Annotated in this window: 47 protein-coding genes and 4 pseudogenes; 31 read left to right on the top strand and 20 right to left on the bottom strand. The window is 39.4% G+C overall.

Annotated features, from left to right (window positions below):
* Positions 1 to 894: 894 nt before the first annotated feature.
* The 3 genes from LBE40_RS00765 to parA all read right to left on the bottom strand — a co-directional run bounded on the left by LBE40_RS00765 (position 895) and on the right by parA (position 3,466).
* Entirely contained in the window at positions 895 to 1,137 is a 243-nt protein-coding gene (locus tag LBE40_RS00765) for an EexN family lipoprotein (RefSeq protein ID WP_004861265.1), read from the bottom strand.
* 1,472 nt (positions 1,138 to 2,609) lie between these two features.
* Positions 2,610 to 2,840 (bottom strand): hypothetical protein, encoded by a 231-nt coding sequence (locus tag LBE40_RS00760; RefSeq protein ID WP_004861258.1) that lies wholly within the window; start codon positions 2,838 to 2,840, stop codon positions 2,610 to 2,612.
* Complete coding sequence (gene parA, locus LBE40_RS00755) at positions 2,837 to 3,466, bottom strand: ParA family partition ATPase (protein ID WP_004861255.1); 630 nt, start codon at positions 3,464 to 3,466, stop codon at positions 2,837 to 2,839. Before parA ends, LBE40_RS00760 begins: the two co-directional genes overlap by 4 nt.
* 581 nt (positions 3,467 to 4,047) lie before the next feature.
* Here parA and LBE40_RS00750 point away from each other — a divergent pair.
* Complete coding sequence (locus LBE40_RS00750) at positions 4,048 to 4,377, top strand: protein tyrosine phosphatase family protein (protein ID WP_004861252.1); 330 nt, start codon at positions 4,048 to 4,050, stop codon at positions 4,375 to 4,377.
* A gap of 221 nt (positions 4,378 to 4,598) precedes the next feature.
* Here the strand turns inward: LBE40_RS00750 and LBE40_RS00745 are convergent, their stop codons facing one another.
* The 3 genes and pseudogenes from LBE40_RS00745 to LBE40_RS00735 all read right to left on the bottom strand — a co-directional run.
* Positions 4,599 to 5,621 carry a bifunctional riboflavin kinase/FAD synthetase gene (locus LBE40_RS00745; protein ID WP_004861250.1) on the bottom strand — a complete coding sequence of 341 codons (1,023 nt, stop codon included), beginning with the start codon at positions 5,619 to 5,621 and terminating at the stop codon, positions 4,599 to 4,601.
* Entirely contained in the window at positions 5,621 to 6,466 is an 846-nt protein-coding gene (locus LBE40_RS00740; protein ID WP_004861247.1) for a TIGR01459 family HAD-type hydrolase, read from the bottom strand. Before LBE40_RS00740 ends, LBE40_RS00745 begins: the two co-directional genes overlap by 1 nt.
* Before the next feature lie 1,296 nt (positions 6,467 to 7,762).
* Positions 7,763 to 7,918: pseudogene (locus LBE40_RS00735) on the bottom strand (nuclease); the annotation flags it as partial.
* On the opposite strand from LBE40_RS00735, the pseudogene LBE40_RS00730 reads away from it, so the two are divergent.
* Positions 7,898 to 8,074: pseudogene (locus tag LBE40_RS00730) on the top strand (P-type DNA transfer ATPase VirB11); the annotation flags it as partial. The pseudogenes LBE40_RS00735 and LBE40_RS00730 overlap by 21 nt on opposite strands.
* Here LBE40_RS00730 and LBE40_RS00725 read toward each other — a convergent pair.
* Together LBE40_RS00725 and LBE40_RS00720 are read right to left on the bottom strand one after the other, a co-directional pair.
* Positions 8,070 to 8,414 (bottom strand): annotated as a pseudogene (locus LBE40_RS00725) (hypothetical protein); the annotation flags it as partial. The pseudogenes LBE40_RS00730 and LBE40_RS00725 sit on opposite strands and share 5 nt — an antisense overlap.
* A gap of 795 nt (positions 8,415 to 9,209) precedes the next feature.
* Complete coding sequence (locus tag LBE40_RS00720; protein ID WP_004861237.1) at positions 9,210 to 9,953, bottom strand: hypothetical protein; 744 nt, start codon at positions 9,951 to 9,953, stop codon at positions 9,210 to 9,212.
* A 373-nt stretch (positions 9,954 to 10,326) separates the two neighbouring features.
* On the opposite strand from LBE40_RS00720, the gene LBE40_RS00715 reads away from it, so the two are divergent.
* From LBE40_RS00715 to trpS, 20 genes are all read left to right on the top strand, one after another.
* Entirely contained in the window at positions 10,327 to 10,647 is a 321-nt protein-coding gene (locus LBE40_RS00715; RefSeq protein WP_143244883.1) for a TrbC/VirB2 family protein, read from the top strand.
* The gene (locus LBE40_RS00710) at positions 10,648 to 10,959 is read left to right on the top strand and encodes a VirB3 family type IV secretion system protein (protein WP_004861232.1); all 312 of its coding nucleotides are present in this window, start codon (positions 10,648 to 10,650) and stop codon (positions 10,957 to 10,959) included.
* Positions 10,956 to 13,319, top strand: a complete 2,364-nt coding sequence (locus LBE40_RS00705) for a VirB4 family type IV secretion/conjugal transfer ATPase (protein WP_004861229.1) — start codon at positions 10,956 to 10,958, stop codon at positions 13,317 to 13,319. Before LBE40_RS00710 ends, LBE40_RS00705 begins: the two co-directional genes overlap by 4 nt.
* Positions 13,316 to 13,774, top strand: a complete 459-nt coding sequence (locus LBE40_RS00700) for a hypothetical protein (RefSeq protein WP_004861226.1) — start codon at positions 13,316 to 13,318, stop codon at positions 13,772 to 13,774. The genes LBE40_RS00705 and LBE40_RS00700 overlap by 4 nt, the downstream gene beginning before the upstream one ends.
* Positions 13,761 to 14,726 carry a TrbL/VirB6 family protein gene (locus LBE40_RS00695; protein ID WP_004861221.1) on the top strand — a complete coding sequence of 322 codons (966 nt, stop codon included), beginning with the start codon at positions 13,761 to 13,763 and terminating at the stop codon, positions 14,724 to 14,726. Before LBE40_RS00700 ends, LBE40_RS00695 begins: the two co-directional genes overlap by 14 nt.
* A gap of 209 nt (positions 14,727 to 14,935) precedes the next feature.
* Complete coding sequence (locus LBE40_RS00690; RefSeq protein ID WP_208432847.1) at positions 14,936 to 15,250, top strand: type IV secretion system protein VirB7; 315 nt, start codon at positions 14,936 to 14,938, stop codon at positions 15,248 to 15,250.
* Positions 15,204 to 15,908, top strand: a complete 705-nt coding sequence (locus LBE40_RS00685) for a VirB8 family type IV secretion system protein (protein WP_252615210.1) — start codon at positions 15,204 to 15,206, stop codon at positions 15,906 to 15,908. Before LBE40_RS00690 ends, LBE40_RS00685 begins: the two co-directional genes overlap by 47 nt.
* Positions 15,905 to 16,768 (top strand): P-type conjugative transfer protein VirB9, encoded by an 864-nt coding sequence (gene virB9 / locus LBE40_RS00680; protein ID WP_004861215.1) that lies wholly within the window; start codon positions 15,905 to 15,907, stop codon positions 16,766 to 16,768. The genes LBE40_RS00685 and virB9 overlap by 4 nt, the downstream gene beginning before the upstream one ends.
* Entirely contained in the window at positions 16,765 to 17,919 is a 1,155-nt protein-coding gene (virB10, locus tag LBE40_RS00675; RefSeq protein ID WP_252615209.1) for a type IV secretion system protein VirB10, read from the top strand. The genes virB9 and virB10 overlap by 4 nt, the downstream gene beginning before the upstream one ends.
* On the top strand, positions 17,916 to 18,986 hold the full coding sequence (gene virB11, locus LBE40_RS00670; RefSeq protein WP_004861207.1) for a P-type DNA transfer ATPase VirB11: 1,071 nt from the start codon (positions 17,916 to 17,918) through the stop codon (positions 18,984 to 18,986). Before virB10 ends, virB11 begins: the two co-directional genes overlap by 4 nt.
* A 62-nt stretch (positions 18,987 to 19,048) precedes the next feature.
* On the top strand, positions 19,049 to 19,255 hold the full coding sequence (locus tag LBE40_RS00665) for an antitoxin VbhA family protein (protein ID WP_004861205.1): 207 nt from the start codon (positions 19,049 to 19,051) through the stop codon (positions 19,253 to 19,255).
* Between the two features lie 10 nt (positions 19,256 to 19,265).
* Positions 19,266 to 20,897 (top strand): BID domain-containing T4SS effector, encoded by a 1,632-nt coding sequence (locus LBE40_RS00660; protein WP_004861202.1) that lies wholly within the window; start codon positions 19,266 to 19,268, stop codon positions 20,895 to 20,897.
* Between the two features lie 155 nt (positions 20,898 to 21,052).
* Positions 21,053 to 22,972, top strand: coding sequence for a Ti-type conjugative transfer system protein TraG (gene traG, locus LBE40_RS00655; RefSeq protein ID WP_004861199.1), 1,920 nt, complete (start codon positions 21,053 to 21,055; stop codon positions 22,970 to 22,972).
* A 411-nt stretch (positions 22,973 to 23,383) separates the two neighbouring features.
* Positions 23,384 to 23,563 carry a hypothetical protein gene (locus LBE40_RS00650; RefSeq protein ID WP_252615208.1) on the top strand — a complete coding sequence of 60 codons (180 nt, stop codon included), beginning with the start codon at positions 23,384 to 23,386 and terminating at the stop codon, positions 23,561 to 23,563.
* 39 nt (positions 23,564 to 23,602) lie between these two features.
* Positions 23,603 to 25,201 carry a BID domain-containing T4SS effector gene (locus tag LBE40_RS00645; RefSeq protein WP_004861193.1) on the top strand — a complete coding sequence of 533 codons (1,599 nt, stop codon included), beginning with the start codon at positions 23,603 to 23,605 and terminating at the stop codon, positions 25,199 to 25,201.
* Positions 25,202 to 25,514: 313 nt separating this feature from the next.
* Positions 25,515 to 26,552 carry a BID domain-containing T4SS effector gene (locus LBE40_RS00640; protein ID WP_004861190.1) on the top strand — a complete coding sequence of 346 codons (1,038 nt, stop codon included), beginning with the start codon at positions 25,515 to 25,517 and terminating at the stop codon, positions 26,550 to 26,552.
* Positions 26,553 to 26,858: 306 nt separating this feature from the next.
* Positions 26,859 to 29,111 carry a BID domain-containing T4SS effector gene (locus LBE40_RS00635; RefSeq protein WP_004861188.1) on the top strand — a complete coding sequence of 751 codons (2,253 nt, stop codon included), beginning with the start codon at positions 26,859 to 26,861 and terminating at the stop codon, positions 29,109 to 29,111.
* Positions 29,112 to 29,424: 313 nt separating this feature from the next.
* Positions 29,425 to 31,380 (top strand): BID domain-containing T4SS effector, encoded by a 1,956-nt coding sequence (locus tag LBE40_RS00630; protein WP_004861185.1) that lies wholly within the window; start codon positions 29,425 to 29,427, stop codon positions 31,378 to 31,380.
* A 405-nt stretch (positions 31,381 to 31,785) separates the two neighbouring features.
* Complete coding sequence (gene murJ, locus LBE40_RS00625) at positions 31,786 to 33,357, top strand: murein biosynthesis integral membrane protein MurJ (protein WP_081486001.1); 1,572 nt, start codon at positions 31,786 to 31,788, stop codon at positions 33,355 to 33,357.
* Between the two features lie 77 nt (positions 33,358 to 33,434).
* Positions 33,435 to 34,505, top strand: coding sequence for a tryptophan--tRNA ligase (gene trpS / locus LBE40_RS00620; RefSeq protein ID WP_004861178.1), 1,071 nt, complete (start codon positions 33,435 to 33,437; stop codon positions 34,503 to 34,505).
* Between the two features lie 183 nt (positions 34,506 to 34,688).
* On the opposite strand, the gene LBE40_RS00615 is transcribed toward trpS, so the two are convergent.
* The gene (locus tag LBE40_RS00615; RefSeq protein WP_040297124.1) at positions 34,689 to 34,958 is read right to left on the bottom strand and encodes a hypothetical protein; all 270 of its coding nucleotides are present in this window, start codon (positions 34,956 to 34,958) and stop codon (positions 34,689 to 34,691) included.
* 120 nt (positions 34,959 to 35,078) lie between these two features.
* A complete protein-coding gene (locus LBE40_RS00610) occupies positions 35,079 to 35,801 on the bottom strand; it encodes a phage DNA encapsidation protein (protein ID WP_004861174.1) in 723 nt (240 codons plus the stop codon).
* Between the two features lie 192 nt (positions 35,802 to 35,993).
* On the opposite strand from LBE40_RS00610, the gene LBE40_RS00605 reads away from it, so the two are divergent.
* A complete protein-coding gene (locus LBE40_RS00605; protein ID WP_004861171.1) occupies positions 35,994 to 36,485 on the top strand; it encodes a universal stress protein in 492 nt (163 codons plus the stop codon).
* A 54-nt stretch (positions 36,486 to 36,539) separates the two neighbouring features.
* Complete coding sequence (locus LBE40_RS00600) at positions 36,540 to 37,118, top strand: NifU family protein (protein WP_004861168.1); 579 nt, start codon at positions 36,540 to 36,542, stop codon at positions 37,116 to 37,118.
* 89 nt (positions 37,119 to 37,207) lie between these two features.
* On the opposite strand, the gene LBE40_RS00595 is transcribed toward LBE40_RS00600, so the two are convergent.
* Complete coding sequence (locus tag LBE40_RS00595) at positions 37,208 to 37,543, bottom strand: zinc ribbon domain-containing protein YjdM (protein ID WP_004861165.1); 336 nt, start codon at positions 37,541 to 37,543, stop codon at positions 37,208 to 37,210.
* Between the two features lie 789 nt (positions 37,544 to 38,332).
* Between LBE40_RS00595 and LBE40_RS00590 the strand changes: the two genes are divergently transcribed.
* Positions 38,333 to 38,734, top strand: a complete 402-nt coding sequence (locus LBE40_RS00590; RefSeq protein WP_004861162.1) for a helix-turn-helix domain-containing protein — start codon at positions 38,333 to 38,335, stop codon at positions 38,732 to 38,734.
* A 643-nt stretch (positions 38,735 to 39,377) separates the two neighbouring features.
* Here LBE40_RS00590 and groL read toward each other — a convergent pair.
* Complete coding sequence (groL, locus tag LBE40_RS00585) at positions 39,378 to 41,021, bottom strand: chaperonin GroEL (RefSeq protein ID WP_004861159.1); 1,644 nt, start codon at positions 41,019 to 41,021, stop codon at positions 39,378 to 39,380.
* Positions 41,022 to 41,097: 76 nt separating this feature from the next.
* On the bottom strand, positions 41,098 to 41,394 hold the full coding sequence (gene groES / locus LBE40_RS00580; RefSeq protein WP_004857291.1) for a co-chaperone GroES: 297 nt from the start codon (positions 41,392 to 41,394) through the stop codon (positions 41,098 to 41,100).
* A 227-nt stretch (positions 41,395 to 41,621) separates the two neighbouring features.
* Between groES and fumC the strand changes: the two genes are divergently transcribed.
* Positions 41,622 to 43,010, top strand: a complete 1,389-nt coding sequence (gene fumC / locus LBE40_RS00575; RefSeq protein WP_004861157.1) for a class II fumarate hydratase — start codon at positions 41,622 to 41,624, stop codon at positions 43,008 to 43,010.
* 419 nt (positions 43,011 to 43,429) lie between these two features.
* Here the strand turns inward: fumC and LBE40_RS00570 are convergent, their stop codons facing one another.
* Positions 43,430 to 45,058, bottom strand: coding sequence for an alpha-D-glucose phosphate-specific phosphoglucomutase (locus tag LBE40_RS00570; RefSeq protein WP_004861154.1), 1,629 nt, complete (start codon positions 45,056 to 45,058; stop codon positions 43,430 to 43,432).
* Between the two features lie 193 nt (positions 45,059 to 45,251).
* On the opposite strand from LBE40_RS00570, the gene LBE40_RS00565 reads away from it, so the two are divergent.
* On the top strand, positions 45,252 to 45,776 hold the full coding sequence (locus tag LBE40_RS00565) for a peroxiredoxin (protein WP_004861151.1): 525 nt from the start codon (positions 45,252 to 45,254) through the stop codon (positions 45,774 to 45,776).
* Between the two features lie 368 nt (positions 45,777 to 46,144).
* Here the strand turns inward: LBE40_RS00565 and hisS are convergent, their stop codons facing one another.
* Both hisS and pyrF read right to left on the bottom strand, forming a co-directional pair.
* Positions 46,145 to 47,653, bottom strand: a complete 1,509-nt coding sequence (hisS, locus tag LBE40_RS00560; RefSeq protein WP_004861149.1) for a histidine--tRNA ligase — start codon at positions 47,651 to 47,653, stop codon at positions 46,145 to 46,147.
* 518 nt (positions 47,654 to 48,171) lie between these two features.
* Positions 48,172 to 49,017, bottom strand: a complete 846-nt coding sequence (gene pyrF / locus LBE40_RS00555; RefSeq protein ID WP_004861145.1) for an orotidine-5'-phosphate decarboxylase — start codon at positions 49,015 to 49,017, stop codon at positions 48,172 to 48,174.
* 425 nt (positions 49,018 to 49,442) lie between these two features.
* Here pyrF and LBE40_RS00550 point away from each other — a divergent pair, with 425 nt between their 5' ends.
* The 4 genes from LBE40_RS00550 to LBE40_RS00535 all read left to right on the top strand — a co-directional run bounded on the left by LBE40_RS00550 (position 49,443) and on the right by LBE40_RS00535 (position 53,044).
* A complete protein-coding gene (locus LBE40_RS00550) occupies positions 49,443 to 50,531 on the top strand; it encodes a DUF3792 family protein (RefSeq protein ID WP_004859742.1) in 1,089 nt (362 codons plus the stop codon).
* Between the two features lie 347 nt (positions 50,532 to 50,878).
* Positions 50,879 to 52,081, top strand: a complete 1,203-nt coding sequence (locus tag LBE40_RS00545; RefSeq protein ID WP_040297143.1) for an MFS transporter — start codon at positions 50,879 to 50,881, stop codon at positions 52,079 to 52,081.
* A 422-nt stretch (positions 52,082 to 52,503) separates the two neighbouring features.
* Entirely contained in the window at positions 52,504 to 52,866 is a 363-nt protein-coding gene (locus tag LBE40_RS00540; protein ID WP_252615207.1) for a hypothetical protein, read from the top strand.
* A gap of 10 nt (positions 52,867 to 52,876) precedes the next feature.
* A complete protein-coding gene (locus LBE40_RS00535; protein WP_004861135.1) occupies positions 52,877 to 53,044 on the top strand; it encodes a hypothetical protein in 168 nt (55 codons plus the stop codon).
* Between the two features lie 525 nt (positions 53,045 to 53,569).
* On the opposite strand, the gene LBE40_RS00530 is transcribed toward LBE40_RS00535, so the two are convergent.
* The 4 genes and pseudogenes from LBE40_RS00530 to LBE40_RS08360 form a co-directional block, all read right to left on the bottom strand.
* Positions 53,570 to 53,974 (bottom strand): YqcI/YcgG family protein, encoded by a 405-nt coding sequence (locus tag LBE40_RS00530; RefSeq protein ID WP_245256421.1) that lies wholly within the window; start codon positions 53,972 to 53,974, stop codon positions 53,570 to 53,572.
* Positions 53,975 to 54,308: 334 nt separating this feature from the next.
* The gene (locus LBE40_RS00525) at positions 54,309 to 55,514 is read right to left on the bottom strand and encodes an ATP-grasp domain-containing protein (protein ID WP_004861130.1); all 1,206 of its coding nucleotides are present in this window, start codon (positions 55,512 to 55,514) and stop codon (positions 54,309 to 54,311) included.
* Positions 55,511 to 56,716, bottom strand: coding sequence for an MFS transporter (locus tag LBE40_RS00520; protein WP_004861128.1), 1,206 nt, complete (start codon positions 56,714 to 56,716; stop codon positions 55,511 to 55,513). Before LBE40_RS00520 ends, LBE40_RS00525 begins: the two co-directional genes overlap by 4 nt.
* Before the next feature lie 307 nt (positions 56,717 to 57,023).
* A pseudogene (locus tag LBE40_RS08360) lies at positions 57,024 to 57,195 on the bottom strand (transposase domain-containing protein); the annotation flags it as partial.
* Between the last annotated feature and the right edge of the window lie 476 nt (positions 57,196 to 57,671).

The following is a 57,671-nucleotide window of genomic DNA, read 5'->3' as shown; positions in this document are numbered from 1 at the left end:
TCCAATCTTCAGGAAGAAAGTGTACTGTTGCTCTTTTCTTTCAATAATCATATTTGATATTTTTTCATAAACAGCTTTAACCGATCTATTATGGTGTAAAAAATCAGAGAACCTGTATAAAAAAGCTTTTTACCACATACCTCCTGCATAGAAAAAACAGCAAAGCTTCACTTTTTCATTGCCCTACAGCACTAAAATACCTCGACTCCTCATAAAAAAGAAGGATTTTAAGCTTGCCGCATACATTGTATCAGCATATATTACAGACTGTAACATACTGTTATTCATAAAATTGATACCACAAAGAACAGAAAGAGGTTCTTATGGCTGACATAATAAAAACCGCTATGCTTTATTCAACATTGATTGTCACCATCAATGCTTTTGTCGTTATCTTAGCTCTCATAATAAAAACACATTAGCTATACTCTCTTAGCTTTTTCGTGATCTGTGCAAACAAGCGCCAAAAACTCTTATAAAATCCCCAAGCTCTTATAAAATCAAAGAAAGATCCTAAGGCAGGTGATAAATCCACCCGCCGATTCCAGCTGTCACTTTCAACTACTTTCGTGTTAATTTTTGATTTTTATATGTATTTTTAACAATCAGGCTTAATATTTTCATTCTACCTTAAGTCATAATATTCCTCAGAATGATTTTTTCATCTTCTCCCTATAAAAAAACAAAAAACCCTAAACCTCATTGGCTTTTGGTGAGATAGATAAATGTAGTGCAGCTCATGCTTATATTATTTACAACGCAAAGCTATTTTCTTTCATAAAAACTGTTCTTTGCATCTAAAAAGAGAAAACAGTATTGTCACAATTACTTTTATTTATAATTTCACTACCATCCTGCTATTCTCCAGATTCAAGAGCTTGTGAATCCGATCATTTATTCCTCTTTTAAAAATCCCTCATCTAAGCTTTCTAATATAAATTCAGCGACAGCCGCTACGAGGTTCTGACAATTCTTAGATGACGAACGTAAAGACGGTTTCATCTTTCCACATTTTTGTACCCATTCTTCCACCAATTCTCTATCTTTTCTAAACTCTGCTACACTATAAGTTTTTTCACAACCAACAACGACAAGCCCCGTACAAAGAAGCAATGCTGTTATAATGACTTTATTCACGATTAAATTCCCCTTCTGTCTTTCAATTTAATAATAAAGATATGTTTCACGTGATCTTTGTATCGCGCTTAAAACACTTTCTTTCGATAAATATTTGTAACGTCAACACAAACATGTTGAAGCAAAACGTATATGTAATTATAAGCATTTGTAATGATTGAAATCATTGCAATTTGCCAGTAAGCAAAAACAACATACATTCAATGAACGAATTACATCCTCATCATTCTTAAATTACCGGAAAAGTGAAGAAAACTTTGATATAATTGCTGTGCGCTTAAAACAATGCCAATAGCAGTACTCAAAAATAACCCTTCATATCCCAACAAAACAAAAAATTGAGATACCCCCCCTTGAGAACTACCACAATTATATCAAATACTGTGAGAGCATAAAACAGCACAAAGAAAAGAAGAAATATCAATAGATATGATAAAGAATTTCTTTTACGCACTTGCAAGAGAGTAAGTTTTATAAAGCATCAATATCAGTAAACGCATTATTTATTTTTAGCCTCCTCTCAACATGAGTATAATTTAATAAAATAAAAAGATGTATAGCTGAAAAAATAATCAAAGCTATTATAAAATTACAGTATCTGATTTTTTATAATAAAATAAGCAAGAAAAAATTTTACATTTAAAAGCAATATCAATACAATTTTATGAAAAAATCTATCAATTTATTCAGATGCTATAAAAGTAGCAATCGATATTACTTGTAGGAAAATACATGTCATGCAAGTAATTGATTATACGCAATGTTTTCTTGATGAAATTCATCATGCACACTTGGAACTTGCAGAAAACATTAATCTTGGCAAAAAACCATACCCTTTTCCCTCACCAGCAGCAATAAAATAACAAATATTTTGTCCCCTCTTCGCTCCAAAAGAAGAAGATTCCTCCCCTCTCCACCAATTTATAATCAGATTGCCTTCCCTCGAGTACGTTTCACTTACTGCCCCTTTAAGTGATTTACTTCTAAACACACTTAATTCACTTCTAAATTCTCTGTGCAAGTCCTGCCCTAAATATTTTCAACTTTACACTTCCATACTTGGTTAATACAGAAAACTGAAATCAGACAGAGAAGACATTGCTTGTAATATGCGTGAATGCACCACCTATAAACGCCCTAAAGGACAATGTTGTACAGCATTGCCGGCAAAAGTACGTACGAACTTTAGATGAATTAAATTGGATATACGCACCTTTATCTATTTGAATACCACAATCGCCTTCTTTTTCATTGTCACGATAATGGGATTATATGATAGTTCCTATCCAATCCAAAACCAACTAGCCAATACCAGATTTACTGAATTCAGCTTTTTAAAAAGATGCAAACAAACAAAGCAAATCCGGCACACTGCACAATCATAATATATCCCACCAGAGTTTTATATTTATGACCTCTGCTTCCTAGGAGAATAATCAAGTCAATAAAAACTTATTATCGTATATCATTTTTTACACTTTTCCGTATTTCTGTGAAAGCAATTCGCGCACCTCATCTGCTATTTTTGTTCCACGACTTGCGCAACTCATCTTAATCAAACGATGCAAACTTTCCGGCACATCAATGGTGAGGCGCTTCATACCTCCATCCATGCTTCCTTTGTGGTTTCCCACCCATGCATCAGCTGTTAAAGGAATTGATTTATTGGTTGGCTTCGTACCAATCTTAATTTTTTTGCTCATAGTTCTAGCTCCTTAATTTCTGCTGCAACAGCTTCAATCTCTGCTGCTGCTGGTCCTTGCTTATCCACTTCATAAACAGCCTTCCCCTGTGCTGCAGCTTCCGCAAAAATCACGCGCTGCGCAACGCTGGCAGAAAGAACATGTACTGGATATACTCCAAGAGCTTCGCCCACATCACGCCCTATCGCTGTATTGACTATTTTACGATTAATAACAAAAGCAGATTTCAGATTTTCTTTATAAACACGCGCTTCATCAATAAGCTTTACAATTCCATCAGCTGCCCAAATATCATATGGACTAGGCTGTACAGGAATGAGCACCAAATCGGAAGCCATAAGAGCACTACGAGCAAGATCTGTCACGCGTGGAGGACCATCAATAACGATATGATCATAATTATAGCCAATCTGTGTAATTTCTTTGTGAACCGTTGCACGCGGCAAACCAACAACTGAAAACAAAGGATCATCTTCACGAGCAGCAGCCCAATCCAATGCACTCCCTTGCGGGTCAACATCAATAAGCAACACACGTGCTCCGGTACGTGCAAAGCTAGCAGCAAGATTCACGCTCAACGTGGTTTTCCCTACACCCCCCTTTTGATTCAGGACTCCAATGATCATTAATTACGCCTTTCAGTTTTATCGTTTTTACGATTATACAGAAAATAACAAAGTAGGCAAGCATCTAACACACGCAAAACAATCACCTCTCTTATTTCACGAGAAAAGCTACAGACACGTACTCTATACAGCATCCATTAAATACTTGAAGCATCCTTATCCTTCGCCACAGCTAATACAATTAAAAAAATCAATCCTTCCCTAAAAACCTCGGGCAGAAACACCATCGTACAGTACAAACAAAGGATGCCAACATAACCAGATGCGAAAAAGTATCATTATATTAACTACCCTGCGTGTTGCACCTACCCTTGCATTAAGACAATTCACCAAAAAGCATATAGAATACTTTTAAAACAGTTTTTGTTCACGTGCACATCTCTTTTTTAACATGGCAAGTAAAGGATTTTTTTATTGATATAAGGGAGATAAAATATCTTAATAATCGTGGCTCATTTTTTTCCAACGAGATCTATTTTTCTCGACAAAGAGAACATTTTTGTTATCATCAGAAAATTTCACCTTAATAATATAGCATAGCAGAAAAAATCATGTAGCTATAGCTATGAGGACAAACAAAGATGAACTTACAACAAATTGGCCCTGATATTTTTATCAGCGCCCAAATCAGCGTTGAAAATATCAAAGCATTAGCACAAGCTGGCTTTAAAACAATTATCTGTAACCGCCCCGATCAAGAAGATCCTCATCAACCTGATTTTTCCACCATTAAAGCAGCAGCACACGAATATGGCATAAAAGCACATCATATTCCTATTGTACCACCTACCATACAAAAATCAGATGTTGAAACCATGAAAACAATTTTAAAATCAGCATCTGTACCTCTTCTTGCTTATTGCCACCACGGAACACGTTCAATGCACCTTTATCGTTTAGCCTGTCTTTAATCACCAGTCTTAACGGATCAGAAAGAAATAAACGGTAAATTTTTGAACTATAATAAAAGCCATAAAATTTCATAAGTTTCTGAAAAAGATAAAGATCATGCTTAAATCAGATCTCCATACATTCGTTTCCCCCTCGAAACAACGAAAAACACATATCTTCCATGATGTCTTAGAGTATATTTTCGTGATTATAATCAGTTTAAGTGCTATCGTTGGCGCTCTTATATCTTTTTCAGATCAACTGAAGGCATATTTTTAAAAGTAAGCAATCGATCTAACTGCGACAATGGTTGTATTGCCGCCAAAATTGCTTTTGCTGCTTCTTCATCACGTTGCATTTGCGCAATCAAAGGCTCAAGACCATCAAATTTTTCTTGCCCCCGTAAAAACTGTAAGAAAGAAACGGTACAACTTTCTCCATAAAGATCATCGTTAAAATCAAACAAATAAGTTTCCAGAAGCGGTGCGCCATCTTTAACAACCGTTGGACGACAACCAAAACTTGCAACCCCATCATGCAAAACACCGTTAGCACGACGCAATCGTACTGCATAAACCCCATGCGCCAAACTAACTTGAGGAGATAACATCTGGTTAGCGGTAGGAAACCCTAAAAGGCGTCCGAGTTTTTCGCCTTGGATAACATTTGAGCGTACCCGATAACGATACCCCAATAAATGGGCTGCTGTTTCCACCTGACCTTGTGAGAGAAGCTTACGAATAGAACTAGAAGAAATGACCAACTGTTGGAGATCTTTCGTACTAGAGACGCAAGGAACTTGCACAACCTCAAATCCATATTCTTCTCCCCTTTGACAAAGAAGGTGTAGATTTCCACTTCTCTGATGACCAAATTGAAAATTTTCACCCGTTACCACAACGGAAACATCAAAAGCTTGTTTTAAAATCACATGGATGAATTCATCCGCTGAAAGAGCCGCAAAATGGGCATCAAATGGCTGTTCAATCACCCCATTAAACCCGAGAATTTTAAAAATTTCTGCTTTTTCAGCAGCTTCTGTCAAGCGATCAACAGGAGCTGAGGAGCAAAAAAAACTCCTTGGATGGGGTTCAAAGGTTAAAACAACAGCTGGCCTATTCTTTACGCGCGCTAAATCAAGTGCTTTTTGGAGCACCACCTGATGCCCACAATGAACACCATCAAAGTTTCCAAGTGCTAACACCGCTCCCCGCCAAGCCAAAGGAAGCATATTTGTCCCCTGAAGACGCAAAAAGTTAGACATTACTGAAGGGCCCACATTACCGCTTGTGGCTTATAGCCATGACGTTCAAGAAAAGAGTGCAACGCTTGCTTATCCACCACACCATTTTGCATATAATCATAACGATGAATTCCCCCCATGATATAAAGCGCATCAAGTCCAAAATGAAATGCACCTTTGATATCGGTCAAAAGACCGTCACCAATAGCTAAAACTTGACTTTTTTCCACTTTCCCACGAATTTTTTGAAGTTTTTCAAAAGCACACTCATAAATGGGCGCATAAGGTTTTCCGGCAATGCGCACCTCTCCCCCCAATTGTTGATAAAGGCGCGCCAATGCACCAGCGCACCAAAACTCTTTATTTCCATAATGTACAATCACATCGGGATTAGCACAAATAAAAGGCAAATTGCGTGCCCGCATACGAAGAAACATCTCCTCATAAGCAGATGGTTCTTCATCAAGATCTTCAAGAAAACCACTACAAACCACGACAGAGGCTTCCCATTCTTCAACCAGTTCACAATCTAACCCTTCGAACAATATCAAATCACGTTGCTGTCCAATGAAAAAAACTTTCCGCGGAGCAGCGCGAATAAGATCACGCGTCACATCCCCTGAAGTAATAAGTGCATCATAATAATCTCTATGAACATTCATACTTTGTAATTGAGCAATGACATCTTCGCGTGGTCGAGGTGAATTGGTCAAGAAAATGACATTTTTTCCCATCTGTCGAATTTTGTGCAACACGCTCAATGCAGGTTCAAATGCGTGCACACCGTTGTGCACAACACCCCAAACATCGCAAAAAACAGCATCGTAATGCGCTATAACAGTATCAATGTGGGTAAGTTCATTCATGTTGCACCTGTTTATATCTTTGCCATTTTATAAAATTGTCTCTACTTCAAAATTACTTAATCGAAAAAGTATCCTTCTGTCATCTTCTTTCCCAACCCTGTATTTCCCCTCTTAATCGCTTTGCATCGCGTATAGAGATCATGAGAAATGATAAAACAAAAAGCTATCGTTAAAGGGTGCAAAATTCTGAAATGCCTCATATCAAAAGCTTACAATTTTACAATGTTCCTTCACCTCATAAAAAATTTAATTCTAAATATTACTGTATTGATACAGTTTCTTACCTGAAATACTCAAGTTTTTATTTTAAAAACACACGGAAATAAATATTTTAACAAAGGCGACCAAAAGAAAAAATCCCACTTTTCTAAGAGAAAATTCACTTAAGGGCAAACGAGAGACATACAGCAAACACAGTATTCGTCATTGTCTATGCAATGCATTGACTTTAAATCTTAACAGCCAGCCATTAGATTGTAAGTGCTATTTCTCTTCTCAAATCTTCTGATGAGAAAAAGGAAATGGGAGAACTACTAAAATTGGAGTATCAACCACAGACTTTGCAGTTATTATGACTTTTAGCGACACGTATCTCAATTAATTAACTGACATACTCTTTATTGCGTCTAGCACCACCTGACTACAAGATTACACTTATTCAATAAAAAAGCAACCGTTGCATATTTTCCTTCTATTATGTAAGTGAAGTAGTAGAATACGAATAAAACTGTGCGCATTGAATTGAGAAATATGAGGGGATTAATAAAAGATTTGATCACGCGTCGCGACAGTGAAGAAGAAATTTTAAACGAAACACAGCAAATTTTATCCCATAGGCACCAAAAGAAATATATTGGAATACACACTCTTTTTTTTTGCAAATTCGTAGACTGGTTAAGACCATATTAGGAATCATAGGAGAAGCAAATTATTTCATACTCGCCTTTTGTTTTGTTGCTTACGGATTGAGAGCAGCAAACAGACGAGCAGAAATGTTTAGAATGCCTTTCATATGCTTATTAATTCTATTTTTTATCTTTGGTTTTGGCGCTTCATGTCTTATTTGGGTTTATGACACACTTTTATTACGTCTCGCACCATCCGCTCACACTTTTTGATTGATGTTACGAAAGAAAGCACACCACCACTACAGAGTTCGTGCAAATACAGTTAAAACTGGAAAACTATTTAACTACATTGATGCTTTACTTGCTTTCTAAAGTTTTTCTGAATTCTTTTAAGGATCAATAGGATTATAAGTGCATTGTCTTTTCTCCACTCTTCTGGTTGTTCAAATTAGCTAGACCACAATCCCATTTGTGCTTTTTGCGCTGCAAATTATAAATTTTTATAATCTGCTGGTGAAGGGAAATGACGCTGATCTTTTATCAAAATCATTACCCACTCTGTAAGCCTCGCGCGCGCCAAATCAACCCCATCAACAAAACACTTCCCAATAATGAACGCATACAAATTGTTATGCCTCCAGCAGTCACACCAAATACAATCAGTATGACAATTCGTAAACCTTTATCACGAACTTTTTCTCTTGAAAGTTTACACAAAAACAATCTGTTTTCTGTCACCCAAAACACCAGTTTTACACCCTCTCTTTGTGCCATTTGATGAGCATCTTATCATTGCGTAGCCGCCGTTCCCCTATGCTTAAAAGTCCTTCTAGCATATCAACCTCTGCAAACATCTTGGTGAAAAAACTAAAACTCCCATCAGGCGCTCTCATTTCTTGCAAAACAACAACCGCCTCCATCGGCGCTCTCGTAAATACAATAAGCCTGTTTTCCTTATCAAAAGCACCAAGCATGGGGGCCCAAATAGAACTGTCAAGAAAAGCGGGTAAGTTCTCAAGACTTGTCGAGATATCATCCAATTGTTCTAAGGTATAGCCTGCCGTGAACACTGGAAAAAACGTGAAAGGCTCCCCCTTTAAGCACCAAGACGCTTTTTAAAAACATTAAAAGTCAATTATACAAATCCGAATACATCGCTGTTCTATAAAAATGGACATGTGCACCACTAACATAAATTAACACCAGTCTGTTTCTGTAGAAAAATCATAGCACAGCTTCCAATTTCCTTGTAATACACACGCATTTAATACAACCAGTAATTGCCAACTTATTGATCAATAAGTTGCATAATCACCATTAATTTCTGCATGAAAAATATCTTCGCCCTTGTCAGCTTTCTCAAAAGTTTCAAGCATCTCTGCATGAGGGATATACACATCAAACGGTAGTCCTTTTCATGAACAACTTTAATTAAAGTAATCTATATGAATTCAGACACTGGAAGCCGTAGAGGTGCTCATATTTGAATTGCCCTGATAGTATATCTAAAATGGTTTTCAGAGAGCTTTTCCTCTGTCCAATGATCAAAATTAATCAACTCAACTTCATTGTACTCGATATTTTCAAGCTTTTTCTCTCCACTGATAATATTCTGAAAATATTTTTTTGAAGTATTATTGAACCGTACCTTCAAGCTAAACGATGAAAAATCTTTTACCACCAACAATTACAACCCTTTTGCAAAACACCAAAGTAAAAATAGAAAAACTATTTTAAGAGCAAACGTCCCTTGAAAGAAATGCACAATCAATTCCTCTATACACAATATACGCAAAGATTCTCGTAGCTTATTTCAATTTTTCCTACGCTGCATTGCAATTCGCTTTATAAGATTTTCGAGATAAACATCAAGTGAATATGTAAGTCGAAGCCAATCACGAAGGTGCAAAAGGATTATAAGATCCATTAGCCCTTCGCCATTGTGAAGGTTCAGTGAAACTGCTTGACCAAAGACCAATTTTATTATTGCGTGCTGTTTCTTCAGCATGACGATACTGTACTGGAATAGGATTTTTACTCTCTTTTGAAAGCACCAACATACCCTCTGCAAGACCGGCTTCAGCTAAATCAACCCCTTGAACAAAACATTGGGCATAATAAACACCATTATGCATAAGATTCTGCTTACAGGATAAATCCTGACCAAGTGTTTTAGTAACCAACCAAGCCGTTGTAACTGCACCACAGGGCCATTCTTGATCATTTAATTTTGCTTTTTGACGCGGAGCACAGGTATCCACACCATAGAGATGAATATCACGAACAACATGCTTACGCCAAGATTGCGCAACAGGAGTGACCAATTTAAATGTAACGCCACTAGTAACCGATGCCATCCCCTGAAAAACAGCCGCATTATTCTGTGAAACACTCTTCTGTAGATGAAGAACTGGTTCAGCTTTTGCTAAATGCTGTTTGGTGATGAGTTGCGTTAACTTTCCCTGTTCCAAATGCATATCAACAATATCTTGAACATCTCGCATTGTGAATATCTTGAGAATGCTCAAATCTATTTTATCTTTATATTGGCTTACCCCCCACAAAATAGATCCCATAATGTAAACAATAACGATCTGTTTAAATCGTACTCGTTTCATACATTCTCTTAAAAAATTCATTGTTTCTCTGCCCTTTTTTACATTTTTACCAACAACCCTTCCTTGCTCTTGGAGAAAAAACTATTAGCCGAATGGGTTAAGCATTAAATATATTTGATAAAGAAAAATATTATTTCTTTACAATGGTGAATATTGCTATTTCAAGAAAAATATACAACTTAAAATTGCCATTTTTATGTAACACAATCTTAAAATGAAATTCTTCTGTCTCTTGGAAGAACATTTTGAAAGTAAGTAAAAACCACTATCAAAGCTTTTAGAAAGAAAACAATCGAGGGGCGATAAAGGCTGTAAGCTGTAAAGCAAGGGGGCTCTTCGGTTATTGAGAGACAAGAGGATGTTAACAGACAGTTCTTTTTTTAAGAGAGGTAAAATGACAGAAAATACATCCAAGAACATCATTTTTATCATTACCATGCTGCTTTTAACCGCATTCGTTGTAATAGATCCTTCTTATGCTGCTCCTGCCGGTGCTAGTGGTCTGGGAAATGTTGATAATGTTTTACAGAATATTGTTGATATGATGACAGGGACAACGGCAAGGCTTATTGCGATCATATGTGTTGCCGCCGTGGGCATTGGCTGGATGTACGGCTTTATTGATTTACGCAAAGCGGCTTATTGTATTATCGGCATTGGTATTGTTTTTGGTGCTCCAACTCTCGTTGGGAAGTTAATGAATAGTGCTACATAAATGAACGAAGATATCCTCTTTCTTGCCTGTACACGACCTGCCATGTTTGCTGGTGTTACAATGGAAGCAATGGCCCTTAATGTCATGGCAACAACCATCCTTTTTATTCTCACAAGCGGTTTTGCCATGATTGGTTTTGGTGTTGGGGTACACTTTATTTTACGTGAAGTGACAAAACACGATCACAACCAGTTTCGCGTACTATTTGCTTGGTTCAACACCCGAGGAAAACAAAAAAACGTCAGTAGATGGGGAGGTGGATCTACATCTCCATTATGCCTTGTCCGTACTTATAAGGAACTGAGTAGATGAAACAGACGTCGAGCATGAAAAAGGAAACTTTGCCTGAAGAATACATTCCTTATGTGCGCTACGTTAACCAACATGTCATTGCATTAAACTCACGCTGCTTAATGACTGTAATGGCCGTTGAGGGTGTAAATTTTGACACTGCAGATATCGATCAAATAAATTCCTTACACGACCAATTAAACACTCTCTTGAAAAACATCGCAGATGAACGTGTTGCTTTATATTCTCATATCATCCGCCGGCGCGAAATGCTCTATCCAGAGGGTCGTTTCTCTTCATCTTTTGCAGCAACATTAGATGAAAAATACAAAAAGAAAATGGTTTCGCAAGAGCTTTATAGAAATGATCTCTTCATTTCACTGCTCTGGAATCCGGCTTCAGATAAAACGGAACAACTTGCCTCATTTTTTCAACGATTAGCAAAAGCTAAGAAAACACAATCTGAACCAGATGGGGAAGCCATTCGGAAACTTGAAGAGTTAAGCCAAGATTTTATACAAGGTTTGGAAGCCTACGATGCACGCCTCTTGTCAATTTATGAACATGAGGGGATGTTATTTTCTGAACAAAGTGAGTTTTTACACCAGTTAGTGGGGGGAAGACGTGAACGTATTCCTCTCACATTTGGCACCATTGCTTCAACGATTTACTCAGATCGTGTTATTTTTGGTAAAGAAATTATCGAAATTCGCCATGAAAGCAATGAACGCTTTGTTGGTATGTTTGGGTGGAAAGAATATCCTTCTAAAACACGCCCAGGTATGACCGATGGTTTACTTACAACACCGTTTGAATTCATTTTAACACAATCTTTTGTCTTTAAGAGTAAAGCAGCTGCCGGTGCCATTATGGGCCGCAAGCAAAATCAAATGATTAACGCAGCCGATCGTGCGAGCTCACAAATTGAAGCACTGGATGAAGCACTGGATGATTTAGAATCAAATCGTTTTGTTCTAGGTGAACATCATCTCTCCCTAGCCGTTTTTGCTGATCACCCGAAAATATTGGCTGAAAATCTCTCAAAAGCACGTTCCCATTTAACCAATGGTGGAGCGGTTATTGCTAGAGAAGATTTAGGATTGGAAGCTGCATGGTGGGCGCAATTGCCCGGAAATTTTAGCTATCGTGCGCGTTCTGGAGCTATTACCAGCAGAAATTTTGCAGCTTTATCACCTTTCCATTCCTTTCCCATTGGTAAACTTGAAGGCAATGTTTGGGGATCTGCTGTAGCATTATTAAAAACGCAAGCGAGTTCACCTTATTATTTTAATTTTCATTATGGTGACCTTGGAAACACCTTTGTTTGCGGTCCATCGGGATCTGGTAAAACAGTAATCGTTAATTTTCTTCTCGCACAATTACAAAAACACAACCCCACAATGGTCTTTTTCGACAAAGATCAGGGTGCAGAGATTTTTGTGCGGGCTGGAGGTGGAAAATATAAACCTTTGAAAAATGGGCAACCTACTGGCATTTCCCCTTTAAAAGGCATGGAATACACTGAAAAAAATAAAGTCTTTCTTCGTAATTGGATCTTAAAACTCGTTACTACTGAAGGGCAAACAGTGACAGAACAAGAGCGACAAGATATCGCCAAAGCCATTGATTCATTAGAAAGTTTGCCCCGTGCACAACGCTCTCTTGGTGCTCTTCAACTGTTTTTTGATAACACATCAAAAGAAGGAATTGCCATACGGTTACAACCTTGGATTAGAGGCAATGCCTTAGGCTGGGTTTTTGATAACGATCAAGATGATCTTAATCTAGACGCACAATTTATTGGTTATGATATGACCGATTTCTTAGACAATGAAGAAATTCGGCGCCCTTTGATGATGTATCTGTTTCACCGCATTCTCGATCTTATTGATGGGCGGCGCATTATTATTATCATTGATGAATTCTGGAAAGCACTTGAAGACGATTCCTTCAAAGCTTTTGCACAAGATCGCCTCAAGACGATCCGGAAACAAAATGGCATGATGTTGTTTGCGACGCAAAGCCCTAAAGACGCTTTAAACTCAACAATTGCACACACGATTATTGAGCAATGCCCTACCCAAATATTTTTTCCAAATCAAAAAGCAAATTACCACGATTATGTTGAAGATTTCAAACTGACTGAACGCGAGTTTGAGCTCATACAATCAGAGTTGAGCAGAGAATCTCGTCGTTTTCTCATTAAACAGGGGCAAAATTCCGTCGTTGCAGAACTCAATCTACGGGGGATGAACGATGAGATCGCCGTCTTAAGCGGCACAACCAAAAATATTGAACTCATGAACCAAGTTATCAACGAATATGGGACAAACCCTAATCAATGGCTGCCCATATTTCATCAAAGGAGAGAAAATCAATGAAAAAATATAGCTTAATCCCATTGTTATCTTTGTCTTTTATCTCTCATGCAATCTCACAAACCACGCCCGATGTGGATGAATATTATAAAAGTGCATTAGAAAACACGCAAAAATTAGATGCTGCAAAATCAGAAACAGCTGAAGCAATTTATTCGTTTACAACAGAAAATATAAAAAAAATTGAAGAAATAAGTAAAAAAATTGAAAATATTAAAGCAAAAACAGAGACTAAACCTGAAGAATTACAGGCTGCTCAACAAGCTCTTCAAATAGAACTCTCTCTTCTTCAGGCAAAGCTTCAAGCGGACGTTTTAAAACTTCAGTCTTTGGCTATGATTCAAGCAAAAGATACGAAAACAAAAGATGAAATCCGTGAAGAAGAAGAACAAAAAAAGCACCAAGCACTTGCAAAAAAATTAAAAGAAAAACTTGAGAATTCCAATGTCCGACTTTAGTTTTGCCCCATTTGAGAGCATTTCCGGATATATTCTAGCACCACTGGATAGTGCGATGAATACAACAGTGAGTGGTTTGTCTTCTGCGATTTCAAAACCACTCAATCTTGCCTCAATCATTTTTATCTTTCTGTATGGCTATAATGTTATGACTGGTCGCGTCGCCCTTTCCATGCATAGTCTTCTCAATAATGTCGTTAAAATCATTGTTGTAACGACAATGGCAACGAATGCGGACACTTTTAATATCTATGTTAAAGAGATTTTCTTCAATGATTTAGTAAACGCTATTGGAAATGCGCTCAACAGCAACCCTACAGGCTCTAATGTTTTTGATTATATTTTGTTACAGGCAACTACGCGCCAGCAAGAGGTTTTAGCTAAAGCTTGGTTCCTTGAAAAAATCATGGTTGGTCTCCTTGGTGGTTTAATGGTTATAGCTGTTATTATTTTTTGTATAGGCGGTTTTATTGTCCAAATATTTGCACAGGTTGCACTTGTAATGATTATAGGACTAGGCCCCCTTTTCATCAGTTTGTATTTATTCAACGCAACCAGAAAATTCACCGATGCATGGATTACCACTTTAGTCAATTTTACTATTTTGCAAGTTCTCGTGATCATGCTGGGAACGATTATGTGCAAAATTATCTTACACGTTCTCAAAGATTCATATGATTCAATCTATCTTCTTTTTCCCCCTGTTGTTGTCATTTCGATAGTAGGAGTCATTCTCTTCCGTGCGCTTCCTGGCATTGCCTCTGCCCTCGCCTCTGGCGGACCATACTTTAATGCTGGAATATCCTCAGGAGGACAAATTTTCACCATGCTTTCCGGTGGTGCTAAAGCTGGTGGAAATGCAGCAAAAAGTGCAGCTTCAAAACTCTCTGGTGCTGCAGGTGTGGCAGCCAAAGCCGCAAAAATGGGAGCTCGAGGTCGTGGTCGATTTTAATGTCAGACGCCTCTTAACAAGAACAAGAGGTCTTGTTTTTGTGTCGCGTGCGCTAAAGAGCGCACGCCTCACACGTATATTGCGTGAAACACTTGATATTCTTGGTTCCACAAGATCAATCAGAATTTTTCATCGTTTGCTTTTGTGAAATTATTCAGAGCAAAAACAAAATCATGCGTTGTATTCCAAAGTATTTGTGAGTTCAAAAAATGAAAAGAAAAATAACTTTTTTTGTGATCCTTACCACCGTGCTTACCGGCTGTGCCTCTCTGAGTGGCCCCAAAAAACCACCACGATGTAATGGCAAACACACCCGCGCTTTAAATAGAGATAAGTGGGATTGGGATAATAAAAACATCATACTACAAGAAAAAATCGTAAAACCTGTTACGACACCCATTATCCTTAATACCTTGGAGAGTGAAAAAGCGACAGCTGACGTAACCCCTCATACAGCTTTATTAAACCCCATAAACCATGAAGCGCTTTTTGATAAAACTGCGGAGGTCACGCGTGAAAAGTGATGCACTTGAAGAATATATAAAAGAAGCACGCTCATTCGATATTGATCGCATGCATGGCATGCGCGTGCGGATGAAAATTTCCATGGCTTTGACAGTGCTTTTTGGATTAATGACGATCGCCTTAGCTTTAGCTGTAGCAGCATTAACACCCTTAAAAACCGTAGAGCCCTTTGTAATCCGTGTGGATAATTCAACAGGCATTGTTGATACGGTGAGTGCCCTAAAAGAATCTCCCAACAACTATGATGAAGCGATAACACGTTATTTTGCTGCAAAATATGTTCGTGCACGCGAAGGTTATCAAGCCTCCGAGGCAGAAAACAATTTTCGCTTAATCTCTCTTTTATCTTCACCAGAAGAACAAAACCGTTTTGCAAGATGGTATGCGGGTAACAATCCCGAAAGTCCACAAAATATCTATCAAAACATGACCGCTACAGTCATGATCAAATCAATCTCCTTTTTAAGCAAAGATCTTATTCAAGTGCGTTACTATAAAACAGTGAGAGAACTGAATGGAAAAGAAAATATTTCCCATTGGGTTTCGATCTTAAATTTTTCCTACATTAATGCACAAATTTCAACGACGGACCGCTTAATCAATCCCCTTGGCTTTCAAGTATCGGAATATAGATCCGATCCAGAGGTGATAAAATGATCCAATTTTCAAAAATAACCTTTTTTGCTTTCATTATGGCAATAAGTTGTCATACCGCATCCTCATTTGCAGAAACAGCACCTGTAAGTGCACGCAAAGACAATCGCATCAGATTTGTCAATTATGACCCATACAATGTCACTCAAATCATTGGCTCCATTCGTTCTTCAGTCCAGATTGAATTTGCCGATGATGAAGAAGTAACCTATGTGGGTATTGGCAATTCCGTTGCTTGGCAAGTTGCCCCAGCTGGTCACTTTGTCTTTTTAAAACCGCGCGAAGTGCAACCCGTCACCAACTTACAAATTGTAACAAGCCGCCAAGACGGGACAAAAAGGTCTTATCAATTCGAACTCCAAGTACGTGAAGGCGATGTTTCAGCAGGCAATGATACATATTTCTTGGTCAAGTTTCGTTATCCAGAAGATGAAGCCTTGCGGAGAAAATTAGCCGAAGCAGCGAAAGCTGCACAGCGCGAAGAAAACTTTGTCAATGATATTTTAAACACCCATGAAGATTTTGGACCACGCAATTGGGCTTATGAAGCGCAAGGTTCAACCCTCATTGAACCAAGCTCTGTCTATGACAACGGTAAAACCACAACCTTTATATTTTTGGGCAATACTGAAATCCCTGCCATTTATCTTGTCTCGCGTGATGGGCAAGAATCTCTGGTTCCAAAATCGATTAAAGGCAACAAGGTCATTGTACATGCTACAGCTGCGCAATTCACTTTGCGTCGTGGAAATGACGTACTGTGCATCTTCAATAAAAGGTTTGTGCCTGAAGGAATTAACCCTGAAACTGGAACAACATCACCCTCTGTACAACGTAAAGTGAACATAGGAAACCAGCCATGAATGACGAAATGGATGAAAAAAGCATCAATGATCGCGATACGATAAAGGACCTTCAAGGGAAAAAACAGCATACCAATGTAGGCAAAGCAGCTGCTCTTGTTATCCTTTTCAGTGTCTGCATTTATTTAGCATATTCAACGCTTGTCACAGACAAAAAACAAGCTGTTGAACTACCAAAAGAAGGAGTTATTAAGCAAACAGAATTTTTCAGACCTGCACCACAAAAACCTATACCTCTTGAACCAATCGAACAAAATAACACTCTGTTGCCAAAGGTTGAACTCCCAACTCCAAAAATAAATCAATCAAAGTCCAATGATCCACTCTTGGAAGCGGCACAACGTGCTCCTGTATTAGCCTATACGAACACACAACAAGGCAAAACAAATACAGCAACCAATAATGCCGCTTTGCTTCAACGCGAAAGCAAATCTGATGAAACAGCACAACGCTTTAATCATCTTCTCAAGCCAACAACCCTTGAAGGTATTCGTGCCTCAACCCTTGGCAATCGAAACTATATCATCGCGATGGGCGCTTCTATCCCTTGTATCTTAGAAACAGCGATCAGCAGTGACCAACAAGGATTTACCAGCTGTATCGTCTCCAGAGATATTTTATCAGACAATGGGAGAGTTGTCCTTCTTGATAAAGGCACACAAATCGTTGGCGAATATCGTGCTGGATTAAAAAAAGGACAAAATCGTCTCTTTGTACTATGGAATAGAGCCAAAACACCAAGTGGTGTCATCATAACGTTAGCTTCACCAGCGACAGATTCCTTAGGACGTTCTGGTATAGATGGAGATATTGATAATCATTGGTTCGAACGAATTGGGTCTGCGCTTCTTGTATCGATTGTCAAAGATGCAACAAGCTATGCGAGAGGCCGTCTTTCAAAAAGCCAAGACAAGAGTGACTCTGAAACAACCTCTTCAGGACAAAATATTGCAAATATTATCACAGAAAATTACGCCAATATTCCTCCAACATTATCCAAGAACCAAGGGGAAATGGTTAATGTGTTTGTTGCCCGCGATTTAGATTTTTCCAGTGTTTATAAATTGAAAGTCGTCGAAAACAAAAAACAAATTGTCAATCGGGCCCTTTCAAGAAACTTTTATAAAAACCCTACAGTAACTTTGAAATGAACCAAAACATGCACCAGTTGAACGACGAAACCGTCGCAATTGTTCTAACCAAACTTGAACCCATAAGTCCTTTTCTAAAAGATGAAAGTCTTTTTGAAATCGTCATCAATCGTCCTTATCAAGTGATGACTGAAGGAGTTGAAGGATGGAAAACAATAGAAGCACCAACCCTCTCATTTAATGAGCTTATGGGAATTGCTAAAGTTGTCGCTTCCTATTCTAAGCAAAATATATCGGACAAAAATCCCATATTATCCGCTACCCTGCCAGGAAATGAACGTATTCAAATTGTCATTCCTCCGGCAGTGGAAAAAGACACCATCAGTATGACAATTCGCAAACCCTCATCGCAGAGTTTTTCCCTCGAAGATCTTGCAAATAAAGATCTTTTTTCGCTGTGTGAGCAGGTATCATTTACACCCTTATATGATTATCAATTGCGTTTTAACGAACTCAAAAGCACTGAGCATGACTTGGTAACCACTTACTGTAATAAGGATTTTGTCTCTTTTTTAAACCAAGCTGTAAAGTGCCAAAAAAATATTTTAATTGCAGGGAAAACGGGCTCTGGTAAAACAACGTTGTCAAAAGCATTAATCGCTAAAATTCCCAAGGATGAGCGTATTATTACCATTGAAGATACACAAGAACTGGTTGTATCACAACCCAATCATGTTTCTATGATCTATTCAAAAGATGGACAAGGTTTAGCCTCTGTCGGTCCCAAAGAATTGCTTGAATCTGCTTTACGCATGCGTCCTGACCGTATTCTTTTACAAGAACTTCGAGATGGTACAGCTTTTTATTACATCCGCAATGTCAATTCAGGCCATCCAGGTTCGATTACTACAGTGCATGCTTCAACAGCACTTGCTGCCTTTGAACAAATGACCCTCTTAGTCAAAGAAAGCGAAGGTGGAGGTGATTTAGACCGTGATGATATTCGAGGTCTATTGATTTCAATGATTGATATCATCATCCAATGCAAACGAGTTGAAGGAAAATTCAAAGTCACAGAAATATATTATGACCCGTTCAAACAACGAAACATCTTTGGAGGAAACTAAAAACCTCCCATACCAAAAAGCTTGTTTAATGCAAGTGTTGAAACGTTAAAAAGGAAAAATAAATGAAAACAAAGACGGAAGAGAATCTTTCATCAGCCACCCCAGAAGAATTTAAAAAACGCCGTGAAGCGGTTGATGCAGCCATCAGCAGCCATGCACTTGAAGGGATAACACTTCATCCTACAACACTCAAAATTTTAGAAGAATATGCGAGGGGGCATATTTCACTAGAAGAATTTAACACTCTTATGGACAACGCTATATTATAAGGAGGTAACAATGCCAAAAGCAAAATTTAAAAAAACAGGTCTAGCATCCACAGTGCCTTCCCCTGAGCATTATATGTATCCTAAGAGCAAAACACTGAAAAATAAATATGGAATAAAGGACCTTGATGCCTTTACTGCCAGATGTGCACATGATTCAGCAAAAGCAATGATCAATCTGCGTGAAGAACCTCTGCCAGAAAAGTTTGATAGCTCCTATCTACAATATCTTCATAAAAACTTGTTTGAAAATACGTTTGAATGGGCAGGACAAACCCGCAATGTCCCCTTTACATTTGCAGATGGCTCCACTGCCGTCGCACCAATAATGAAAAAAATAACGAATTTTGCTGTTGGTAGCGAATTAGAAAAATGTCTCAATAAATTAGATCAAACACTCACCACGAAGAATAATTTGCAAGGTTTATCGTGCAAAGAATTTGCTCATGAAGCAGCAGAAATATTTGCCTCTCTTAACTATACACATCCTTTTAGAGAAGGAAATGGACGTACACAACGAGTCTTTTTTGAAAATCTTGCCAAAGCAGCAGGCCATCAGCTTGACTTTTCGCTTGTAACAAAAGAACGCATGTTGGTTGCCAGTGTCGCTGCAATACAAGATAACAATCTAGAACCTATGCACCATCTGTTTGAGGATATCTCTAATCCAAATAAAATACTTCTTTTAAAAGAATTCATGGACAACATGAAAGAGAGTGGGCGCAATGTTAATGATCGTCCCGTTATGGTTGTAAAAGAAGGTGAAACCTATACAGGAACTTATAGAGGCGCTGGTTTTGAAAGCTTTGCATTCAACGTAAAAGGTGCTTACATCATCGGTCAAAAAGAGCACCTCACACCAGAACAACTGAAAACATTAAAACCCGGTGATAGAATTACCTTTACAGCCCCAAAAGCCGAAGAACTTGAAAAAGTGCTCATCCCCAAAGAACAACTCGCCCCTTTAACAAAAAGTGAACTTTCCGAAAGGATTGCAGAAGACGCTAGTGTCCACATATGCCGCGAACAAATCCAGAAATGCGCAAAAATTGTTTATGGCAGCTCAAAAACATTAAACGAACAGATGGTGGAAATTATTAGGAACCCAAGCTTTGGAGACCAACTCGCCAATCAGATTGAAAGAGCACCTCACTCTGTTTCTCGTCTTGCAGGGATCAACCTCTTTTGCTTTCAAAATCAAGCGCGCGCAAATGCTAAAGAGCATGTTGATGTACTTTGTAACGCAGTTGCAAATTATGCACATGCTGTAAAACAAGCTCAGAAAGAAATCCTACAAGAGCATCAAGCAGAACAAAAACGCTGCGGAAAAACAGTAGAAATGCCAAGTAAAAATTTGCAGGATATTCTTTCCTTACCAAAAGAACTGCAGCAAGAAGCTTTAGCATCTTCTCCCTTTCTTCAAAAAGAACTCAGTAATTTTGTAAAAAAAATCAATAACCGTCTTTCACCAAGCGAGCAGAAAGCACTCAAGGAGTATGATCATGAAACACTTGCGAAAAGTCTTGGTGTTTCAGAACATAAAGCACAAGAAATTACAGAAATCGCTAAGCAAGCCAAAGAAGTACACCAACAATCGCAAGGACGTACAGTCAATCGCTCAAAAACGCTCGCTATGGCCAGCTAAACGTGTGAAATCTTGCTTCCTTTATTTGACCCCCAACAGCTGGGAGAGTGCCAAAACTCTCCCGCTCATAAAAAAGGAAGCTATCTGACGTCCTAGCACTGATTTTGAAAGTAGCATTTTGTGGCATAGTCAGAAAAAATCGAAAGTAAGAGACAATGAAATACACAAAGACACAATTGGCGCTTATTTTTATACCAATCATTTTAGGGAGTTTAACGATATTCCTTGTTCCTCATTTGTTGTCGCTTATCACAAATGGATTAAAAGACAATCAAATTTACTGGTATCTTCGTTCAAAACCCTTATTGGTATTGGTGCTGGTTGCTGCTGTTTCATTGTTTTACACTCTATCGCAAAAACTGCACTTGCGCAGAGCAATCACGCTTGTTTCAGCCGTCTTTTTTGGGATCACTGCTCTTTACTATATTGGCGGTGAAATAAAGCGCTTAAGCCCCTATGTTGGACAACAAGGGATAACTTGGAACTATGCTCTCAAGTTCATGGATTCCATGGTTATCTTTGGCGTCATCATCGGTGTTGCTCTTTTAACAATTCAAGTCATGACAACCTTTCCACGCACCAACAAAATCAAGCGTGCAAAAAAAGGAATTTTTGGTGACGCCTCATGGATGCATTTAAGAGAAGCAGCCAAAATTTTTCCTGCTAATGGCCAAATTGTTGTTGGTGAAAGATACCGTGTTGATCAAGATAATGTGTGCAATATTCCCTTTGCGCCTGGCAATAAAACTACATGGGGGAAAGGCGGGACAGCACCTTTGCTCACCTTTAATCTTGATTTTGGTTCAACTCACATGATCTTTTTTGCCGGTTCTGGTGGATATAAAACAACAAGTACAGTCGTTCCAACATGTTTAACATATCCAGGCTCGATTGTTTGCCTCGATCCTTCAACCGAAGTTGCACCTATGGTCAAATTTGCGCGGAAAAAAATGGGAAATAGAAATGTTATTGTTCTCGATCCCAATTCGGTTTTAACAAAAAATTTTAATGTGCTCGATTGGCTTTTAGATGATAGTGTACCACGTACACAACGTGAAGCTAATATTGTAGGTTTTTCCAAATTGCTTCTCACGGATAAAAAATCAGATAATTCTTCAGCAGAATATTTTTCGACACAAGCACATAATCTTTTAACCGCTCTTCTTGCACATGTCATATTTTCTGATGAATATGAAGACCATGAGCGGAATTTAAAAACACTACGCGGAATTTTGTCTCAATCAGAAACAGCTGTTGTGAATCAATTGCGTATGATTCAAGAAACAACACCCTCTCCTTTTATTCGTGAAATGGTCGGTATTTTCACAGAAATGGCAGACCAAACCTTTTCAGGGGTCTACACAACTGCATCAAAAGACACCCAGTGGCTTTCTTTGTCCAATTACGCTGATCTTGTCTGTGGGGATGATTTTGCATCCTCGGATATCACAAACGGGAATACAGATGTTTTTCTCAATCTTCCCGCAAGTATTTTAAACAGTTATCCAGCAATTGGACGGGTCATTATTGGTGCCTTTTTAAATGCAATGATTACAGCTGACGGTAATTACAAAAAGCGTGTTTTGTTCGTCTTGGATGAAGTCGATCTCCTTGGCTATATGAACATTCTAGAAGAAGCGCGTGACCGAGGCCGTAAATACGGCACATCCTTAATGCTCTTTTATCAATCCTCTGGACAGTTGGTCAATCACTTTGGAGAAGCGGGAGCGCGCTCATGGTTTGAAAGCTGTTCATTTGTGAGTTATGCCGCCATCAAAGATCTCCAAACAGCCAAAGACATTTCAGAACGTTGTGGTCAAATGACCGTTGAAGTGACAGGAACAAGTAAATCAAGAGGTTTGTCTTTAGCAAAAGGCTCCCAAAACATCAATTATCAACAAAGAGCCCTGATTTTACCCCACGAAATTATCCAAAATATGCGTCAAGATGAACAAATTATTCTTATGCAAGGGCAGCCCCCTTTACGATGTGGTCGAGCGATCTATTTTAGAAGAAAAGAAATGTTAGCGGCTGCTGAAAAAAACCGTTTTGCCCCACAAGCAAAGAAAAAGTGAAAAATATTCTCTTATGGGTATTGAGCAACAAAATAATAACAACAGCATAAAAGGCAAAAAGCATACGTTCTATCTCACAAAAGCCTACTAAAAAGGAATTTTTGTATGATCCAACAAGAAAAATATGGTGAAAAAAAATTCTTAATTGTTACTTTTGTGCATGTGCTTACAAACGCTAACGCTTTTTATGAAGGGCCCCAAAAAAACCAAACAATCAATGGCGACCATAACCACGATTTTCACACTTTAAATACCCATCAAAGAGCTTTTGAAAACAGCTTTATTAAAAGCAAAACACTAGAGAACACACTCATTTGTAAAAATGATAAACAATGGTGGAAAATATACCCAAAAGACTTTCCAACAGCACATTCAAAAAGAACAAAAAGCACATTCAAAAAAGAAATGTGCATGACCATAATCCCAAAGGAACATTCTGCATCTCTCGCTTCAAAAGAATTACAAAAGCATCACAAAGCAGTTGAAGCCGGCATCAGCACCCATACACTTGAGGGAATATCGCTCCCTCCTAAAACACTCAAAATTTCGAAAGAATACGCGAAGGGGGGACTTTTCACACGAAGAGTTTAACACTCTCATAAGCCACCCTATTCTCTAAGGAGATATCCTATGTTAGAGCAAAATTATCTGTATAAAAATAACAAAACATTGAAAAATAAATATGGCATCAAAAACCCACACAAGCTGTATGAACGTTGTGCTCATGAAGCAGCCAGAGCGGCTGTGAACTTTCGCCATGAACCACCACCACGAAAATTTGATGCTGCTTATCTGAAATTAATTCACTGGAACCTTTTCTACAAAAGTTTTGAATGGGCCGGACAGACCCGTGATCAGTCCTTTACATTTGCAGATGGTACCACTGCCCGTATGCCGGCGATGCGACCAAAAAGCTATAAGGTTCCCTTTGCTATCGGTCCACAAATTCAAAGAGAGCTTAAGCAATTAGAACAAAGGCTTACCGCAAAAAATAATCTACAAGGTTTATCGCGGAAAGAGTTTGCTGTAGAAGCCGCTGAGGTGTTTATAACTCTCAACCATGCACATCCGTTCAGAAAAGGCAATGGGCGCACACAACGCATGTTTATGGAAAAGCTTGGACAAGCAGCGGGCCATCCAATTGACTTTTCTTTTATCACAAAAGAACGCCTGACACAGGCTAGTATTGAAGCAATGCAAAACGGTAACTCGCAACCAATGAAAGATCTGTTTGAGGATAGCACCCATCCACAAAAAGCACTTGTTTTAAAGGAATTCATCTCTCAAATGAGACGTGCTGGACTTAATGAAATCAACAATCGTGTTGTTGTCGCAGCAAAAGAAGGTGTGACCTACGATGGCATCTTTAGAGGAATGAGTGCAGAAGGTTTTGTTCTGGAAATGAATGGTACTTTCATCATCGGTCACAAAGATGATCTTTCACCAGAGCAAGTAAAATCATTACAGAATGGTGATCGCTTCTCTTTCCAGAAAAGCAATGTTAAAAACCTGAGAGAAACACTGATCCCAAGAGAGAGATTAGCACCTCTCACCAATGAGGTGCTTGCCGAAAAACTGGTAAATAATTCCGGTGTTGAATCATATCGCTCTGAAGTCGAACGTTTATCAAAAATCATTTATGGCAATACACACGCACTAAACGAAACAATGGAAACAATCAATATAGATCCAAGCTTGTGCACACAGTTCGCGGAACAAATTATCCAAAATCCTAAATCCGTTTGTAAGCTTGCAGGAAGGAAAATGCTTGGTATAAGAAGCCCAGCGCGCAGACGTGCGGAAGAGGCTGTTCCACAGCTAGTTGAAGCACTTCACAACTATGGTGATATGACACAACAAATAATGACTGACATCATAGAGCACTATCAAAAAGAACAAAATCGCTTGAACCAATCTATCGAAAAGCCTACGAGAGACTTGCAAAACCTTTTTTCCTTACCACCAGAACAACAAAGAGAAGCTTTGTCCCATTCTCCCGCACTGCGACAAGAACTGCATGGTTATGGGCGTCAATTACAAAATCGTTTATCATCACAAGAGCGTAAAGCCATACAGGAAAACGATCTTACAAGACTTTCTTGCATGCTTGGTGTATCGGAAAGCAAAGCAAAAGACATTATTAAAACCGTAAACAACACCAAAGAAGCACATTGTCAGATGCGCACCCTCAAAATCAGTCGCTCTTCATCGCTAGCTCTTACCGGATAAAAACTGATATAATTTAGCTTCTTATCTATCCTCTTGGCGCAAATCATTTCATTTTAATTGCGTCAAGAGTTGTTATGAAATGTTACAGAAAAGCTTCATCAAAATAGACCACGTAATTTTATTTAACTTATTGATAAAATTTCACAAAAAAACTGTATAAAAGACATAAATATCGATTACGATAAGCGCGAATAGCGGAGGATCTTTGGAGATCATTCAAATGGACATCCTCCTTCGTAGCAAAGCTATAAAAGCATAGAGGTGGAGAGTGGCCAAAGAAGTTTTCTAAAATAATTCTTGAAAGGAAACATACATGAAAAAGAATCATCCATCCCCTTCTCCACAAGCTAACCCAGAAGTCCTCTACGCAGAGGTTAATAAACCAAACAGAAAACAACACCCCACACAACAAACGGCCCCTGAAGAGCTCTACGCAAAGGTTAATAAAGCACCAAGACAGCGCTCCCCACAATCAGAAGAAACTATCTATGCACCCCAAAAGCCACTAGGAAATCCCTATGACAGACTTGGTGGGAAGCCAAGTGATGGGCGACGTACTGACAGGCTAGTAGACCCCTATACAGTAACTGATCTGGAGGCAAGTAATTGGGGAGAGCCTTACTACAGCACCGTTGGCGAGGGTGCACATAGAGGACAACGTCACGAGAAACCAGAACATCTCTATGCAGAGCTTGACTTTGGTGAAAATGCTGGGCCTTCCCCCAAAAAGCCAGTGGAATCTGTCTATGCAACGGTTGGCATAGGTGCACAGGGTGGGCAAGACTCCCTACAACGAGAAAATCCTATCTATGAAGGATTGAACACAGGAAGAACAACACCCCCTCCTAAATCCCCGAAAGATGAAATTACTTCAAAACTCTTAAAAAACGTACACTTCCAATATGGTGTAAGAGAAACCCAAGAATGGTGCAAAGTTGTTTTTGGTAACGAGCATGCTTTGAATACCCAACTTGCTAGGATTCTTGATAATCCTCGAGAAGGAGAGAACGTCTTATGGGAAGTTGCAGGGAATCCTGAAGGTGTAGGTAAGCTTGCTGGTACAAAAGTACTTGGTGTGAAATCCCCAAGCCGCAAAGAGGCTGAAGACGGTTTTGGCCCTCTTTGTGCTGCTCTTGAAAGACATGTAAAGACTGCACAAAAGCTACACAAAGACTTTACCCGTGAGCAGGCAAAACAACAAGGACATGAAAGAGGAGAAAGTCCAGAAAGACACGGTGAACACAGACATCATCATCGTCACGCAAGAGAAGAACGCCAGACTTCTCCACAGCGCGAAGTGCAACCACGCAGCAGACATGAGGGTGGAAAAGGAATGGCTTTTGCGATGTAAATATACATAAACTGTTATCTGACCTTTTAGCGCAATTCATTTTATATGGGTTGCGCTAAAATTTTTTGTGCCCTGTTATGGAAAAGTTCCATCAAAACAGTCCCTCTATTTTGTATAACTTATTGATAAAATTTCATAAAAAAGCTGTATAAAAGTCACAAATGTCGATTATGAGAGCTACGAATAGCGCAGAGTCTTTAGAGGTCATTCAGATGGGCACCTTCTTTTGTATAAAAGCTACCAAAGCGTAAAGGTGGAGAGTGCACCAAAGAGGTTTTCTAAAATAATTTTTGAAAGGAAACAGGCATGAAAAAAAAACAACCTTCCCCTTTTGTAGCTCGCATGATAGAAGAATTTGAAAAAAATCATGAACAATCTATTGGAACACCCGCTAATCCCGCAGTTGCCCAAAATAATCAAAAACCACCTCTCCCAAAACGCCCAGAAAAGACTATACCGGCAAGAGTTACTTCACCCAAAATATCTCACGGAAGCGATAAGGCACAAAGCAATACAATAACACAAGACAGCCAAGCGCAACACGTAAGGGTTCCCCCACAAAGACCACCGCGGGCAAGAGACAAAGAGCTAAGCAAAAACACAGCAACACAAGACAGCCAAGCGCAACACGTAAGAGTTCCCCCACAAAGACCACCGCGGGCAAGAGACAGAGAGCTAAACAACAGCACAGCAACAAAGGAGAGTGAAGCACTGTATGCAACACCTGCTCCACAAAAACCACCGCGCACAAGAAATAGTGCACAAAGCAAAAGTGCAACAACACAAGAAAGTGAAACTGTATATGCAGAGCTTGAGATAAAGACACCGCCTCTCACGAGAAATAGAGAAAAAAGCAATGGTGCCACTCAAAAAGAGAGCACCATATACACAACGGTTACTCCATCAAAAGTAAGTACATCTATCCCGAAAGAAGAATTTATCCAGAAAATTAGAAACAATATTTTGGTCCAAGGCTGTAAAGACGAAATCAAAAGTTTGTCTCAAACTGTTTATGGAAACCCAGATATTTTTCAAACAAAACTTGAAGAAATTGAAAAAAATCCTTCCCTTGGAACAAGCCTTTCATGGCAAGTTGCAACAAGTCCTAAACTTGTTGCTAATCTTGCTGGAAAAAAAGTTCTTGGCATAAAAAATCAAGCACGCAAAGAAGCTGAAAAAAATATTTCATCCCTATGTTTTGCCATTGAAAATTATGCCGAAAGTGTAAAACAGGCAAAAGAGAATGTTTTACATGGCCATCGAGCAGAACAGATACGCCATAAACATACACTAGACCTAAAGCAAATGGCTGAAGATCTACAAAAGCCGCGCAAACCTGAGCAAACGCCTCTTTCGCATAAAGAACTCGTTCACAGAGTTAAAAGTAATACGGTGGTCCAATATTGTCACGCAGAAATCATATATTGGTGCACAGTTGCTTATGGCGACCCAAGTATTTTGCAATATAGACTTGAAGAAATTCAAAAATCTCCTGCCATAGGAGAAGAGCTTGCATGGCAAGTTAAAACACACCCTCATTCGTTTGGTAAACTTTCTGGTTACAATATCTATGGCTTTAAAAATGATGCACGCACACAGGCTGAAAATGCTCTTACACGTCTGAGTGAGGCCATTGAAGGCTATGCTGAAGCTATAAAACATGCAAAAGAACAAATTATACAAAGCCAAGAAGAAAAACACAAACGCCATACACAATCTACAGAGCAAGAGAAAAACCTGCAAAGACAGCAAAGCTTATCAAAACCTCCTAAACAACCTGAACACTCACCAGCAGACAGACATCAAGCAGCTGTTGAAACTGCCATGCAAGCTGAATGGAACCGGCTTGGTGCTCGACCACGCACAGTGACAACATCCGAAAAAACTGATGTACAACACAAACAAGAAAGCGTTTTGCCTACTTCTCACGCAGAACAAAAACACCATGAACAAAAAACGCAAAGAGAGCAAACAGCTGAAAATCAGCAAAAATCATTTACAGCTGAACAAGAAAAAATCCCTACTCTTTCGTATAAGGAAATTAGCGACAGAGTTCAAAATGATCACTCTGTTCAACGTGCTCAAATAGAAGTCTACAATTGGTGCAACATTGTTTATAAAGACCCATTTGTTTTGCAATATAACACTGAAGATGTGCAAAAAATTCCTGTTTTGGGAGAAGAACTCTCATGGCAAGTTGCAAATCAGCCCACAATGTTTGCTCCCCTTGCTGGAAAACAAGTGCTTGGCATAAAAAATCAAGCACGCAAATACGCTGAAGGCGCTGTTCCTTCCCTATGTGCTGCCATTGATGATTATACCAAAACTGTAAAAAAAGTCAGAGACGAGATTGTAAAAACGCATCAAGAACAATCCTCCGAGCGAGATAAAAGCATGCAAAAACAAAAAAACCTCTCGCAATCTCCTCAATTGTCTGAGCGCTCATCAGTAAAAAGGCATCCAGAATCTGCTGAAAACTCTATGCAAGTATACAAAAACTCACCAGAGGTTCATCAGCGGAAAGTGAGCGCCTCAAAAGCAATGGCGTTAACCAGCTAAACTTCATAACCTATTGTTTTTAATATAATTTCTTGGTGCAATCATTTTACGTAGATTGCACCAAAAGTTCTTGTGTAATGTTGCAGACAGTCTCAAAAAACATCCCCCTCAATTTATCTAACTAACTGATAAAGTTGTACAATAACACTTCATAACAATAAATATTGACTATGGTCCATACGAATAAAGCAAAATCTTTTGCATCAAAAAAGGGCTTTTTCCTTTGGATAAAAACTATGAAGTAAAGGAGAGAAGCATCGCAAAAAGGCTTTCAAAAGAAATGTTGGTTTGAGAAGCGTGAAAGGAAACATCTATGAGAGACAACCAAGCAAACTATTCTGCGTCTCACACATCAGAACAGCAAAAAACATCAAAAATTTGTGATACCCTCTCTTTTACAGCGCCAAGGGCTAAAAACCTGCGAGATACATTTCCTGCAAAAGAAGAAATAGCACCTTACCTCCTCAGAAAAATGTCTTCATCAGAAGTTCAAGAAGAGAATATGTCACCGCGTAATTTTATTTACCCAAATAATATCACGCTGAAAAATAAATATGGAATAAGGAATTACCGCCAATTCCAAACACAGTGTGCTCACGATTCAGCAAGAGCAATCATTAATTTGCGCCATGAAGCACCACCACAAAAGCTAACATCTGCATATCTCCTCTATATTCACCAGACTTTATTTAAAAATACGTTTGAATGGGCAGGACAAACGCGCGACAAACCCTTTACCTTTGAAGATGGCACTGTTGCCTGCATGCCAAAAATGAAAAAAGCAGGCATTTTTTTTGCATCGGGGGAAAAGGTACAGGAAGGTCTTAGAAATTTAGATAGAACACTTAGCGAAAAGAATAATTTACAAGACTTAACCCGCGAAGAGTTCATTGAACATGCAACTGAAATGATGATACAATTAAACTACACCCATCCTTTCAGAGAAGGTAATGGGCGCACACAGCGGATGTTTTTTGAAAAACTTGGTCAAATTGCAGGTCACGAACTAGAATTTTCTCTTGTGACAAAAGAACGCATGAATCTTGCTAGCATTGCGTCACTAAAATTTGGTGATTCAGAAGCGATGAAATATCTGTTTGACGATATCTCCAATCCAGAAAAAACGCTTATTTTAAAGGAATTCATGGACCACATGAAAACTATTGGGCTTGAAAGTATTAATCATCGCCTTATCATGACGGCCAAAGAAGGTGAAACCTATACAGGCTTTTATAGAGGCAGTGGAGCAAATGGTTTCATGGTTGATGTTAATGGTACTTTCATTATAGGGAATAAAAACAATCTCTCACCAGAACAACTCAAAACATTAAAAGTTGGTGATGCCCTCTCTTTTACGGCACCAAGGGCTCAAGACTTACAACAAACACTGATCCCAAGGGAAAAAATAGCACCTCTTACAAGGGATGAAATTGCTGAAAGAGTTCAAAACAGCGCATTAGTCCAAACGAGCATAAGAAAAATCGAAGAATTGTGTAAGATTGTTTATGGTGATCCCCATATTTTGCAAAACAAAATGCCGAAAATTAAAATTCCAGTGACAACTGAAAATATTGCTGAAGGAGAACAGTTTGCACGACAAGTTGAAAGCTTTCCTCAATCTATGCATAGACTTCATGGTATCAATATATGCGGCATAAAAAGTGGCGCACGCGCGCATGCTGAAGAAAATATTTTGCCCTTAAGCCATGCCATTTTTAATTATGTGCATGCTGTAAGACTAGCGGAAAATAATATTCTCGAAAACCACCAGCTAAAGCAAAAACGCTGTGAAAAATCGGTTAAAACGCCTAGTCAAGCGATGAACAATCTCTTTTCTCTATCTAAAGAACAACAGCAAGAATTCTTAGCGCAATCTCCTGAGTTGCGGATGCAAATAAATACTTATATGCTTCAATTACAAGAGCGTCTCTCACCGTGTGAACAAAGAGCTATAAGGGAAAATAATTACCAAGAGCTCGCTAAAACTATTGGCACCTCAGTAAATAATGCAAAGGAAATTGCAAAAATTTTCCAAAAGGGGAAAGAAATACAACTGAATATGCAACCAGAGCATTTTCTTCACCGCCAATCTAAGGAACACGCAGCAGCAAGTTGGAATAAATCTACGAAAGAATATGCTCAAATTTCTAGTCAATCAGTAATGAACACAAAACAATTGATAAAATCCATAAAACAAGAAAAAGCGCCGCAACAAAGTATTCAACGGCATAAAACTGAGAACGTAAAAGTAATGACTATGTGTCTATAAATTTCAATTTTTCAGCCCTTTCTTAAGCTGGATCATCACTTTTAGAGCACTCTCGTCTTTTGCTCATTTTCTCTCAACGAAGAAGATGTGTAAAAAATACAAGATAGATAACTATTGGCTTCCCCATTTTTTCTCCGCTCTTTATCTTTTCATAACATTACCTTCTATCTCCAAAATTGAGAAAAAGAAATTTTAATATTTTATGTAAGAAATCAAACGATAACTAGCAACAACAACTATAGCTTAAAGAGTATGAATGCGCTCTTATTGACAGAAGGGCAAACACCATCGTAAAACGCTTTAGCTTTACAAAAGAGTATTTATATTAACACACTGATTAGATTTTTATGATCTAAAAAGGCTTTATTAATCACTTCTCCTTCATGACAAACCCGATGTATCTTTATGACCTTGATTAAAAAGTTTGCCACTGTTGCTTCCGGAACCTTGATGAGCCGTATTTTTGGCTTTTTACGCGAAATGCTGATGGCAGCAGCGTTGGGGACTGGTCCTGTTTCCGATGCGTTCAATGCAGCTTTTCGTTTTCCCAATACATTCCGCCGTTTTTTTGCTGAAGGCGCCTTTAATGCAGCTTTTATTCCCCTTTTTTCAAAAAAAATTACCGAAGATGGTCAAGAAACCGCATGCAAATTCGCAGAAGAAGTCTTTGGCGTTCTCTTTTCGCTGTTGTTACTTTTAACCATCGCCATGGAATTAAGTATGCCTTTTTTAGTACGAACGGTTATTGCTCCAGGCTTTACAGAGGATGCCACAAAATTTAACGCCACGGTTCATTTTACCGCAATCATGTTTCCCTATTTAACATGCATGTCTTTAGCAGCAATGATGGGAGGAATGTTAAATGCCTTGCGACGCTATTTTATTGCAGCCATAGCTCCCCTCTTTTTGAATATTATTCTTATTGGCATACTTGCCTATGCTTGGATCTATCAGCTTGACGCTTGGCATATCGGCTTAAATCTTTCTTGGGGTGTCTTAGCAGCAGGAATCCTTCAACTCACCTTGATCGCGGTTGCTTTGCGTCAAAGTGGCATGAAAATTTTCCTCCGTCGTCCCCATTTTAGCCCCAATGTTCGCAAGCTTCTCACTTTAGCGTTCCCTGCTGCCATCACGGGAGGTATTACCCAAATCAATTTGCTCATCAATACCAACATTGCTTCTAGCCAATCGGGTGCCGTATCTTCTTTGATGTATGCTGATCGTCTCTACCAATTGCCCCTAGGCGTAATAGCAATTGCCGTTGCAACGGTTCTTTTACCAGAATTAACAAGGGCTCTACGCAGCAAACAGCACAAAGAAACGCACGATTTGCAAAATCGCTCTATTGAATTAACTCTGTTGTTAACCCTACCCGCATCCATTGCTTTTCTACTGCTCTCCACCCCCATTATCAGTTTGCTTTTTGAGCGTGGACAATTTACCAGTCAGTCAACACACCATGTTGCACAGTTACTTGAACTTTACGGGCTAGGACTCCCAGCCTTTGTCCTGATCAAGGTGCTTATTCCTAATTTTTTTGCCCATGAAGATACAAAAACACCGATGATTTTCACCGGCATTTGCGTTTTCATCAATATTGGTCTTGCCTTAACATTATTTCCTTCTTTGTCAGCACGAGGCATTGTCATTGCCGAAATTACCTCTGGATGGGTCAACACACTGTTGCTTTGTGGCATTCTCATCAAACGCAGCTATTGGAAATACGATGCACAACTGCTAAAACGCGTTACATGTTTGATACTCGTCACCGTTTTAAGCATGGTAACCCTTCATTATCTGCTTAATGTGCTTGGCTTTTTGTCTTTTCCCTTATCCTCACACGCGCCGTTTTTCTTGCGTGCCAGCACCTTGGCAGGGATAATGCTTGTCATATTCTTGGTATATCTCAGTGCTTATTTTTTACTTGACACACGTTCGTTTTTCCGCACCCTCAAAAATTTCACAAAACACCTCTAATATTTTATCTTGCTTTCATAAAAACGCTCTGACACAAAACACAAAATAAACAACCTGACTTAAGAAAGAACTTTTCTATGGGCACCTTTACACCGCTTGTCTTTTCCGGCGTACAACCGAGTGGTAACTTACATCTTGGCAATTATCTTGGAGCCATAAAGCATTGGGTTGAGCTGCAAACATCTTATAATTGTCTATATTGCGTTGTTGATATGCATGCACTTACAGTGAACCCAGATCCACAAACTTTAAGTGCATCAACCAGAGCAGCCACAGCCGCTTTTTTAGCTGCTGGAATCGATCCTCAAAAACACATTATTTTCAACCAGTCTCAGGTTTTTCAACATGCCGAACTTGCATGGATTTTAAATTGTATCGCCCGTATCGGCTGGCTCCAACGCATGACACAATTTAAAGATAAAGCAGGAAAAGATCGTGAAAAAGCGTCCCTAGGACTTTTCGCTTATCCAAGTCTTATGGCAGCCGATATTTTACTCTATCGTGCCACACACGTTCCGGTGGGTGAAGATCAAAAACAGCATGTTGAACTCACCCGCGATATTGCGCAAAAATTCAATAATGATTATGCTGACCGCATTGCAGATTTAAATTTTGATATTTCAATGCAAATGAATGAGGAAAAAAGACAAGGCTTTTTCCCAATGCCAGAAGCACTGATAGGAAAAACAGCCATGCGTATAATGTCCTTGCGCGATGGTACAAAAAAAATGTCAAAATCAGATCCTTCAGATTTTTCACGCATTAATTTGACCGATGATGCTGATCTTATTGCAAAAAAAATACGCAAAGCAAAAACCGATTCCGCTCCTCTCCCCGACACATTAGAAGCTTTAGAAGGACGACCAGAGATTGACAATCTGCTTGGTATTTATGCAGCTTTTGCAGAAGTAAGTAAAGAAAAGGCCCTTTTAGAGTTTTCTGGAAAACAATTTTCGCTTTTCAAAACAGCCTTAGCTGACCTTGCCGTCTATAAGCTTGCACCCATAACAGGGGAATTGCGTCGACTGCATCAAGAAAATGCTTATATTGACTCTGTTTTGCACGATGGTGCACAACGTGCCAGTGCTCTAGCAGAAAAAAATATGAAAAAAATCCGTAAAATCGTTGGATTTTTGCACAAGGCATGAGATAATGAAAGTAGCTGTAAAAAATAAAAAAAGAAGTTATACTCGAATTTTGAGAAAATATCTTTCCCCTTTACAAAAGACGCCCCCTCACACAAGAGACCTTGATTATCTTTCTTATGCCTTACATCATTGCCATAAACAACGATATTTTACAGCATAGTAGAGATAATTGATTTTCTTATTTTAAACCTTTTTGATGAATGGTTGCATAACTCTTTTAACATCCATTGTTTCAAAACAAACATCACCATATCTTATAAATTTAGCTAATTGTTTAAGTTTGCGATCTTTTGAAATGCTTCCTTTAATTGCACCTTCGTATAAAGTGTTATCCATACTGTAGGTAATATAATCTTTATTAAAACCTTTTTTAATGAACAATTTATCAGATGCAAAAAAGACAGCTAATTTTTGGTTTTGAATGATTAAGTTAAAATAAGGTCTTTCTGGCATTGATTTCATTTTATCAATGAATGAATAATCATCATTAATATTAATAGCATTATTATCTAATACGAATGATCCATATACTGTATCTTTAATTGATTTAGCAAATTTTGTATCAGACTTTATTTAAATAAATTCTTTTCCGAAGGTATGACCTACTAAAATTAATTTTTTACGAAAGAATGAAAATTCATTAGTATGATGATTTCTTAAATCAAAAAAATCGAAATAAGGATTATAATGTGATACGCTGTTACCAAGGCATATTATACGAACATCATCACGGAGCCTAAATACGGTTTCACATAGACTAATTAATTTTTCCGGTTCATTCTTTAAATATTTTCCTTGTTCACAAATATATTCATCAAAAATGATTGTTTTAACATTAGAGAAGGAGCGATGTTTGTATTGGTTAACTAAAGATAGAGGGATTAAATATCCGCAAAGCATGTCATTTTTTGCTTTAAATAGAGGTGGTAGTCTGTATGATATTTTTGTACTGATTTTTGCTTCAGTTTCTTCTCTACCTTGAGAGAACTTTTCTAACTCATCTAAGTAAATTTCTGAATTATAAAGGATATCTTCACCTTTGCATCTAAATTCACATGGTTTAATAATGCCTTCTTTTTCTAAAGCAATAAACATCGTATCTTTTACATGTTGAATTTCTTTTTGTGTGCGACGTACGTATATGAATTGTTCATTTCTTTTTTTGTAAGCATTACAAACAAAACGTAACGCGCTAAATGTTTTTCCTAATCCTCTATTACTATCTAAAAAATTCCATAGTGCATTATAGGAAAGCGCTTTGTTTAAATCGTAGTACAACTCTTTGTCCCCCGCCATTTTAAAAAATATTAATATTTAATTCATAATATAATTTCACAGGAGCTTCTTTTAAAGACCCACTTATTTAATTTTTCTCTAAAATTGCGCTATCTGAAAAATTCTATTGAAACTTTTTCCAAGTTACCTTTACTTAGATATTTGAACAAGGTTGATTTGAAATATTTTCACTAAAAAAGGAGGAGGAAGCACATGGCTTCTAAGCGAAAAGATGCAAAAGCAGAGCATAAGCGAAAAATTTTAGTGATTATCGATGAAACACCAGAACATCGGCGTGCCGTTGCTTTTGCTGTACAACATGCCAAAAATACCAACAGAACATTAGTATTGCTCTGTGTTGTTGACAGCGTAGAATTTCAACATTTTCTAGGTGTAAACAACATTATGCGTACAGAATCAACGCAAAGTGCTCATAAAGTGTTGGGAGAAATTGCTAATGATGTACGCACCACACATGACCTTGAAACAGAAATTGTTATACGTGAAGGTGAGAAAATTGATGAAATTTCCAAACTGATCGACGAAGATAAAGAAATCTCACTTATTGTTTTAGCAGCCAGTGAGCATACAGAAGGTCCAGGACCGCTTATCCAACTCATCGGTAATCGGGGAACAGCTTTTTCAATCCCTGTCACCGTCATTCCGAGCAATCTTGCGGATGAAGATATTGAATCTATTGCCTAGATACATATTCTATATTCAATGACTATTTTCATCCCTAACTATAGAGAAAAATGTATGTTTATTCAAACTGAAACCACACCAAATCCTGCAACACTGAAATTTCTGCCAGGGCGTGTGGTCCTTTCCGAGGGCGTGTTAGAATTTCGCGATCGCGAAGAAGCCGCTAAAAATTCGCCTTTAGCTGCTAAACTGTTTAATATTCCAAATGTCAACGGTGTCTTTTTAGGCTATGATTTTATCACTGTAAGCAAAAAAGAGGGAGAATGGCAACATCTTAAACCGGTCATTTTAGGCACAATTATGGAACATTTTTTGTCCAATGACCCAGTTATCACCACCAACGCGACGGCACAAGCGCAAACCCACGCCCTTAACGAAGAGTTTTATGACGAAAAAGATGCTGATATCGTCTTAACAATTAAAGAACTCCTCGAAACGCGTATTCGCCCAGCCGTTGCCAATGATGGTGGAGATATCACTTTTCGCGGATTTGAAAACGGTATTGTTTACCTCAATATGCGAGGAGCTTGCGCTGGATGCCCCTCTTCAACCGCAACGCTAAAACATGGCATTGAAAATCTTTTACGGCATTTTATTCCAGAAGTTTTAGGTGTTGAAGCCATGCCACAATAAAAAATGAAAGGCTCTTCTTCAGAAGTAATCTCAGACACATGCAAATGCATTTCGCCAAACAAGAAAGCCCGCTACAAACTATATGCCAACTAAATTTTCTTAACAAATTCTGACTTTAGACCAATCTGACCAATCCCAGGGATTTTACAGTCAATATTATGATCTCCATCCACAAGGCGAATATTTTTCACCTTAGTCCCACTTTTGAGAACGGATGCAGCACCTTTTACTTTAAGGTCTTTCACCACCATAACGCTATCCCCGTTGGTCAAAACCTGACCATTGGCATCATAAATAATGTCGGAAGGAAAAGCATCTTCACTCTTTTGTAGCCATTCATGTGCACATTCAGGACACACAAAATTTTCACCTTCTTCATAAGTATAAAGACCACCACAGTGAGGACATTTAGGATATTGGCTCATACATTTTCCTCTTTTGTTCAAAAAATCATTCCTTTACGCGGTCATAGAGCAATACGTACACATTGTCTATTGTCTCACAAAAAACATCTGACCTTTTCTCATCTCATCCCTGCCCCTGTGATACCGTATAATAAAAATCCCATTGGGCACCATCATCTTTACGTTTATGAAGATGCTAACCGGTACACGCACACGCACTACCCTTGCAGATCACAAATGAGGTTGAGGTATAGAAAAAACTCCTTACGAAAGCCCTAAAATCCGAACACGAAGATTAACCCATTATAAATGAGCCCATACTATAGGTATCCTCGGGATTCCGGGAGATTTTGCTATGTCCAGGTGCTCTCAGCACTAAAAGCAAAAGGCTAATTTGAGTTCAGTGTTTTCAAGCTCCCGGAATACCAATGCGAGGGCGCTCGCAACCGGCGGGGGGCTCTAAAGTGCAAGTAAAAAATCCTCTCAACTACATTTTGCAGGCAAGAAAATTACGATTTTCTCGTCATTGTTTATTTGATGAGGAACACAACACCTCCCATAAAAAATGATCCGTTAAGAAAGACTGTTTTCATTTTTATTGTAAATCCCCTGAAATTACTTTATGACTCAAAAGGTGATTTTGGTCGCATACGCAACGACCAATAGGGCTCTAAAACCCGAAACCTAAACATGAATTTACCCCGCTTTGCGGGTATCCCGGGATTCCGGGAGATTTTGCTATGTCCAAGTGCTTTAAGCACTAAAAGCAAAATGCTGATTTAGGTTCAGTTTTAGACTCCCGGAATACTCATGCGAGGGCGCTCGCAACCGACGGGGAGCTCTAAAGTGCAAACCAAAACTCTCAACGACATTTTTGTAGGCAAGAGAATTCGTTTTAGGCGAAAAATGCTAAAAATGTCTCAAAAAGAATTAGCGCATGCTTTAAGTGTAAGCTACCAACAAGTTCAAAAATATGAAACAGGCTTAAATCGTGTGAGCGCAGGGCGCCTGAAAGATATTGCCGATATCCTGAGCGTTCCACTTACCTTTTTTTACACTGATGTCTTAACAAAACAAGAAATCCCATACCAACATGATGAGCTAATATCGAGCAGAGAGGAATATCTGCTTTTAAAAAGATTTAGAGTTTTAACATCTGTAAAACAAAGAGCAATTTTACAACTCATCGCTGATCAAAATGAAAACTTTTAACATTATGGAGAGATCTACACTCTCTGTTCAGTAGCATTCGTGGATATTTTTTTAAAGCCCAGCCTCTTACGCATAGTGAACAGTTTTTATTTTCAACCATGTGCACTTAAATACGCCTGTTATAAATACTTGGGTATCTGTTTTAACTTCCCTCCACCCTAAAGGACGATGATTCCTGCCAAACGGTCTGTAACTAATCGGGCTTCTCTTAAGGCCGGTTCTCCTTGCCTTCTCACTCATGCACTTCATTTTACAAGATTCTACAAACAAGCCCTGCCCTGAATATTCACCACACTCTTGAATAAAAAACACTGCATGGGTAAAGTTTACCTTATATCGCTACCATAAACGACAGTATTTTACGGCACAACAGGATAAAAACACTTCATTCCGTAAAAGAAAAAAGCATGTAGAAAGAGCAAAATCTTCTAACACCAACGATAAGATAGAGCAACCTTATTTTCCAATAAAAACGCGAGCATCAACGAGTCTGAGTAGAATTGCTTTATTTTGTGCATTAATAATCTATACCCCGCCGGAACTTTCCTGATTCAAGGCTTCTTTTCCAGCAGCTGTCAAAAAAGAGAAAAAAACAAAAAAAACGGGCCCATTGGGCCCGTTTCTTTTTACCTTTATAAAGGGCTTAGAAATCCATTCCGCCCATTCCGCCCATTCCACCGCCAGGCATTGGTGGCATTGGAGTATCTTTCTTTGGAACTTCAGCAACCATTGCTTCTGTTGTAATAAGAAGGCTAGCAATTGATGCAGCATTCTGGAGAGCAGAACGCACAACCTTCACAGGATCAACAATTCCCAAAGCAATCAAATCGCCAAACTCACCGGTTGCAGTATTGTAACCATAAGTGTCTGCATTGTTTTCAAGCACTTTGCCAACAATAATCGCTGCTTCTTCACCAGCATTGCTTGCAATTTGGCGCGCTGGTGCTTGTAGAGCACGGCGAACGATATTAATACCAGCTTCTTGGTCAGGGTTGCTACCTTTAACAGTCAGTGCATTTGCAGCACGCAACAATGCAGTACCACCACCAGCAACAATACCTTCTTCCACAGCAGCACGTGTTGCGTTCAAAGCATCATCAACACGGTCTTTCTTTTCTTTTACTTCAACTTCTGTTGCACCACCAACGCGGATAACAGCAACACCACCAGCGAGTTTAGCAAGTCTTTCTTGCAATTTCTCACGATCATAGTCAGAAGTTGTTTCTTCGATCTGTGCTTTAATCTGATTGACGCGAGCACTAATCTCAGTTTTTTGTCCAGAACCATCAATAATCGTCGTATTTTCTTTAGAAATATTGACTTTCTTAGCACGTCCAAGCATATCCAAAGTGACATTTTCAAGCTTAATGCCCACATCTTCGGAAATAACCTGACCCGATGTCAAAATTGCAATATCTTCAAGCATTGCTTTACGACGGTCACCAAAGCCTGGAGCTTTCACAGCAGCGATTTTCAAACCACCACGCAGCTTGTTGACAACAAGCGTTGCCAAAGCTTCACCTTCCACATCCTCAGCGATAATGAGAAGTGGTTTACCAGACTGAACAACAGCTTCAAGCACAGGAAGAAGAGATTGTAGATTAGACAATTTCTTTTCGTGAATAAGAATGTAAGGATCATCAAGATCTGCCACCATTTTCTCAGCATTGGTGACAAAGTAAGGGGAAAGATATCCACGATCAAACTGCATTCCTTCCACGACTTCCAATTCCGTTTCAGCAGTTTTAGCTTCTTCCACGGTAATAACGCCTTCATTGCCAACTTTTTCCATGGCATCCGCGATCATTTTACCGATTTCTGCAGCTCCATTAGCAGAAATTGTTCCCACTTGAGCGATTTCTGCTGAAGTTTGGATTTTTTTTGCTTTTTTGAAGAGAGTTGCTACCACTTCTTCAACAGCAGCATCAATCCCGCGTTTAAGATCCATTGGGTTCATGCCCGCAGCAACGGCTTTTACGCCTTCTTGCACAATAGCCTGCCCCAAAACAGTTGCAGTTGTTGTACCATCACCAGCAATATCATTGGTTTTGGAAGCAACTTCGCGCAACATTTGCGCACCCATATTTTCGAACTTATCTTCCAGTTCAATTTCCTTTGCAACGGATACACCATCTTTTGTGATGCGAGGCGCACCAAATGATTTATCGATAACCACATTGCGACCTTTAGGGCCCAGCGTCACCTTTACAGCGTTAGCAAGGATATCAACACCGCGCAATAAACGCTCACGCGCTTCACGGCCAAATTTGACTTCTTTAGCAGCCATTTAATTTCTCCTTGGAGTTGTCTTAATGAAGTACAAAATACCAAATAATACAAAATGGAAGTATTGAGAGACTAAATTAGCCCAAAATTCCCATAATGTCAGATTCTTTCATAATAAGGAGGTCTTCGCCATTAATTTTAACTTCGGTTCCAGACCATTTTCCAAACAAGATACGATCTCCTGTTTTAACTTCTAAAGGCACACGCTTTCCGTTGTCATCGAGAGCGCCATTGCCAACAGCAATAACTTCACCTTCTTGAGGTTTTTCCTTTGCTGTATCAGGGATGATAATCCCACCAGCAGTCTTATTTTCAGATTCAACCCGACGGACAACGACACGATCGTGAAGTGGGCGGAATTGTATGTTAGCCATGTTTTAAATCCTTAAAACTTAGTATAACTGAATTAATCTTAAAGGGTTTGTTAGCACTCTTAAATCATGAGTGCTAGTATCAACCCGAATATAAAATCGCCACTCTTCAATGTCAAGGATCAACTGTTAAAATAATTTACTTTAAGAGGTCTTAAGAGTCTTGCCTCTTTTTTCACTTTTGCGTTATCTAGCTTTTTATTATACCTGTGAACATAAAGGATCTTATCATGGTTGAAACACGTCAGGAAACGGATAGCTTTGGAACAATTTCGGTACGTCAAGACCGTTATTGGGGTGCACAAACTGAACGTTCTCTGCATAATTTTAATATTGGCAGTGAAAAACAACCTCTCACCATCATCTATGCCTTAAGCCTTATCAAAAAGGCAGCAGCTCTTGTGAATATGGAAAAAGGGAAGCTTCCGCAAAACATCGGGAAAGCAATCATTACTGCTGCTGATGAGGTACTTGCAGGAACATTCGATACGCATTTTCCCCTTTCTGTCTGGCAAACGGGTTCCGGCACGCAAAGCAATATGAACGTCAATGAAGTCATCGCTAACCATGCCAGCCTGCTCTTGGGAGGGAAACTTGGCAACAAAGCGCCCGTTCACCCAAATGATCACGTGAATATGAGCCAATCATCAAACGATTCTTTTCCCACCGCGCTTCACATTGCGACCACACTACAAACGCGCCAACACTTATTTCCTATTCTTGAAGCCCTTATTACCACTTTAAGAAAAAAAGAAGAAGAATTTGCCGATATTATCAAAATCGGACGCACCCATACCCAAGATGCAACACCCTTAACTTTAGCGCAAGAATTTTCAGGCTATCGCGCCGCACTAGAAGCCAATCTTCAGCGCATTGAAACAGCTCTTGCCGACGTTCAGACACTTGCTCAAGGAGGTACAGCTGTTGGAACAGGGCTCAATGCACCAAAAGGTTTTGATGTTGCTTTTGCTCAAACAATAAGCACCCTTACAGGGATAACCTTTAAAACCGCCAACAATAAATTTGAAGCCCTTGCCCACCATGGAGCCCTTGCACATTTCCATGGAAGCCTGAATGCTCTAGCTGCTGATTTGTTTAAAATTGCCAACGATATCCGATTCTTAGGCTCAGGTCCCCGCTCAGGCTTGGGTGAATTAAGCTTACCCGAAAATGAACCAGGATCTTCTATCATGCCAGGCAAGGTTAACCCCACACAGTGCGAAGCAATGACAATGGTTGCCTGCCAAGTCTTTGGCAATCATACCAGTGTCACATTTGCCGCAAGCCAAGGGCATTTTGAACTAAACGTTTATAAACCTGTTATTGGCTATAATGTATTACAATCGATTACACTTCTTGGTGATTGCATGCGCTCTTTTGATTTGCATTGCATACAAGGATTACGCGCCAATCGCGTTCATATTCACTCTCTCATGGAACGCTCTTTGATGCTCGTGACAGCCCTTGCCCCAGAAATTGGCTATGAAAAAGCTGCTGAAATTGCCAAAGCGGCACATAAAAATGATACAACTTTGCGCACTGAAGCACTAAAAGCAGGCGTTTCTGGAGAGGATTATGACCGTCTAGTTGATCCAAAAAAGATGATCGCCCCACAATAAACCACGAGAGACAATTCTCCTTAAAATAAACCTTCATGTAAAACTATTGGACCATAAACTTATCCGATAATTTTAAAGTTAGGTGTTTTGAGAGACAATTATATTAGGTTATAATTGTCTCTCAAAGATGATCACCCCACAAGAAGCAAAAGGATGGAGAGCTCCTTAAACCAGATCTTTCTGTAAGAACATCAGAGCACTTGCAATCCAATTCCTGTTACCAATGGCATTTGGCTTTCAAAATCAGAACCGTATTCGAGCTTGAATAAAGCAAGCTTTTCAGAAAATGAACGCAGAACCTTCCACCACGGGAATAAAAATGCCTCTAACCACCTCAATCAAGAGCAGTTCACAACATTTTGAGCTGATAAAGAGAATGATGGTGGCTACCCATATTTATACAACACAATACAGCGCTCTCATGTGATAACATCGGGATGTTCACGACCAAATTCTTGTTGCATATTTAACAATTGAAGTGCCGCTTGTTGCAAAGGTCGGAGAACTTTTTGCGGATCTTGATTGTGTTTGTGTAGATTTCCTTCGTATTGCTCAAAATAAAGCCGTAAAGTAGCTCCCACCGTCCCTGTTCCCGATAAGCGTATCACTAATCGTGCACCATTCTTGAAAAAAACACGGATACCTTGCTTTGTGCTAGCACTCTGATCAATGGGATCATGATAAGTAAAATCGTCTGCTTTTTCGACCTCTAATCCAGCAATTTCTGTTCCCACTTGTGGCAAATGTGCACGTAATCGTTCTATAATCGCTTCTGCTTTATCACTCTCCACACCTTCATAATCATGGCGCGAAGTGTAAAAACGCCCATAAGTGCACCAATGTTGTTGAACAATTTGTGCGACAGATTTCCCTGTCACCGCTAAAAGATTGAGCCAAAATAACACAGCCCATAAACCATCTTTTTCGCGGATATGATGAGAGCCAGTTCCAAAGCTTTCTTCACCACAAAAAGTCACTTTCCCCGCATCCAAAAGTGACGCAAAAAACTTCCACCCTGTTGGCGTCTCAAAACAATTCAATCCTTTTTTTTCAGCAACCAGATCAACGGCACGCGCTGTTGGCATAGATCGGGCAATCCCCACAATGCCTTGGCGATAACCTTTAATCAGATGTGCATGTTCAGCCATAATAGCCAAAGAATCAGAAGGCGTGACAAATTGCCTACGACCAATAATGAGATTACGATCTCCATCACCATCAGATGCCGCGCCAAGATCAGGGGCTTTATCAGACATTAACAAATCATAAAGAGCCTTAGCATAAACCAAATTGGGATCTGGATGCCCTCCTCCAAAATCTGGCAAAGGAATACCATTGACCACCGTTCCTTCCGAAAACCCTAAACATTTCTCAAAAATTTCGCGCGCATAAGGCCCTGTGACGGCATGCATTGCATCAAAGCGTAAGGTTAAACCTCTTTCTACTGCTCGAGCAATACAATCAAAGTCAAAAATCTCCTGCATCAAAGCAACATAATCAGCTACCGGATCAAGTATTTCCACCCGCATAGACCCGATAAAGGTCGTTCCTTCTCTGTCTAAATCAACGTCTGGAGCTTCAAAAGTTTTATAAAAAGCAAGATGTTGTGACGCTGCAAAAATAGCTTCACACAAAGAATCAGGAGCAGGACCACCATGAGAAATATTGTATTTGATGCCACAATCCCCCTCTAAACCACCAGGATTGTGACTTGCTGAGAGAATAATCCCACCATGGGCATGATATTTGCGAATAAGATGTGAAACAGCAGGCGTGGAAAGAATACCCCCTCTTCCAACTTTTACACAAGCAACACCGTGAGCCGCTGCCATTTTCAATACAGTCTGAAGAAGGGTAAGGTTGAAATAGCGCCCATCACCACCAAGAATTAACAATTTCCCTTCCATAGGCCCAATGCTATTAAAAATGGATTGAATAAAATTTTCAACATAATGAGGCTGTTGAAAAACCGATATTTTTTTGCGCAAACCAGACGTACCCAGTTTTTGATCATTAAAAGCCATAGTCAAAACTGTGGTTATGCTCATAAACACGCCTTCATATTATTTTTCTCGATTTTAGAATGAACATCTATCAAAGTCGACCATTAATTCTGCCATTAATTCTACTTGACGACACAATGAAATACTTGCACACTTAACGCAACATTGAGCGGTTTAAAATGCACTCTTAAATACGCTTTAAAACACAACCCTCATAGAAAAATACAGGAGCATTATTATGACGAGAAAAAAAGTTCCCAATGTAACCTTCCACACACGTGTGCGTGATGAATCAGTGAGTGGCAACAATCCTTATCGGTGGCAAGAGGTTAACAGTGATGCGTACTTTAAAGGCAAACGGGTTATTCTTTTTTCTCTTCCTGGAGCTTTTACGCCCACTTGCTCAACCTTTCAGCTACCTGATTTTGAAAAACTCTATGATGAATTTAAAAAAAATGGCATTGATGAAATTTATTGCCTTTCCGTCAATGATGCTTTTGTCATGAACGCTTGGGGAAAAACTCAAGACATAAAAAATGTGAAATTAATCCCCGATGGCTCAGGCGAATTCACACGCAAAATGGGCATGCTAGTTTCTAAAGACAATATCGGTTTTGGAATGCGCTCATGGCGTTATGCTGCTGTTATTAATGACGGCGTTATTGAACAATGGTTTGAAGAAGAAGGTTTTTCTGACAATTGCACAACAGATCCTTATGAAGTATCTTCACCACAAAACGTTTTAAAAACCCTGCAAGGCTAATTTCAAAATAAATTCACGCGTTTAAATAACACAAACCTCACGACACAAATTCTTTCACAAAAAGGAGTTTGTGTCGTTTGTATTTTATAAATTTTTAATTGAAAAAACCACAAACAAGTTACAGACTGAATATTTTCACCACGAAAACATACACCTACTCTATCATAGCCCCACCACCACAAAAAACCAAAGAACAACTTTTTATCCATCATTATTGATGAACAGCAAAGAGCAACGCAGCCTCAAACACAGGTCCCGTGTAGTGCTCTATCCGCACATCGCAGAAGGATCAATTCTGATGCGATTTGAGTATCACCACCCCTAAACTTTTATTTTTTAAGATTGTTTGTTCTAAGAGTATAAGACCTCTATTTAAAGCATGAAAACTTTTGTGCGTTTTGTGTTGCCAAAATATCCTGTACCGTTTTAACCAATTGCCCTTCATCAACGGTTACTTGCGCTGGTCGGCTTTCACGCCATGTTTGATTATCCTTAATTTCATGCGACAAACGCGCACCCTCAAGCAAATCTTTGATCTGTATTTTTCCGCTCTCACGCTCTTGTGAACCTTGTATCACCACACAAGGGGCTTGGCGCCGATCAGCATATTTCATCTGCGCTTTCATCCCCGATGCACCCAAATAAAGTTCAGCACGAATTCCAGCACCGCGCAACTGCATCACCATTTTTTGATAACCAGCAACAGCTTCCGGCTCTTTATCCATCATCAGCACTACCACAGGTCCGGTATTTTCTTTCACAGGCAATTTTCCAAGATTTTGCAAAGCGGCTATCAAGCGTGAGATACCAATTGAAAAACCCGTTGCCGGAATATTTTCACCACGAAAACGTGCAATCAACCCATCATAGCGTCCACCTCCACCAACAGACCCAAAGACAACTTTTTGTCCATCATCATTGAGAACATCAAAGAGCAACGCAGCCTCAAAAACAGGTCCCGTGTAATACTCTAATCCACGCACTACAGAAGGATCAATTTTGATACGATTCTGATACCCATTTGCAGCAAAAATTGCTTGCATTTCCTCAAGCTCACGAACCCCTTCAAGTCCTTGAGCACTCTGATCAACAACTTTTCTAAGAGCTTCAAGTGTTTCCTCTGCTGTTTCAGCCTGTGCCCTAAGCAAAGCAAGAATACAATCAATATCCTTGTCCTTAAGCTCTGCCCCTTTTGTAAAATCACCACTTTCATCCAAACGCCCCTTGCTCAAGAGCAAACGCACACCCTCAAAACCAAATTTGTCAAGTTTATCAATTGCTCGAAGAACAGTGAGGCGCCTTTCAGTTTGTTCACTTCCCCCCAAACCAATCAATTCTAAAACACTCTCCAGAATCTTTCTGTTATTAAGACGAATAGCATAGTCATGGTGCTCAATGCCTAATTTTTCCAAACTATCGGCTGCCATCATGCAAATTTCTGCATCCGCAGCAACAGTTGGTGTTCCAACAATATCAGCATCAAACTGCATAAATTGCCGAAACCGCCCCGGTCCGGGCTTTTCATTGCGGAAAACAAAGCCTAGACGATAGCTCCGATAAGGCTTTGGCAAAGTTTCAAAATTCTCCGCAAAATAACGAGCAAGAGGAGCGGTAAGATCATAACGCAAAGACATCCATTGCTCATCATCATCTTGTAGCGAAAAAACCCCCGCATTTGGGCGATCTGAATCAGGTAAAAACTTACCCAACACATCCGTATATTCAAAAATCGGTGTTTCAAGCGCTTCAAAACCGTAAAGTTCATAAACTTCCCGGATCTGAGTTATCATGGTCTCAGTTGCATACAATTGTGCGCTTGTACGATCAACAAAACCACGAGGTAAACGAGCTTTGGTTTTTTCTTGTTTTGATGACATATGATTCTCTAACAACAATTTGTATTTACAATTGTCTTGTTCTTATCTTATAGAAACAAACGCTGCAATGCCTTTATCACCCTAAACCTTCAAGCAACATTCACCAACACAACATGCATAAGCGTTTGTTTTACAAAGATGATACCCCTTCTTTCAAGAGTATCCGCTATGAAAACACTGGCACTTTCAATACCAGAATCAAAATGTAAACTCTCTCCGAATATTCTTCTATTTGCTCATGAAAAATGCTGCACCCCTCACTCAAACAGTCTCAATATCCTAGCCCCATACGTCCTTTTCCCCCTTTGGCGCGTTCCTTTAAGCAATTTTCCCCTCTTCCCACGATCTCTGCATTCTCCTCCACCAGCCCTTTCTTTCTCCAAATATTTTTTCGCGCTGTATCCCTATCCCAAAATCAAACGCATGCCTGCTTCTTTAGAGACATAAAAAGCAACCGTTTATTCTAGATAAACAAAAACACCCCTATAAGTACTTTCCAGACTTATCACATATACATCTCAAGACAGGAGAGTGCTTTTAGCTTGCTGTGCGAAGTTATTGATACATGTTTTTAAATCAACAATATTGGGACCAACATCCGTAATCGACCTTGAAATGGCAGGAATAATATTCCGCCACAAACTTTGCGGAAATTGGTTTGTCAGTTGCGGTATTGTTCCCCCTTGAGCACCAATACCAGGAACAAGAAACAAGCTGTTTTTTAACTGCTCGATTGCCTCTTTTGATTCACTTCCCAATGTTGCCCCAATAACCGCACCAATAGGACCAACAGAATAATTTTGTCCTAAAAACTGGCTATTATAGTCACAAATACGCTGTGCCAAATGAACAGAAAGTGTCTGATCACCAATACGAGCATTTCGAATTTGCTTGCCCTCTGGATTAGAAGATTCAACAACCACAAAAACCGCTGTTCCTGTTTCTTCTGCAATTTTTATCATAGGAATGAGAGCATCAAAGCCAAGAAAAGCATTCACGGTTATAGCATCCGCTTTAAACGCACTACTTGAACCAAGCCAAGCTTGACCATAGGCTTCAACAGTAGAACCAATATCCCCCCTTTTTGCATCAACAAGAACCAATAAACCTTGTTCCTGTGCATTTTCAATGAGTTCTTTGAGAACTTGAAGTCCTTCCACACCATACAATTCAAAAAATGCGACTTGCGGCTTTATAACACCCACATTACCCACAACCGCTGTTAAGAGGATATCACAAAACTCTTTGAGTCCTTTATAATCAAAGCTTAAATTCCATGATTGCAAAACCTTATGGCTAGGGTCAAAACCAATACAAAGCGGACCATATATTTCCCGATTTTTAAAAAAATTTGAACAAAACATTTCACACCCTAACCTCGTTTTTCTTTAAATTTCTGATACAAATGAAGAGGAATTTACTTATAAAAATGACCGGTAGCATATTTTTAATGAAGAAAAAATATTTTCAAATTTCACCGTGAGGCAAGAACAAAACTCCCAACAGCATTTCATAAATACGACCTTTTGGTATAAAAATATCCCTTCTGCTTGCTTTATTTTCTTTGAGAGTATTTATCTCTCATAAAACACACTTTCTCAATCAACTAGCACGAGACTAAAGTTTTTTAAGAAGACGTTTTATCATCGTTCTGGTATGATAATCATACGCTGATTATCAGCATTTGTTTTGGGTATTCCCCCTCCATTTTTGGCGCACATTTATCCATTTTGGAACATAATGGTTCAGGAAGCATTGTATCTCCAGCATTATTCAAGGAGATAAACACATGGAAACCCGCATTCCTGAAGACACACCATTCGATACTCATTTTCTAGGGGAAACATCCCTAGAGAAAGAATATTCCTTTTTCTACACACCCATTTCATGGTCAGCAATCTTTGCTGGACTGGTGACAGCTTTCGCCACATCTATCTGCCTCTCTTTTCTAGTTGCAGCGTTAGGCTTAAGCCAAATGGATTTCACCTCCTCAACCCCATTTGAGGGTTCTTTTCTCTCCTTTGGCATTGGTTCTCTTATCGTTATGCTGATAAGCCTTGCTTTGGGAGGTTTTGTTGCTGGGCGTTTTGCAGAATCCTCAGGAAGCCTTCATGGTTTTCTCACCTGGGCTCTGTTAACACTTCTGATGACCCTTCAAGCCATCCACGTAGTTTCAAGTACAGCAAAAATAGGGACTAAAGCTGCCTTAGAAAACAGCTCCATGGTCCAACAAACCGTAGACAACTTCAAAACAAATCTTTCTCCCCTTCTTTCAAAATTAAATGGCGAAAGTCTTGAAAAGTTTTTTGCAAAAAACAGTGACAATGGCGTTGATTTTGATCAGCTTGGTAGTGAATTGCGCACCCTTCTTAATAAAAGCGACATTCCTGCCCTCAACCCTGAGCGCTTAAAACAAACCTATCAGGCAGCCCTCAACGATATTGGCTCTGCAATAACAGCTTTTAAAAATGATCCTTCTGACTATCGCACCACTTTAAAAAATCTTGGTGAGCGCCTATCTGATCGTGTAGAAGCCATTACAGCAAAGCTTGATCGAAGTGATATCATCAATGGTCTTATGAACAATGGCATGTCACGTGCAGATGCGCAAAAAACCGCCAACCGTGCTGTTCAACTCTATCAAACAGCAGAAACAAAAACCGAGGACGCACTCAAAGCCCTTGAAGAACAAGCAGAAACACTCTCGGACAATCTTGAGGATGCCATAGAGGGAGCAAAAAACACTGCGACTAAAGTCACCAAAACAGCATCACATATGGGCTGGTGGGGCTTTTTAGGAAGCTTGATTGGTGCCATAATTTCCAGTGTGTGTGGCTATTATGGTTACAGAAGCCGTAAGGATACTTTTATGCTTTAAAAACTTTTGCCTTATAATGCATAAAACAAATAAAAAGCTGTACAGACCGTACAGCTTTTTTTGTAACTTTTTTTGCCTGCTCTTTTGTATCATTGAATTTCATATCGTAAACTTCACTCCCTCACTCCCCTCATGTCTCATGAGCCCCCTTGCTTAAAACAAAAGAACGACTCATCACCGCAAAGAGACATTACACTAATTTTCAAGATAGCTCTTATTGAGAGAGCTTCCTTTCTCAACTCTCATCAGGAAAAAAGTAGACAGAGCGAAATTGCATGATATACATACAACACAGCGCAGAAGGAAATTTTAAAAGCCGTAAAAGCCTTGGCATCTTGGGGGGCGTTGTGACAAAGAAGGAATCCATGATTTTCACCCAAATGGGACTTTTCCTTGTTTTGGGCTTTAGCAGCTTTGCCGATGAAACAGCACAAGTTACATTTGCTCTCCACTTAGCAGAAAGCACAGCCTCTATTTCAATGCTCCTTTTTGCTGGGCTTATGGGTGCAATTTGTGCCGGACCAATTGCACCACGCCTCTTACATCGCTTCCAACCAGCGCGAACAGTACCCATTGTTTTATTGTTGGAAGTACTCTTTATAGCCACAGCTGCAATCGCCAACCAATTTTGGGTTTATATTGCACTTTCTTTCGCACTAGGTTGTGCTGGTTCACTCTTTTGGTCCGCAATCCTCGTTTCCGTCCCAGAATTTGCAACCAATGATCAGCAACTAGACCGTATAAACCGCATTATCCAAACAGTCCGTAATCTTGGTTACATTGCTGGACCACTGCTAGGGGGTGTATTGTATGGAATATCAAATGGGCAAAAAGGATTGTTTGTGCTGTCAATCATGGTTCTTTGTGCAACCTTTATCACTCTCTTCTGTTTTAAAAGTTTAAAAATTCATACACAAATGACAAACACAGCAAAGCAAAGCAAAAAAGGGCTAGATTTAACGGGTCTCTTGCGTAAAAAAAATGTTGTCTATGCTCTTGCTCCCCTCATCATCACTATTGTCCTTACCTCTGCTCTCAACGTCTTATCGATTGTCCGCATTCGTACAGATCTCAACTTAAGCGCTGAAACCTATGGGATAATCACAAGCATGATAAGCCTAGGTTTAGTGGTCGGCCCTCTCTGCTTCTCCAGCCTTTTCCACCGCTTTGGCAATGCCGCTGGTGCATCACTTGCCGCTGCAATCATTGGCTTTAGCATTTTCTGCTTTTCCTTAACACAACTCGTATGGTTGATGATGCTTTCATTTTTTATCCTTGGAGCAGCCAACGGTGTGCAAAACGCTCTGATGGCAAGTTTTATGATGAAAGCCATTCAGAAAGAACACCGAAACAACCAAATGCCCGCCTATATCTTTATCATACAAACATCCGTATGCCTCGGCTTTATAGGCGCTGGTTTTGTCCATGTTCATCATACCCAAAGCACGCTGTTTATCATTGGCATCGCCACAATGATCGCAGGCATATTAGGTTTTATCTTGAACAGTGCCGTACAAAAAAAGGAACAGAGGGAATCTAATAATGGCTAGCGGACTCAGGCGTTTTCCGCCTAAAACAAATAATGCTCCAAAATGGGACTATAATCACCACTTGATAAAATCGTTGTATTTCCCATGCGACCCCACACCAATCAATATTACTTTGATGAAACACTTCTTTAGTGTGGAGCAGCTAACAACTATTCCTGAAACTTGGAATTTTAAAACAAAAAAACCGGTAACACCATGCAACAAAACCCTATAGGCCTAAATTTTACAATGGAACAGGCGGCTATGTGTGGCAACTCACAGACTACATGCAACATGATTTTAATGAGAGTACCAACACGCTCGAATTACAAAAACCCTCACCGCCTCCAACCGTCAATTCTTTCGCTGTCTACCCTCGTGAACTCAATCCCTTAGCGCACATCCAATGAGCTAAGGACGCGCAAATAATAAAAAATAAGCCCGTGCTCATTGTGAAACGCAAAATACAACCTGTAACGACTGTTTCTACAAAAAGAGCAGCATTTGGTGGATTTGATTTCCCAACATCTGAAGCGCTTCATGAAGGCTGTCTTGTCCAATCACTGAGGGAAATACAATTCAATGGTACTCTTCTTGCCTCTGGAAGTCTTTTGATATCACTTTTACAACACGGTCTCATCGAAACAGATCAAAAAGCATTTTCAGAAAATGATGCAACCGCTCTTTTACGAGAACCAACATGTGTTCTCCTATTGGCTACCATGCCAATGCGTATCCAATATCCCATAGAAGACTCAATAAAACTTTTTATAAAAGCAGGAATGCTGCGATTGATAAAATTATAAGGATAAAAAGATGCAGCTGATAAGACCTGGCATGGGAACAGAAAATAGTGCTCAACTTATCTATGCGCTTATTCAAATAGAAAGATCGCGCACAGTCATTGAAATCGATGCTGGTGATAAGCACACGCTTTATCGCAAAAGCACTTCAAAAAGCAAAACAAGCGTGGCAACAGGATAAAAAGCTTCTAGAATCCTCCCTGTGGGAAGAGCGCACAGCTTTACTCGCCCCCCTCAGGAATTCCTGAGAATTATCAACCACGATTGATCACCATTGATGATTTTTCAGCAGAAGGTCAATCAGATAACAAAAGCGTGAGGAAAAATCTGCACGAAAAGCAAAGCTTTCTTCGGTATTTTTTTCGCCCGTATCAGAGGAAATCAATTAGAAAGCATTCAGCTGCCCATTTTAATAGCAAGATTTTCCATAGCAATGGCGTATATGCATCCTGCATTTGACGCAACTGATTTATGCCTTGTATTGGCAGGCAGATGTATAACATTTCCTAGCGTACAGGTTATACGCTTTTCGCTATAGAAAAAATCTAGCTCTCCCTCTATAATTAAGAGAGTCTCATCGACTTTGTGCGTATGTCAATCGTGTATTTTTATTGGGAAATCTCTTTGTATCTCTATCGAGCCTTGCTCTGGCAACATCATTTTTAATGTATCATATATACTTTCATTTAATTTAATTTTAGAAAACTTAGTCATTGTTGCGCTCCATTATATGATATGGGCAAGGTGGAGATTCAATATTATTATCTTGCAGAAAGTATTGCATCCACTCTCTATTCTTTGGATCGCCATATTTCCCTAAAAAAGGGGATTTTGTGATAATATCAAAAGGTTCAAGTCTTTTTCTTACCGTGGAAAACGCATTTTTTGCTTTTTGTTCTGTATCCAACAGATCAGAAAAAACCCACCTAGGCTGGAAAGTTAACATAAATGTAGAACTTTTTCTACTTATTCTGTTTATATGGGACGGTGTATTGCAAACTATGAACATAGGCTCGCCATGAAAACAGAACTCCCATAGAGGATCATCCATATTTTTTGGTATATGCTTAGGCCATTCTCGATCGTCAAGTGCTCGTAAATCTTTAAGTATAGACCAAAATTTCTCTCTATAAACTTCGACACTTTGTATGGGTGCAGGCTCTTAAAATGTAACAAAAGATGTGTTCTTTCCAAAGCTCTTATAATTATCACAATAATTTATAAGGTCTTCCATAATATTTTTGCGGTTAACTTTTTGTAGAACCCAAATCTCAGTATGTCTTTTTGATATCCCTTTACCCCAAATAGGCAAGGAAAAATCCTGATTTTGTTATTCATTATTGCATCGAATTCTTTAAAAACCACCTGTTTCCATTTTTCATATTTTTCTATATTTTTCACTATTTGCGTTGCTGAATCCATATTTTCCTCCCAATTGTTGTATTTTATAGGAAATTGCTACGAATTATCCTCTCTAAAGTCGATAATTCATCATCACTCCGACCCCAAATTGCTATAATAGCTGGGCAGGTATTTAAATCGATTGTCAGGGGAAGCGGTTTGTTTTCTTTAAAAAAGAGCATAAAATGAACCACATTTTTCCAAGAATGAAGCTTTTGCTGCCATAGGTTAATATCTTTTATGATACGGCCGTCAACCTTGTTAATAAGAAAGAGAATACGCCCCTTTTTCTTAAAACAACTTGGCGCTTCCGAAAACACTCCCGCAATAAGATTAACGGAGCTTTCAAGTAAATCATCTTCATAACAATGAGCAAACAAGGTGGGCGCAATTCCCCCGTGGAGGCGGGCTCCCACTTCTATCATGACTGGACCATGGGCAGTTTGCATAATTTCCATATGCGCGGGCCCATATTCAATCCCCAGCACACGAATGCACTGTTTTGCATAAGAGATAAGAGCAGCATAAAGGGGATCTTGAGCATCAAGCACATCAAGCGATTCATAAACAAAGGCACTCCCATTATGGATACCCTTTTTATATCGTGATAAAGCACATATCTTTATCGCCTCCCCATTTACAACAGCATCTACTATGTATTCCTCTCCCACCAATCTTTCTTGAAGCAAATAAGCCTCGTTAGGTGCACCAAAAATATTCTTCTGCATCCAGTCGATCCTAGAAACCCACGCCACCAATTCCTCACGGCTGGAAAAAAACAAAACGCTATCACTCCCAGAAGAATCATTTGGCTTCACCACATAGCCGCTGAGGCTTTCAAAACCATCGAGAATACAATCATCTTTTGTAAGAATCTTTGACCGAATGTAAGACAAACCATTTTCACAAAGGCGCTTTTGCATCGTCGCCTTTTTCCGCCGCCAATCAGTGGTCAAAGGGTTATTTCCAAGACAACCATAGTAAGCAGCCAATTGTTCTGCACAATAAATACCTCCTTCAGCACCCGCTACCACGGATTCTATCGCACCAGCTGGAAAACGCTGCTTTATCTCATCCACACTATGAAGCTTCGCTTCTGCCATTCCCTCACCCTGATAAGAAAGCATAAAATGAGAAAAAAGAGCTGGTTGAGATGCAACACCGTAACAGGTATAGCCCAATTTTTGCAAAGCAGGACCATAGAGAGCACCTGTAGAGAAAGGGTCGACAATAAGAATGGGTTTGCTCATACCTTGGCTCGCCGCACTAAAAGAAAAAGGACATAAATAAAAATTATCACCCCTATAAGGGGTAGAAGATAAATGGCCGCCTGTGGTCCCATAAGAGCGGGGCTTGTAAGAAGACCAAGGATAACATAACCCGCTGATTGGGAGATAGTATAAAGCATACCGCTATAACTTCCCACAAACTCTGCTTGAGTCTCTGTCTGGGTCGCTTCAATCATATGTTTGCGGGCATTAATCCGCATGGTGTTCATCGAAAAGCCAATAAAAAAGCAAAAGACCACAGCCAAATAGGGCGATTGGGTGGTGCTAAAAATGAGATCAGCCACACCCAACATAAGGGCTGGAAGGATGAATTCAAAGCAGGGAATTTTGATAAAAGCAGCCAAAAAAGCGCCCACACCCGCAACCGCGCTGCAAAGCCCATAATATTCAGAGCTAAAATTTTTCACACTCTGAAAAAGAATAGTCGCCAGTGTATTATAGGCGCAAATATGAAAACCAATAAGGCCTATGCAGACGCATAAAAGTTTAAGTTCAAGAGAGAGCCTGTCTGCTTGCGGCATGGGTGTTAGCTTCTTCTCGGTTGCAGACGGTGCAACGCCTGTAGCACTATATTCATCGCGAAAAATGACATATCCGGCCACAAGGCTTACAATGATGTCAAACACACAAAGTGCCGCAATCAAACCATTATAGCCAACCCCAGCTGCTACCCCTCGCAGGCTGGTTGCTTCTAAGAGATAACCACTCAGTGCCGCTCCCAAAAAGGCACCGATCTGCACCACTGTTTGCATAATGCGGGAAGCCTTTTGGGCGCTAATATAACCTTTAAGCGCTAGCTTGGTATTATAAGTCTCGAGCGTACTTAAGGTGATCAAAGAGAGATAACCGATAGAGATAGATACAGCAATAAAACCAAAAGGAGAATCAGCGTAATGAAAAAGAGCAATTAATATAAGAAGGCTATAGATGATGATTCGCCTTTTGTATAAATCTACCAACCTCAGAGAAGACTTAATGCGGACAAGTCCGCTTTTTTTCAAAAGATAGGGTGTAAGGGTTCCCAAAGCCATGGACACACCCAAGAAAACCGATGAAGATGTTATGCGATAAACGTTCCAAAGATTACTTAAGAATAGCACCATATCAGAAAGATACAGCACAACAACAAGCCCATAAAACCGAAAAATCAGCTCTCTGCGCACGCGCACCCCCCCCACATATTTAAAAACACGCAATATTATAATCAGTATAGATATCGATTAACAACTAGTGCACGTATTGCTAGATATGTCAAGCTTCTCGATAGGAACATGATATAAGTCTGAATACTGACGTTTATCGTAGTGATAGCTCATTTTTGAGATATTGAATAGCGAGGGGGGCTGGTATTTTCTCTGCGCTTATTGCAAGCCATCTTACCGATAGTTCTTTCGCAAAAGTTATAATTTTTCGCACCATTTTACCTGCTAACAACACCGCAAAATTTTATATCCTACAATGCATTTATATTGCATAAATCTTGGCAGCAACATGTGCTTTGAATTTTGTTAAAATCCAATTGCGCGCTTTCCGTAATCTTCAGGCTTGGCATCAGGCTTATTGCCCGTATATGCCCCGCACAAAAAGGATGTTTGGAAATCGCTTCTGCCAGATCACGCCATGCTCGCTCAATGGGTTTAGAGGGAAGAAGGCCTTCCCTACTCAGCTTGCATCAGAGGGGTATGATGTTGAGTAGCATGCCCTTATTATTCGCTATTGCGTTCTTTCACGCGAGAAGACCCGAACCACCCCAGAGCGCTCACCATAGCTCTGCGCGCATTTACGCACTAGTATGTTTCCTCCTGCTTTCATTTTCAGAGAGTTATGATAGTTTTTTTCCAGTATAAAGAAGGAGTTTTAGATTTATCGGTTTAGAGGGAAGAAGGCCTTCCCTACCCCGCTTGCATCAGAGGGGCATGATGTTTAGTAGCATGCCCTTATTATTCGCTATTGCGTTCTTTCACGCGGGGGGAAGACATACTGAACCATCCCAGAGCGCTCACCATAAGGTCTTGGTGCGTTTATGCGCTACTATGTTTCTTTCTGCTTGGGATAGTGCTTCAAGGGCGAAGTACAGTGTAAAGGAGGTAATATGAGGGTCGCAAATCACGCTCCTTT

It is taken from the genome of Bartonella taylorii (assembly GCF_023920105.1).
GTDB lineage: Bacteria > Pseudomonadota > Alphaproteobacteria > Rhizobiales > Rhizobiaceae > Bartonella > Bartonella taylorii.
The sequence above is the reverse complement of the archived record's forward strand: the minus strand, read 5'-3'. Positions and strand labels throughout refer to the sequence as shown.

What these genes read in the sequence shown, in the direction of transcription:
- LBE40_RS00715 (WP_143244883.1), top strand. Translation starts at nt 10,327, where the DNA reads ATGACAGAAAATACATCCAAGAACATCATTTTTATCATTACCATGCTG.
- LBE40_RS00760 (WP_004861258.1), bottom strand. Translation starts at nt 2,840, where the DNA reads ATGAGCAAAAAAATTAAGATTGGTACGAAGCCAACCAATAAATCAATT.
- LBE40_RS00740 (WP_004861247.1), bottom strand. Translation starts at nt 6,466, where the DNA reads ATGAATGAACTTACCCACATTGATACTGTTATAGCGCATTACGATGCT.
- LBE40_RS00535 (WP_004861135.1), top strand. Translation starts at nt 52,877, where the DNA reads ATGCAGCTGATAAGACCTGGCATGGGAACAGAAAATAGTGCTCAACTT.
- LBE40_RS00595 (WP_004861165.1), bottom strand. Translation starts at nt 37,543, where the DNA reads ATGAGCCAATATCCTAAATGTCCTCACTGTGGTGGTCTTTATACTTAT.
- fumC (WP_004861157.1), top strand. Translation starts at nt 41,622, where the DNA reads ATGGTTGAAACACGTCAGGAAACGGATAGCTTTGGAACAATTTCGGTA.
- LBE40_RS00645 (WP_004861193.1), top strand. Translation starts at nt 23,603, where the DNA reads ATGTTAGAGCAAAATTATCTGTATAAAAATAACAAAACATTGAAAAAT.
- trpS (WP_004861178.1), top strand. Translation starts at nt 33,435, where the DNA reads ATGGGCACCTTTACACCGCTTGTCTTTTCCGGCGTACAACCGAGTGGT.
- virB10 (WP_252615209.1), top strand. Translation starts at nt 16,765, where the DNA reads ATGAATGACGAAATGGATGAAAAAAGCATCAATGATCGCGATACGATA.
- groES (WP_004857291.1), bottom strand. Translation starts at nt 41,394, where the DNA reads ATGGCTAACATACAATTCCGCCCACTTCACGATCGTGTCGTTGTCCGT.
- pyrF (WP_004861145.1), bottom strand. Translation starts at nt 49,017, where the DNA reads ATGTTTTGTTCAAATTTTTTTAAAAATCGGGAAATATATGGTCCGCTT.
- LBE40_RS00630 (WP_004861185.1), top strand. Translation starts at nt 29,425, where the DNA reads ATGAGAGACAACCAAGCAAACTATTCTGCGTCTCACACATCAGAACAG.
- LBE40_RS00720 (WP_004861237.1), bottom strand. Translation starts at nt 9,953, where the DNA reads ATGAATTTTTTAAGAGAATGTATGAAACGAGTACGATTTAAACAGATC.
- LBE40_RS00705 (WP_004861229.1), top strand. Translation starts at nt 10,956, where the DNA reads ATGAAACAGACGTCGAGCATGAAAAAGGAAACTTTGCCTGAAGAATAC.
- hisS (WP_004861149.1), bottom strand. Translation starts at nt 47,653, where the DNA reads ATGTCATCAAAACAAGAAAAAACCAAAGCTCGTTTACCTCGTGGTTTT.
- LBE40_RS00570 (WP_004861154.1), bottom strand. Translation starts at nt 45,058, where the DNA reads ATGAGCATAACCACAGTTTTGACTATGGCTTTTAATGATCAAAAACTG.
- LBE40_RS00610 (WP_004861174.1), bottom strand. Translation starts at nt 35,801, where the DNA reads ATGGCGGGGGACAAAGAGTTGTACTACGATTTAAACAAAGCGCTTTCC.
- LBE40_RS00590 (WP_004861162.1), top strand. Translation starts at nt 38,333, where the DNA reads ATGCGAGGGCGCTCGCAACCGACGGGGAGCTCTAAAGTGCAAACCAAA.
- LBE40_RS00600 (WP_004861168.1), top strand. Translation starts at nt 36,540, where the DNA reads ATGTTTATTCAAACTGAAACCACACCAAATCCTGCAACACTGAAATTT.
- LBE40_RS00690 (WP_208432847.1), top strand. Translation starts at nt 14,936, where the DNA reads ATGAAAAGAAAAATAACTTTTTTTGTGATCCTTACCACCGTGCTTACC.
- LBE40_RS00700 (WP_004861226.1), top strand. Translation starts at nt 13,316, where the DNA reads ATGAAAAAATATAGCTTAATCCCATTGTTATCTTTGTCTTTTATCTCT.
- LBE40_RS00685 (WP_252615210.1), top strand. Translation starts at nt 15,204, where the DNA reads ATGAAGCGCTTTTTGATAAAACTGCGGAGGTCACGCGTGAAAAGTGAT.
- LBE40_RS00650 (WP_252615208.1), top strand. Translation starts at nt 23,384, where the DNA reads ATGACCATAATCCCAAAGGAACATTCTGCATCTCTCGCTTCAAAAGAA.
- LBE40_RS00750 (WP_004861252.1), top strand. Translation starts at nt 4,048, where the DNA reads ATGAACTTACAACAAATTGGCCCTGATATTTTTATCAGCGCCCAAATC.
- LBE40_RS00695 (WP_004861221.1), top strand. Translation starts at nt 13,761, where the DNA reads ATGTCCGACTTTAGTTTTGCCCCATTTGAGAGCATTTCCGGATATATT.
- LBE40_RS00605 (WP_004861171.1), top strand. Translation starts at nt 35,994, where the DNA reads ATGGCTTCTAAGCGAAAAGATGCAAAAGCAGAGCATAAGCGAAAAATT.
- LBE40_RS00615 (WP_040297124.1), bottom strand. Translation starts at nt 34,958, where the DNA reads ATGCCAGAAAGACCTTATTTTAACTTAATCATTCAAAACCAAAAATTA.
- groL (WP_004861159.1), bottom strand. Translation starts at nt 41,021, where the DNA reads ATGGCTGCTAAAGAAGTCAAATTTGGCCGTGAAGCGCGTGAGCGTTTA.
- virB9 (WP_004861215.1), top strand. Translation starts at nt 15,905, where the DNA reads ATGATCCAATTTTCAAAAATAACCTTTTTTGCTTTCATTATGGCAATA.
- murJ (WP_081486001.1), top strand. Translation starts at nt 31,786, where the DNA reads ATGACCTTGATTAAAAAGTTTGCCACTGTTGCTTCCGGAACCTTGATG.
- LBE40_RS00665 (WP_004861205.1), top strand. Translation starts at nt 19,049, where the DNA reads ATGAAAACAAAGACGGAAGAGAATCTTTCATCAGCCACCCCAGAAGAA.
- LBE40_RS00710 (WP_004861232.1), top strand. Translation starts at nt 10,648, where the DNA reads ATGAACGAAGATATCCTCTTTCTTGCCTGTACACGACCTGCCATGTTT.
- virB11 (WP_004861207.1), top strand. Translation starts at nt 17,916, where the DNA reads ATGAACCAAAACATGCACCAGTTGAACGACGAAACCGTCGCAATTGTT.
- parA (WP_004861255.1), bottom strand. Translation starts at nt 3,466, where the DNA reads ATGATCATTGGAGTCCTGAATCAAAAGGGGGGTGTAGGGAAAACCACG.
- LBE40_RS00525 (WP_004861130.1), bottom strand. Translation starts at nt 55,514, where the DNA reads ATGAGCAAACCCATTCTTATTGTCGACCCTTTCTCTACAGGTGCTCTC.
- LBE40_RS00550 (WP_004859742.1), top strand. Translation starts at nt 49,443, where the DNA reads ATGGAAACCCGCATTCCTGAAGACACACCATTCGATACTCATTTTCTA.
- traG (WP_004861199.1), top strand. Translation starts at nt 21,053, where the DNA reads ATGAAATACACAAAGACACAATTGGCGCTTATTTTTATACCAATCATT.
- LBE40_RS00635 (WP_004861188.1), top strand. Translation starts at nt 26,859, where the DNA reads ATGAAAAAAAAACAACCTTCCCCTTTTGTAGCTCGCATGATAGAAGAA.
- LBE40_RS00745 (WP_004861250.1), bottom strand. Translation starts at nt 5,621, where the DNA reads ATGTCTAACTTTTTGCGTCTTCAGGGGACAAATATGCTTCCTTTGGCT.
- LBE40_RS00660 (WP_004861202.1), top strand. Translation starts at nt 19,266, where the DNA reads ATGCCAAAAGCAAAATTTAAAAAAACAGGTCTAGCATCCACAGTGCCT.
- LBE40_RS00640 (WP_004861190.1), top strand. Translation starts at nt 25,515, where the DNA reads ATGAAAAAGAATCATCCATCCCCTTCTCCACAAGCTAACCCAGAAGTC.
- LBE40_RS00565 (WP_004861151.1), top strand. Translation starts at nt 45,252, where the DNA reads ATGACGAGAAAAAAAGTTCCCAATGTAACCTTCCACACACGTGTGCGT.